At 67.5% G+C, this 57,242-nt stretch carries 50 protein-coding genes (2 of these 50 cut by a window edge); 24 read left to right on the top strand and 26 right to left on the bottom strand.

Features of this window, described 5'->3' with window-relative positions; all coding sequences use genetic code 11:
* A protein-coding gene (locus AC1DIQ_RS17795; protein WP_121041450.1) for a peptidylprolyl isomerase crosses the window boundary here: on the top strand, positions 1–788 show its 3' portion. 112 nt of this gene lie to the left of the window's left edge; the window shows 788 of its 900 coding nt (coding positions 113–900); its start codon lies off the left edge, out of view; its stop codon occupies positions 786–788.
* A 98-nt stretch (positions 789–886) separates the two neighbouring features.
* Here AC1DIQ_RS17795 and AC1DIQ_RS17800 read toward each other — a convergent pair whose 3' ends face one another.
* Positions 887–1,768, bottom strand: coding sequence for a DMT family transporter (locus AC1DIQ_RS17800; protein WP_121041448.1), 882 nt, complete (start codon positions 1,766–1,768; stop codon positions 887–889).
* Positions 1,769–1,928: 160 nt separating this feature from the next.
* Here AC1DIQ_RS17800 and AC1DIQ_RS17805 point away from each other — a divergent pair, with 160 nt between their 5' ends.
* Complete coding sequence (locus AC1DIQ_RS17805; RefSeq protein WP_152151734.1) at positions 1,929–2,879, top strand: LysR substrate-binding domain-containing protein; 951 nt, start codon at positions 1,929–1,931, stop codon at positions 2,877–2,879.
* Positions 2,880–2,967: 88 nt separating this feature from the next.
* Positions 2,968–3,261 (top strand): hypothetical protein, encoded by a 294-nt coding sequence (locus AC1DIQ_RS17810; RefSeq protein WP_019184421.1) that lies wholly within the window; start codon positions 2,968–2,970, stop codon positions 3,259–3,261.
* A gap of 45 nt (positions 3,262–3,306) precedes the next feature.
* Here the strand turns inward: AC1DIQ_RS17810 and AC1DIQ_RS17815 are convergent, their stop codons facing one another.
* Complete coding sequence (locus AC1DIQ_RS17815; protein ID WP_478050512.1) at positions 3,307–4,077, bottom strand: DUF4349 domain-containing protein; 771 nt, start codon at positions 4,075–4,077, stop codon at positions 3,307–3,309.
* Positions 4,078–4,233: 156 nt separating this feature from the next.
* Here AC1DIQ_RS17815 and AC1DIQ_RS17820 point away from each other — a divergent pair, with 156 nt between their 5' ends.
* Positions 4,234–6,042 carry a DUF885 domain-containing protein gene (locus AC1DIQ_RS17820; RefSeq protein WP_478050513.1) on the top strand — a complete coding sequence of 603 codons (1,809 nt, stop codon included), beginning with the start codon at positions 4,234–4,236 and terminating at the stop codon, positions 6,040–6,042.
* Positions 6,043–6,126: 84 nt separating this feature from the next.
* On the opposite strand, the gene smrA is transcribed toward AC1DIQ_RS17820, so the two are convergent.
* Both smrA and AC1DIQ_RS17830 read right to left on the bottom strand, forming a co-directional pair.
* Positions 6,127–7,959, bottom strand: coding sequence for a multidrug efflux ABC transporter SmrA (smrA, locus tag AC1DIQ_RS17825; RefSeq protein ID WP_121041442.1), 1,833 nt, complete (start codon positions 7,957–7,959; stop codon positions 6,127–6,129).
* Between the two features lie 89 nt (positions 7,960–8,048).
* Positions 8,049–9,626 (bottom strand): serine hydrolase, encoded by a 1,578-nt coding sequence (locus tag AC1DIQ_RS17830; RefSeq protein ID WP_461770871.1) that lies wholly within the window; start codon positions 9,624–9,626, stop codon positions 8,049–8,051.
* A 111-nt stretch (positions 9,627–9,737) separates the two neighbouring features.
* Here AC1DIQ_RS17830 and AC1DIQ_RS17835 point away from each other — a divergent pair, with 111 nt between their 5' ends.
* On the top strand, positions 9,738–10,178 hold the full coding sequence (locus AC1DIQ_RS17835; RefSeq protein WP_461770870.1) for a VOC family protein: 441 nt from the start codon (positions 9,738–9,740) through the stop codon (positions 10,176–10,178).
* Positions 10,175–10,993, top strand: coding sequence for a DUF72 domain-containing protein (locus AC1DIQ_RS17840; RefSeq protein ID WP_478050514.1), 819 nt, complete (start codon positions 10,175–10,177; stop codon positions 10,991–10,993). Before AC1DIQ_RS17835 ends, AC1DIQ_RS17840 begins: the two co-directional genes overlap by 4 nt.
* Positions 10,994–10,997: 4 nt before the next feature.
* Here the strand turns inward: AC1DIQ_RS17840 and AC1DIQ_RS17845 are convergent, their stop codons facing one another.
* Entirely contained in the window at positions 10,998–11,654 is a 657-nt protein-coding gene (locus AC1DIQ_RS17845; RefSeq protein ID WP_478050515.1) for a Pr6Pr family membrane protein, read from the bottom strand.
* A gap of 78 nt (positions 11,655–11,732) precedes the next feature.
* Between AC1DIQ_RS17845 and AC1DIQ_RS17850 the strand changes: the two genes are divergently transcribed.
* Positions 11,733–12,680, top strand: coding sequence for a DMT family transporter (locus tag AC1DIQ_RS17850; RefSeq protein ID WP_121041431.1), 948 nt, complete (start codon positions 11,733–11,735; stop codon positions 12,678–12,680).
* 52 nt (positions 12,681–12,732) lie between these two features.
* Here the strand turns inward: AC1DIQ_RS17850 and AC1DIQ_RS17855 are convergent, their stop codons facing one another.
* From AC1DIQ_RS17855 to AC1DIQ_RS17875, 5 genes are all read right to left on the bottom strand, one after another.
* Positions 12,733–13,803, bottom strand: a complete 1,071-nt coding sequence (locus AC1DIQ_RS17855; protein WP_152151710.1) for a GGDEF domain-containing protein — start codon at positions 13,801–13,803, stop codon at positions 12,733–12,735.
* A 68-nt stretch (positions 13,804–13,871) separates the two neighbouring features.
* Positions 13,872–14,594 (bottom strand): pseudouridine synthase, encoded by a 723-nt coding sequence (locus tag AC1DIQ_RS17860; RefSeq protein ID WP_121041427.1) that lies wholly within the window; start codon positions 14,592–14,594, stop codon positions 13,872–13,874.
* 56 nt (positions 14,595–14,650) lie between these two features.
* The gene (locus tag AC1DIQ_RS17865; RefSeq protein ID WP_121041425.1) at positions 14,651–16,285 is read right to left on the bottom strand and encodes a sensor domain-containing diguanylate cyclase; all 1,635 of its coding nucleotides are present in this window, start codon (positions 16,283–16,285) and stop codon (positions 14,651–14,653) included.
* 102 nt (positions 16,286–16,387) lie between these two features.
* Positions 16,388–18,817: a putative bifunctional diguanylate cyclase/phosphodiesterase gene (locus AC1DIQ_RS17870; RefSeq protein WP_121041423.1), complete on the bottom strand. Its 2,430-nt coding sequence runs from the start codon at positions 18,815–18,817 to the stop codon at positions 16,388–16,390.
* A 174-nt stretch (positions 18,818–18,991) separates the two neighbouring features.
* The gene (locus AC1DIQ_RS17875) at positions 18,992–20,944 is read right to left on the bottom strand and encodes a DEAD/DEAH box helicase (protein WP_121041421.1); all 1,953 of its coding nucleotides are present in this window, start codon (positions 20,942–20,944) and stop codon (positions 18,992–18,994) included.
* Positions 20,945–21,211: 267 nt separating this feature from the next.
* Between AC1DIQ_RS17875 and AC1DIQ_RS17880 the strand changes: the two genes are divergently transcribed.
* Positions 21,212–21,442 (top strand): RNA-binding S4 domain-containing protein, encoded by a 231-nt coding sequence (locus tag AC1DIQ_RS17880; RefSeq protein WP_019184435.1) that lies wholly within the window; start codon positions 21,212–21,214, stop codon positions 21,440–21,442.
* Between the two features lie 15 nt (positions 21,443–21,457).
* Here AC1DIQ_RS17880 and ubiM read toward each other — a convergent pair whose 3' ends face one another.
* The 4 genes from ubiM to AC1DIQ_RS17900 all read right to left on the bottom strand — a co-directional run bounded on the left by ubiM (position 21,458) and on the right by AC1DIQ_RS17900 (position 24,865).
* Complete coding sequence (gene ubiM, locus AC1DIQ_RS17885) at positions 21,458–22,642, bottom strand: 5-demethoxyubiquinol-8 5-hydroxylase UbiM (protein WP_478050516.1); 1,185 nt, start codon at positions 22,640–22,642, stop codon at positions 21,458–21,460.
* Between the two features lie 89 nt (positions 22,643–22,731).
* Positions 22,732–23,121, bottom strand: coding sequence for an MAPEG family protein (locus AC1DIQ_RS17890; RefSeq protein ID WP_121041417.1), 390 nt, complete (start codon positions 23,119–23,121; stop codon positions 22,732–22,734).
* Between the two features lie 18 nt (positions 23,122–23,139).
* Entirely contained in the window at positions 23,140–23,661 is a 522-nt protein-coding gene (locus tag AC1DIQ_RS17895) for a DUF4019 domain-containing protein (RefSeq protein ID WP_478050517.1), read from the bottom strand.
* Between the two features lie 61 nt (positions 23,662–23,722).
* Positions 23,723–24,865, bottom strand: a complete 1,143-nt coding sequence (locus AC1DIQ_RS17900; protein WP_193222759.1) for a COG3904 family protein — start codon at positions 24,863–24,865, stop codon at positions 23,723–23,725.
* Positions 24,866–25,041: 176 nt separating this feature from the next.
* On the opposite strand from AC1DIQ_RS17900, the gene AC1DIQ_RS17905 reads away from it, so the two are divergent.
* From AC1DIQ_RS17905 to AC1DIQ_RS17915, 3 genes are all read left to right on the top strand, one after another.
* On the top strand, positions 25,042–26,508 hold the full coding sequence (locus AC1DIQ_RS17905) for an AlkA N-terminal domain-containing protein (protein WP_478050518.1): 1,467 nt from the start codon (positions 25,042–25,044) through the stop codon (positions 26,506–26,508).
* The gene (locus tag AC1DIQ_RS17910) at positions 26,505–26,996 is read left to right on the top strand and encodes a methylated-DNA--[protein]-cysteine S-methyltransferase (RefSeq protein ID WP_121041409.1); all 492 of its coding nucleotides are present in this window, start codon (positions 26,505–26,507) and stop codon (positions 26,994–26,996) included. Before AC1DIQ_RS17905 ends, AC1DIQ_RS17910 begins: the two co-directional genes overlap by 4 nt.
* A gap of 75 nt (positions 26,997–27,071) precedes the next feature.
* Positions 27,072–28,334 carry an alkaline phosphatase family protein gene (locus AC1DIQ_RS17915; RefSeq protein WP_478050548.1) on the top strand — a complete coding sequence of 421 codons (1,263 nt, stop codon included), beginning with the start codon at positions 27,072–27,074 and terminating at the stop codon, positions 28,332–28,334.
* A gap of 70 nt (positions 28,335–28,404) precedes the next feature.
* Here AC1DIQ_RS17915 and AC1DIQ_RS17920 read toward each other — a convergent pair whose 3' ends face one another.
* Both AC1DIQ_RS17920 and AC1DIQ_RS17925 read right to left on the bottom strand, forming a co-directional pair.
* Entirely contained in the window at positions 28,405–28,587 is a 183-nt protein-coding gene (locus AC1DIQ_RS17920) for a 30S ribosomal protein THX (protein WP_019184443.1), read from the bottom strand.
* A 118-nt stretch (positions 28,588–28,705) separates the two neighbouring features.
* Positions 28,706–29,119: a MerC domain-containing protein gene (locus tag AC1DIQ_RS17925; protein WP_121041406.1), complete on the bottom strand. Its 414-nt coding sequence runs from the start codon at positions 29,117–29,119 to the stop codon at positions 28,706–28,708.
* 160 nt (positions 29,120–29,279) lie between these two features.
* Between AC1DIQ_RS17925 and AC1DIQ_RS17930 the strand changes: the two genes are divergently transcribed.
* The 6 genes from AC1DIQ_RS17930 (at position 29,280) to AC1DIQ_RS17955 (ending at position 36,805) form a co-directional block, all read left to right on the top strand.
* Complete coding sequence (locus tag AC1DIQ_RS17930) at positions 29,280–31,475, top strand: TonB-dependent receptor (protein WP_478050519.1); 2,196 nt, start codon at positions 29,280–29,282, stop codon at positions 31,473–31,475.
* A 115-nt stretch (positions 31,476–31,590) separates the two neighbouring features.
* Positions 31,591–32,025 carry a MarR family winged helix-turn-helix transcriptional regulator gene (locus AC1DIQ_RS17935; protein WP_121041403.1) on the top strand — a complete coding sequence of 145 codons (435 nt, stop codon included), beginning with the start codon at positions 31,591–31,593 and terminating at the stop codon, positions 32,023–32,025.
* On the top strand, positions 32,022–33,263 hold the full coding sequence (locus tag AC1DIQ_RS17940; protein ID WP_259462164.1) for an MFS transporter: 1,242 nt from the start codon (positions 32,022–32,024) through the stop codon (positions 33,261–33,263). Before AC1DIQ_RS17935 ends, AC1DIQ_RS17940 begins: the two co-directional genes overlap by 4 nt.
* Before the next feature lie 100 nt (positions 33,264–33,363).
* Entirely contained in the window at positions 33,364–33,930 is a 567-nt protein-coding gene (locus AC1DIQ_RS17945; protein ID WP_121041399.1) for a TetR/AcrR family transcriptional regulator, read from the top strand.
* Positions 33,927–35,612: an MFS transporter gene (locus AC1DIQ_RS17950; RefSeq protein WP_121041397.1), complete on the top strand. Its 1,686-nt coding sequence runs from the start codon at positions 33,927–33,929 to the stop codon at positions 35,610–35,612. The genes AC1DIQ_RS17945 and AC1DIQ_RS17950 overlap by 4 nt, the downstream gene beginning before the upstream one ends.
* Before the next feature lie 8 nt (positions 35,613–35,620).
* Positions 35,621–36,805 carry an HlyD family secretion protein gene (locus AC1DIQ_RS17955; RefSeq protein ID WP_121041395.1) on the top strand — a complete coding sequence of 395 codons (1,185 nt, stop codon included), beginning with the start codon at positions 35,621–35,623 and terminating at the stop codon, positions 36,803–36,805.
* A gap of 268 nt (positions 36,806–37,073) precedes the next feature.
* On the opposite strand, the gene AC1DIQ_RS17960 is transcribed toward AC1DIQ_RS17955, so the two are convergent.
* From AC1DIQ_RS17960 to creB, 7 genes are all read right to left on the bottom strand, one after another.
* Positions 37,074–37,559 (bottom strand): Fur family transcriptional regulator, encoded by a 486-nt coding sequence (locus tag AC1DIQ_RS17960; RefSeq protein WP_019184450.1) that lies wholly within the window; start codon positions 37,557–37,559, stop codon positions 37,074–37,076.
* Positions 37,560–37,575: 16 nt separating this feature from the next.
* A complete protein-coding gene (gene gltX / locus AC1DIQ_RS17965; RefSeq protein ID WP_478050520.1) occupies positions 37,576–38,979 on the bottom strand; it encodes a glutamate--tRNA ligase in 1,404 nt (467 codons plus the stop codon).
* 119 nt (positions 38,980–39,098) lie between these two features.
* A complete protein-coding gene (locus tag AC1DIQ_RS17970) occupies positions 39,099–40,685 on the bottom strand; it encodes a M28 family metallopeptidase (RefSeq protein ID WP_478050549.1) in 1,587 nt (528 codons plus the stop codon).
* A 101-nt stretch (positions 40,686–40,786) separates the two neighbouring features.
* Complete coding sequence (locus AC1DIQ_RS17975; RefSeq protein WP_478050521.1) at positions 40,787–41,218, bottom strand: hypothetical protein; 432 nt, start codon at positions 41,216–41,218, stop codon at positions 40,787–40,789.
* A gap of 9 nt (positions 41,219–41,227) precedes the next feature.
* Positions 41,228–42,547: a cell envelope integrity protein CreD gene (gene creD, locus AC1DIQ_RS17980; protein WP_121041389.1), complete on the bottom strand. Its 1,320-nt coding sequence runs from the start codon at positions 42,545–42,547 to the stop codon at positions 41,228–41,230.
* A 92-nt stretch (positions 42,548–42,639) separates the two neighbouring features.
* Positions 42,640–44,097, bottom strand: coding sequence for a two-component system sensor histidine kinase CreC (creC, locus tag AC1DIQ_RS17985; RefSeq protein ID WP_152151690.1), 1,458 nt, complete (start codon positions 44,095–44,097; stop codon positions 42,640–42,642).
* A gap of 2 nt (positions 44,098–44,099) precedes the next feature.
* Positions 44,100–44,789, bottom strand: a complete 690-nt coding sequence (gene creB / locus AC1DIQ_RS17990) for a two-component system response regulator CreB (protein WP_121041385.1) — start codon at positions 44,787–44,789, stop codon at positions 44,100–44,102.
* Positions 44,790–44,834: 45 nt separating this feature from the next.
* On the opposite strand from creB, the gene AC1DIQ_RS17995 reads away from it, so the two are divergent.
* The 4 genes from AC1DIQ_RS17995 (at position 44,835) to AC1DIQ_RS18010 (ending at position 50,603) form a co-directional block, all read left to right on the top strand.
* Positions 44,835–45,692, top strand: a complete 858-nt coding sequence (locus tag AC1DIQ_RS17995) for a 23S rRNA (adenine(2030)-N(6))-methyltransferase RlmJ (protein WP_461770863.1) — start codon at positions 44,835–44,837, stop codon at positions 45,690–45,692.
* A gap of 126 nt (positions 45,693–45,818) precedes the next feature.
* Complete coding sequence (locus AC1DIQ_RS18000) at positions 45,819–46,364, top strand: GNAT family N-acetyltransferase (protein WP_019184458.1); 546 nt, start codon at positions 45,819–45,821, stop codon at positions 46,362–46,364.
* Between the two features lie 75 nt (positions 46,365–46,439).
* A complete protein-coding gene (mfd, locus tag AC1DIQ_RS18005) occupies positions 46,440–49,907 on the top strand; it encodes a transcription-repair coupling factor (RefSeq protein WP_478050522.1) in 3,468 nt (1,155 codons plus the stop codon).
* A gap of 114 nt (positions 49,908–50,021) precedes the next feature.
* Complete coding sequence (locus AC1DIQ_RS18010; RefSeq protein WP_121041379.1) at positions 50,022–50,603, top strand: HD-GYP domain-containing protein; 582 nt, start codon at positions 50,022–50,024, stop codon at positions 50,601–50,603.
* An 84-nt stretch (positions 50,604–50,687) separates the two neighbouring features.
* Here the strand turns inward: AC1DIQ_RS18010 and AC1DIQ_RS18015 are convergent, their stop codons facing one another.
* Positions 50,688–52,781 carry a M13 family metallopeptidase gene (locus AC1DIQ_RS18015; protein WP_152151684.1) on the bottom strand — a complete coding sequence of 698 codons (2,094 nt, stop codon included), beginning with the start codon at positions 52,779–52,781 and terminating at the stop codon, positions 50,688–50,690.
* 174 nt (positions 52,782–52,955) lie between these two features.
* On the opposite strand from AC1DIQ_RS18015, the gene AC1DIQ_RS18020 reads away from it, so the two are divergent.
* Positions 52,956–53,378, top strand: a complete 423-nt coding sequence (locus AC1DIQ_RS18020; RefSeq protein WP_461770860.1) for a hypothetical protein — start codon at positions 52,956–52,958, stop codon at positions 53,376–53,378.
* Between the two features lie 95 nt (positions 53,379–53,473).
* Here AC1DIQ_RS18020 and gpmA read toward each other — a convergent pair whose 3' ends face one another.
* Positions 53,474–54,223 (bottom strand): 2,3-diphosphoglycerate-dependent phosphoglycerate mutase, encoded by a 750-nt coding sequence (gene gpmA, locus AC1DIQ_RS18025; protein WP_038689579.1) that lies wholly within the window; start codon positions 54,221–54,223, stop codon positions 53,474–53,476.
* An 87-nt stretch (positions 54,224–54,310) separates the two neighbouring features.
* A complete protein-coding gene (locus AC1DIQ_RS18030; RefSeq protein WP_478050523.1) occupies positions 54,311–55,327 on the bottom strand; it encodes a cation diffusion facilitator family transporter in 1,017 nt (338 codons plus the stop codon).
* 143 nt (positions 55,328–55,470) lie between these two features.
* Between AC1DIQ_RS18030 and AC1DIQ_RS18035 the strand changes: the two genes are divergently transcribed.
* Both AC1DIQ_RS18035 and AC1DIQ_RS18040 read left to right on the top strand, forming a co-directional pair.
* A complete protein-coding gene (locus tag AC1DIQ_RS18035; RefSeq protein WP_461770859.1) occupies positions 55,471–56,895 on the top strand; it encodes a diguanylate cyclase in 1,425 nt (474 codons plus the stop codon).
* Positions 56,896–57,026: 131 nt separating this feature from the next.
* Positions 57,027–57,242 carry the 5' portion of a metallophosphoesterase gene (locus AC1DIQ_RS18040; protein ID WP_478050524.1) on the top strand. The gene runs 918 nt beyond the window's last position, so 216 of the gene's 1,134 nt are visible here — the first part of the coding sequence; its start codon is at positions 57,027–57,029; its stop codon lies beyond the right edge, outside the window.

Genomic DNA, 57,242 nt, shown 5'->3' on the forward strand with positions numbered 1-57,242 from the left:
CGGACAGTGACTGGCGCACGCCCGACCCGGCCAACCTGCTGTACATGAACCTGCCCGCCGGCCGCGTCATCATCGAGCTGGCCCCGGCGTTCGCGCCGCAGCACGTGGCCAACATCCAGACGCTTGCCCACGAGCATTTCTGGGATGGCGAGAGCATCTACCGCGCGCAGGACAATTTCGTGGTGCAGTTCGGCGATGCCGACGCCGATGATGCCGCCAAGGCGAAGCCGCTCGGCAGCGCCACGCGCAAGCTCCCGGCCGAGTTCCAGCGCGACAGCAAGGGGCTCAAGGTCAGCCCCCTGCCCGACCGTGACGGCTGGGCCGACCAGACCGGTTTCGTCAACGGCTTCCCGGTGGGCCAGGACCGCGAGGACGGCAAGACCTGGCTGGCGCATTGCTACGGTGCACTGGGCGCCGGCCGCAGCAACGAGGAAGACAGCAGCATCGGCGCGGAGCTGTACGTGGTGACCGGGCAGTCACCGCGTCAGCTGGACCGCAACATCACCGTGGTCGGCCGCGTGCTGCAGGGCATGGAGCTGCTCAGCGCGCTGCCGCGTGGACCGGCACCGATGGGCTTCTACGCCGATCCGGCGCAGCGCACCGCGATCCAGTCGATCCAGCGTGCCAGCGATGTACCGGCTGCGCAGCGACCCAAGCTGCAGGTGCTGCGCACCGACTCCAGGACCTTTGCCGATGCGACCGAAGCGCGCCGCAACCGCGTCGATGATTTCTACAAGCGGCCGGCCGGCCACATCGACCTGTGTAACATCCCGGTGCCGGTGCGATAAGGCCAAGCCACTGGCGCGTTGAACGTGCATGGGATTGGATATGCACGTCTCGGTCGTGCCGGCCGCTGGCCGGCCGATCGCCTCCGCAGAGGCGATCTCTATCGCTTCTGGGACACCGCCACACTCCCGAGAATGAGCACGCCCGCCACGACCATCGCGCCGGTCACGGGTTCGCCCAGGAACACCCACGCGAACAGCGCACCGAACATCGGCACCAGATAGGTCACGGTCGAGGCACGAGCCGGGCCGATGCGGGCGATCAGGCGGTAGAACATCAGGAACGCCAGGCCGGTGCAGACCACGCCCAAGGCGATCGCGCAGGCCCAGGACAGCATCGGGATCGGGGCGGTCGGCCAATGGGTCAGCGCCATCGGCAGCAGCAGGATCGCCGCGCAGCCGAGCGTGGCACCGGCAGAGGCCGCCGGCGGCAGGCCGGTCATGTGGCGCTTCACCAGATTGACGCCCAAGCCATACAACAGCGCGGCCAGGGCACCGGCCATCACCGCCGCACCGATGCTCAGACCGGACACTTTGGCGGTGGCCAGCACCACCACGCCGGCGAAGCCGACCAGCAGGGCGATCGCGCGGCGCATGCCGATCTTTTCGCCGAAGAACAGGAACGCGATCAGCGCGGCGAACAGCACGGTCATCGCATTGCAGATCGCCCCGATCGCGGCCGGGGCGCGTTGTGCGGCCCAGGCGAACAGGACGAACGGGATGGCCGAATTGATCAGGCCGATCGGTGCCAGCCACAGCCAGCGACGCGCCGGAAACTGCGCGCGCGCCTGCCACAGGAACGGCAGCAGCACGAGCGCGCCGAGCAGCAACCGCACCTCCACCAGTGCGTACGGTCCGAAGGCCGGCACGGCCACCCGCATGAACAGGAATGAGCAGCCCCAGATCGCGCCGAGTACGGTCAGTTCCAGCGGGGTACGCCAATCGCGCTCCACCGTACCTGCGGCCAGCGGCGCCCCGCTCACGGTGGGCCTCCGCAGGGAAGCTGACACGCAGGGCGAGCGGTAAGGGACGGCAACATGCGCGTGAATCCGGGGGAGGAAGGGCGACAGCATCCGCCTGCCGTCACGCGCCCACAAGCGCGTAGTATCCGTGCAAGCCACAAATATGATTTGGGTCTCGACCATGATCCTTCGCCCTGCCCTGCTGCCCGCGCTGGGGGTGTTCGCGGTTGCCGCACGCCACCAGAACTTCGCCCACGCCGCCCAGGAGCTGCACCTCACCGCCAGCGCGGTCAGCCACCACGTGCGACGGCTGGAAGACCTGCTTGGAACCATCCTCTTCCAGCGCCATGCGCGCGGCGTGCGGCTGACCGCCGAAGGCCGCCAGTTGGCCGACGCGGCGGCGGCCGCGCTCAGTGATCTCAACGCAGTGGCCGGCAACCTGCATCCCCAGGCGGACATCGTGCCGCTGCGGGTCACCACCATCCGCTCGCTGTCGTACTGCTGGCTGATCCCGCGGTTGCCGCGCTTCACCCAACAGCATCCGCGCATGCGTATCGAGCTGCAGACCAGCACCGAGCTGGTGCGCTTCGACGAGACGGGTCCGGAACTGGGCATCCGTTACGGTCTTGGCCAGTGGCCAGGCATGACCGCGCATCACCTGATGGACGATGAACTCTGCCCGGTGGCCTCACCTTCCCTGGCGGGCGTCTCGACGCTGCGCGAACCGGCACAGATCGCCACCTTGCCGCTGCTCAGCGACATGTCGCCGCAGGGTTGGCGCGACTGGTTCCGGGCGGCGGGTGTGCGCGGGCTGGACCTGCCCTCGCTGCACACCTTCAGCGACAGCACCGATGCGATGCGCGCCGCGGTCTACGGCATCGGCGCAGTGCTGGCGCGCAAGCACATCGCCCAGCCCTACCTGCAGCGCTATGAGCTGGTGCGCCTGCCCGGCCCCGCACTCAAGGCGCGCTACGCCTACTATGTGGTCCACGCCGAACACCGGCCGCTCAGCCCGACCGCGCAGGCGTTCATGGACTGGCTCAAGCGCGAAGCACTGGATGAGCGCACCCCGCTGCCCGCCCTGCCCGATGAACTGCTGGGCCTGCCGCCTGCGGACCGCACGCACGACTGAACCGGGCGCCACGACCCGGCGCGCATCCTCACCCGACCTTTTCCGCGTGCTGGCTAGGCTGGAGTCCCTTTCCCCCGAGGCTCGACCCATGGCCCTGTTGCGACTGCGAATCACCGGCACCGAAGACGATGCACGTGCCATCACCGACCTGCTGCAGAGCATCGAGGGGATCGAACACGTCGAGGAAACCGACGACCTGATGCCGCACATGGACGACGACGATTCCAGCTCGGCCGGCCTGTCCGATGACATCGGCCCGGGCACGCACGAACTGGAAGTGGAAGTAGGCAACGCACTCGGCGCCCAGCGCGTGCGTGACGCGGTGCAGGAACTGGCGCTGGAGCTGGATGTCTTCGTGGAATACGAGCAGGACGAAGGCTGAGTCAACCGTCGTGCCGCGCTTTAGCGCGCGGCACGACCGGCATGGTCAGCGCGCGGCCGCCGCGGCCTTGCGACGTTTGCGGCGGCGCCAAAGCGCCAGGCCCACGGCACCGACCGCCCACGCCACCACGCCGACCGGCAGCAGTGCCGCCACCGCGCGGATCACGAACGCGATGCTGGTGGTGAAGATCGATCCGAACTCACTGAACGCCTTGCCGATGTCGCTGCGGCTGCGCTGCCCCGCCGGACCTTCGAAGTGCAGGGTGACCAGCTGTGTATCGATCCGGCGACGCTGCTGCGCAGCCTCCTTGTTGGCCTGCTCCAGCCCGGCCTCGATCTCCGCCATGCGCTGCGAGACCGCCAACAGGTCGGCCACCTTCATGTCACTGCGCTGCTGATAGGCCTGCAGCTGCGCATGCTCTTTCTGCAGCCGGGTCTGGGTCAGTGCGGTGTCGGCCACCTGCTGGGCCAGATCTTCGGCATGAGTATTGCGCGAGGCCACATCGCCGCCTTCACCGGCCAGCGCGATGATCGGCTCGACGCCCTTGGGCGCGATGCGCACGCGGATGGAGCCGGAGCGGGTTTCACCGCCTTCCTCGCCCACCTGCAGCACCGCGCAATCACCGAACCGGTTGCTCTGGCAGGCCGCGGACACGGCCTTGACCCGCTCACTGATGCGCTTGGCATCCAGCTGGATGCGGATGTCGTGTTCATACGCCAGGAACGCGCCCTCGGGAGATGCCACGGCCCCGGCGGCCGCGTCGGCGGCGTGGTTCGGCCCGCTGCGGCCACAGGCCACCAGGCCCAACAACAGCATCCCTGCCAGCCCGGCGCGGGCCCGTCCTGTCCATCCAGTCACAGTGCAACTCCAGTCAATACGGCGATCTTCACGGCGCATGGTAATCCAATGGCACGGGGACAACGGGGGCCATCGGCCCTATGCTCGGGGATTGTCCCCAGTACAGGAACACCGATGCGCCAGCATCTGCTTGCCCTCGCCCTGATCGCCGCCCTTGGTGGCTGCCAGCAGGCCGACTCCCCGACGCCCACCACCGGCACCGAAGCGGCCACCCCGGCTGGCGATGCCGCGGTCGATGCGGCCTTCGCCGACCTGTCCAAGCGCGCCCTGGACACCTGGATGCAGCTCTCCCCGATCAGCGCCACGCAGATCGGCGACCACCGCTACGACAGCGAGATCGACGACCTGAGCGCGGCCGGCCAGCAGAAGGTGCTCACCGCGTACAAGGCACTGCTGGGCGATCTGGACAAGATCGACGTCAGCAAGCTCTCGCGCGAGAACCAGGTGGACGCGGCGATCCTGCGCAACCAGCTGCAGTCCGAGGTCTGGACTGCGGAAGTGCTGCAGTCGCCCAAGTGGGACCCGCAGATGTACAACGGCATGGCCGGCAGCGCGCTCTACGGCCTGATGGCGCGTGAGTTCGCGCCGCTGCCCGACCGCCTGAAGTCGGCGACCGCGCGCATGGAGAAGCTGCCGCAGATCTTCGCCCAGGCCCGCGAGAACCTGGACCCGGCCCGCGTGCCGAAGATCCATGCCGAAACCGTGGCCAAGCAGAACCACGGCATCCTGAGCATCGTCGATACCTTCATCACCCCGCACATCGGTGAGTTGCCGGCCGAAGACCAGAAGCGCCTGCAGGCTGCGATCGAGGGCCTGAAGAAGGCCGTCGACGAACAGCAGACCTGGCTGGACAAGACCCTGGTGCCCAACGCCAAGGGGGACTTCCGCATCGGTGCGGAGCTGTACGACCAGAAGCTGAAGTTCGCGCTGAACTCCTCGCTCTCGCGCGCCGAGATCGGCGAGCGCGCGCGTGCCGAGCTCAAGCGAGTGCGCCAGGACATGTATGGCATCGCGCAGACCGTGCTCAAGGACAAGCCCGGCGCCCCGGCGCTGCCGGCCAACCCGAGCGACGAGCAGCAGCAGGCCGCGATCGAAGCCGCGCTGGAGCTGGCCTATGCCGACAAGCCGGCACGCGACAAGGTCGTTGAAGACGCCAAGGCCGCGCTGGAGCAGTCCACCGAATTCGTGCGCAAGCATGACCTGATGACCCTGCCCGATTCGCCGGTCGACATCATCCTGATGCCGGAATTCCAGCGTGGCGTGGCCGTGGCCTACTGCGATTCGCCGGGCCCGCTCGACAAGAACCTGAAGACCTTCTATGCGGTCTCGCCGATTCCGGACGACTGGACGGACAAGCAGGTCGATTCGTTCCTGCGCGAATACAACAGCCGCATGATCCACCTGCTGAGCATCCACGAAGGCACTCCGGGCCATTACCTGGAAGGCTGGCACTCGGGCAAGTTCCCCTCCACGCTGCGCGCGGTGCTGCGTTCGGGCCTGTTCGCCGAAGGCTGGGCGGTCTACACCGAGCGGATGATGCAGGAGCAGGGTTATCTGGACAACGATCCGCTGTTCCACCTGGTGCAGCTGAAGTTCTACCTGCGCACCATCTCCAACGCGATCCTGGACCAGGGCGTGCACGTGGACAACTGGACGCGTGAGCAGGCGATGCACCTGATGACCCACGACGCCTTCCAGCAGGAAAGCGAAGCCTCGGGCAAGTGGGTACGTGCGCAGCTGACCTCCGCGCAGCTGCCGACCTACTTCGTCGGCGCGCAGGAACACTTCGATACCCGCAAGGCCGTGCAGGACAAGCAGGGGGCCAAGTTCAACCTGAAGGCCTACCACGACCAGATGCTGTCCTACGGCGCCCCGCCGGTGCGCTTCGCGCGCCAGCTGATGCTGGACCAGCCGATCGAGTAAGCACTGCCTCGTTCCTCGTCAGACAGGCAAACGGCCCGGGGTGACCCGGGCCGTTTCTTTTCTGCGGGACGGGCATGACGCGACTTACGCGTCGGCAGCCACGAAGCCCCCGGTCTGCCGTGCCCACAGCCGCGCATACAACCCGCCGGCCGTGATCAGCTCGGCGTGCGTGCCGGTTTCCACGATGCGGCCCTGATCCATCACCACCAGCCGGTCCATGCGCGCGATCGTGGACAAGCGGTGCGCGATCGCGATCACCGTCTTGCCGGTCATCAATTCATCCAGGTTGTCCTGGATCGCCGCTTCCACTTCCGAATCCAGTGCAGAGGTTGCCTCGTCCAGCACCAGGATCGGAGCGTCCTTGAGCAGCACCCGCGCGATCGCGATGCGCTGGCGCTGGCCACCGGACAGCTTTACCCCGCGCTCGCCGACATGCGCGTCGTAACCACGGCGCCCTTCCCCATCGACCAGCGTATCGATGAAGGCCGAGGCGCGTGCCTTGGCCACCGCGGCATGCAGCTGCTCCTCAGTTGCATCCGGACGCCCGTACAGCAGGTTGTCGCGGATCGAGCGGTGCAGCAGCGAGGTGTCCTGGGTGACCACGCCGATCTGCCGGCGCAGGCTTTCCTGGGTGACCCCGGCGATGTCCTGCCCATCGATGCGGATCTGCCCGCTTTCCAGGTCGTACAGCCGCAGCAGCACATTGACCAGGGTCGACTTGCCGGCACCCGAGGGACCCACCAGACCGATCTTCTCACCGGGCTTCACCTGCAGGTCCAAGCCGGCGATCACGCCTCCGCGTTTGCCGTAATGGAAATGGATGTGATCGAAATGCACGCCGCCCTGGCTGACCACCAACGGCACGGCATCGGCGCGGTCCTGCACCGTCAGCGGCTGGGAGATGGTGGTGATGCCGTCCTGCACCGTGCCGATATCTTCGAAGATGCCGTTGATCGTCCACATGATCCAGCCGGACATGTTGTGGATGCGGATCACCAGGCCGGTGGCCAGGGTGATCGCACCGACGCTGATGTGGCCGCCGTTCCACAACCACAGCGCCAGGCCGCAGGTGCCCACGATCAGGAAGCCGTTGACGATGGCGATGGTGACTTCCAGCCCGGTGGTGACCCGGGTCTGGCCGCGGTGCTTGGTGGCCAGTTCGTCGATCGCCTCGGCCACGTAGGCCTGCTCGCGCCCGCCATGGGCGAACAGCTTCAGCGTGGGCACGTTGGTGTAACCATCCACGATGCGGCCCATCGCTTTGGAGCGCGCTTCGGAGGCGATCCACGCACGCTCTTTCGCCCGCGGCACGAAGTACCACATGATCACCGCGTACCCGGCCATCCACAGCCCCAGCGGGATCATCAGCCGCCAGTCCGCCTGCGCGAACAGGTACAGCGCAGTACCGGTGTAGACGATGATGTACCAGAGCGAATCGACCATCTGCACGGCCGATTCGCGCAGCGAGGTGCCGGTCTGCATCACCCGGTTGGCCATGCTGCCGGCGAAATCGTTCTGGAAGAAGCTCAGGCTCTGCCGCACCACATAGTTGTGCATCAACCAGCGCGAGCGGTTGCTCAGGCCCGGTACGATCGCCTGGTTCACCAGCAGGCTGTGCAGCGAGACCAGCAGCGGCCGCGCGATCAGGGTGATGCCGGCCATCCACATCAATGTATTCGCATGCCGGGCGAAGAAATCGCTGCCGGGCTGCTCGGCGACCATGTCCACGATGCGGCCAAGGAAATCGAACATCGCCACTTCGACCAGCGCCAACAGCAGGCCGGCGATCAGCGTGGCCAGCAGCACCGGCCACACCGGGCGTAGATAGTGGATATAGAACGGCACCACCTTGCGCGGTGGCATGCGCGCATCGATCGGCGGGAAAACCGGAATCAGCGATTCGAACCAGCGGAACATCGCAGTGCACCGAAAACAAAACAGGCCGCGATTATCCCACCGCGGCCTGCTGTTTTACTCTCACCTCCCTCACACGCCGGCGACGGGGTTCAGCCCTTGGCCTCCGGCGCGATCGGCGTCAGCAGCAGGTCCTGGAAATCGAAGCTGAAATCGGTCAGCGAAGATGCCGCCTGCATGCGGACCTCGCGGACCTTGCCGTCCGGATCGAGACTGAAATTCACGAACGCATCGGCGTTGAGTGACCGGTCGTCCCAGCGCACCAGGAAGGTATCGTGCTGCCAATGTTCCAGCGTGCCGATCAACTGCGCGGTCTTGCCAAAGCGCAGGCGCAGTTTGCCGCCCTGCTGCTCAACGAATACGTCGCCGTACCACGCGTCGCGGTAGCCGCCTCCATAGCGTGCCAGCGGCAGCGACGGCTTGGATGTCGCATCGCGTGCGGCCAGGTGCTTGGCCCAGCCCTCGTCCGCCTTCTCCTGCGACTTGGCCACGGCGGCCGCATAGGCGGCGACCCAGTCGGTGGCCGGTGCCTGCAGATAGGCATCCAGCGCTTCCATCGTGATCGCGTTGAAGGCCGCGCCCACTTCCTGGTTGGTCAACACCACGATGCCCAGCTTCTGCCCCGGCACCAGGGTCACGCGCGAGACCATCCCGGGCCAGCCGCCGGTGTGCCAGACCAGCTTCTGGCCCCGGTAATCGCTCAGGCTCCAGCCCTCGCCATAGCCGGCGAAGTTCGGCCGTGCCGCCGCCAGCTGCGGCACGCTCGGCTCAGGCACCACCTGCGGGGTGATCATCTGCCACATCGCCTGCTGGGCCTTGGCGGTGAACAGCGGCTTCCCGTTCTCCAGCGTGCCCTGGGCCAGCTGCACGTTCATCCAGCGCGCCATGTCGTGCACGCTGGAATAGATGCCGCCGGCGCCGGCGTTGTTGGACCAGGTCAGCGGCGCGACGGTGCGCAGCTGGCTGAAATCATACTTGGCGTGCCCCACTGCAGCGTTGTCGCCGGGCTGCAGATGATCGGCGTTGTAGCGGGTGCCTTGCATGCCCACCGGGGTGAAGATGTGCTGCTGCAGGAAGTCCGCATAGGTCTGCCCGGACACCTGTTCGATCACCTGCTGGGCGACCGCGTAGAGAATGTTGTCGTAGGCATAGCGATCACGGAAGCCGGCCTTCAACGGCACCTTGCCCAGCCGCTGCACCACCTCTTTGTTGCTGTAGGAGGTGGTCGGCCAGAACAGCAGGTCGCCCGCGCCCAGGCTGAGGCCACTGCGGTGCGACAGCAGATCGCGGATGCGCATTTCGCCGGTCACGTACGGATCGGACATGCGGAAGCCGGGCAGATGATCGATCACGCGATCGTCCATCTTCAGCTTGCCCTGCTCGGCCAGCAGATTCAGCGAGGTGGCGGTGAACGCCTTGGTATTGGAGGCGATCGCAAACAGCGTATCGGCCTGCACCGGGTCCGGCTTGCCCAGCTCGCGCACCCCGTAGCCGCGCTCCATCACCACCTTGCCATCCTTGACCACCGCCACGGCGATGCCGGGGATGTCGAACTCGCTGCGGGCGCGTTCGATGGTGGCGTCCAGCCGCTGCAGTTCGGCCGGCACGGCGGCCGATGCCAAGGGTGCGCATGCCAGCAGCACGGCGCCTCCGATCCAGGATGTCTTCAAGCAGTGTCTCCGGTTGCGTGTGGCGGGAGCGTCGAGGGTGCCGATGCCCCGGTTTCGCACGATGGTAACGCGGCCCGGATCAGGCTCGCCTGTGCCAGAAGGAGGCCCGCCATGACCGCGCCCGCCGAGACCATCGCCACCGTCATTCCCTGCCTGCGCTACCGCGATGCGCACGCCGCCATTGCCTGGCTGCAGCGCGCGTTCGGCTTCCAGAAACAGGCGGTCTACGCCGATGGCGATACCGTTCACCACGCCCAGCTGGTCTACGGCCACGGCATGATCATGCTCGGCTCGGTCGACAACGACAGTGAGTGGGGCCGCTACAGCGTCCACCCGGACGAGGTCGGCGGTCGCCAGACCCAGAGCGCCTGCGTGATCGTCGCCGATCCGGATGCGCATCATGCGCGCGCCGTTGCCGCCGGCGCGCAGATCGTCATGGACATCGCCGACCAGCCCTATGGTGGCCGCGGCTATGCCTGCCGCGATCTGGAAGGCTACCTGTGGTGGTTCGGCAGCTACGACCCATGGGTCGACCACCCGGACGGCGCATGAGCGCTGCGGCCGGCTCCATCCGCACGGGTATCGGTGGCTGGGTCTTCCCGGCGTGGCGCGGCGGCACGTTCTATCCGGCTGGATTGCCGCAGCGCGAAGAACTGGCCTACGCCAGCCAGCAGTTGGGCTGCATCGAGATCAACAGCACGTTCTATCGCGCGCAGAAGCCGGCCATCTATGCCCAGTGGCGCGCGCAGACGCCCGAGGGCTTCCGTTTCTCGGCCAAGGCGCCACGCACGATCACCCAGACCCATGACCTGACCACGGTGGGCGAACGTGCCGAACGTTTCATCGAGGGCATCCGCGTTCTGGAGGACCGGCTGGGGCCACTGATCTGGCAGTTCGGCGACAGCCATCCCGCCGGTGCGGCCGAATTCGATCGGTTCCTGGGCATGCTGCCGCGCAAGGTCGACGGCCACCGCCTGCAGCACGCACTGGAGGTGCGCAACCCCGCGGCATGGACGCCGGCGCTGCTGACCGCTGCCCGTGCGCACGGTGCCGCGCTGGTGTTCAGTGGCTCGGATGAGTACCCCAGTTTCGCCGACCCCACCGCCGACTTCATCTATGCGCGATTGATGCACTCACGCGCGAACCTGCGTGCCGGCTACCCGGCACGGGCGCTGGAACAGTGGTGCCTGCGTGCGATGCGCTGGGCCCGCGGCGAAGACAACCCGGACCTGCCCCACCTGGCTGCCGAACTCCCCGCGCAGCCACCGCGCGAGGTGTATGTGCTGTTCATCGGTGCGGCCAAACAGCGCAATCCCGGCGCGGCGATGGCGCTGCGCGATCAGCTGCAGCTGCTCGGCGGCAGCTGATGCGTTACCGGTTCCGGCGGCGCGCGGCCAAGGCTCCATCCAGCCACCACAGCAGCGCACCGCACACGACGAATACCACCCCCACGGACAGCGCATTGCGCGCGACCAGCGCGATGCCCAGCGCGCGCAGGTCCAGGAAGGGATACGGGTACTGCCCACTGAGCCGCCCGACCAGCAGGGCCCAGCCGAGGTAGACCGTCGGGAACGCCAGTGCGCTGAGCAACCCACGCCTATGCAGGCCGCCATGCGGCCCGGCCAGCCAGCCAAGCAGATACAGCACCGGCACCGCGTAATGCAGACCCGTATCGGCCCACCACTGTGCGCCCTGCGGGTCCCACAACGGAGCCAGGAGGGTCACGTAGACCAACCCGGTGATGCCGATGAACAGCGCCACGGCCGCGCGTGGGACCGGGCCGGCCAGCCCGTCACGGCGGCCGCGGGCCAGTGCCAGGCAGACGGCGGCAACGCCGATGTTGCTCAGGATGGTGAAGTAGCCCAGGTAGCGCAGCGTCGCGTCCGCAGCACCCAGGCCCGGTGTGTCGAGCAGCAACGTGTACTGCAGCAGCAGTGCCGCCACGGCGATCACCGCAGTGAGGCCGGCCAAGGTGCGAAGGGTGCGGGGCAGTCCGGCGGGGACAGGGGCGATAGGCAGGCGTGTCATCGCTGCAGAATGCCACGCCCCCGCGCTGGATCGCGTGGAAAGCATCCTTCGCGGCGCGGCGTGTCGCACAATAGGCGGATGCCGATGACCGATACCCGCAGAGCCCTGCTGCAAATCCATTTCTGTGTGCTGCTGTGGGGCGTCACCGCCATCCTTGGCAAGCTGATCACCCTGCCCGCGCTGCCGCTGGTGTGGTGGCGCATGTTGCTGGTGGTGGCGATGCTGGCCCTGGTGCCGCGCGTGTGGCGCGGGCTGCGCCAGCTGTCGCCGCGGCTGGTGGCCGGCTACTGCGGTGTGGGCGCGCTGGTCGCGCTGCACTGGCTCACGTTCTATGGCGCGGTCAAGCTGGCCAATGCCTCGGTGGCGGCCACCTGCATCGCGCTGGCGCCGGTGTTCACCGCGGTGATCGAGCCCTGGGTGGCCAAGCGCCCCTTCCAGTTCCGTGAGCTGGCCTTCGGGATCCTGGTCCTGCCGGGCGTCGCGCTGGTGGTGGGCGGCGTGCCCGATGGCATGCGCCTGGGCGTGCTGATCGGCGCGCTGTCGGCGCTGCTGGTGGCGATCTTCGGCTCACTCAACAAGCGCCTGGTCAGCCATGCCGACCCGCTCACCGTGACCGCGCTGGAACTCGGTGCGGGCACGCTCACCCTGACCCTGCTGGCGCCGGTACTGCCCTTCCTGCTGCCCGCCCTGGCCAGCGACCTGTGGGTGATCCCGGACCTGCACGACGGCCTGCTGCTGTTGACCCTGGCCGGGCTGTGCACGCTGCTGCCGTTCGCGCTCGCGCTGGTCGCGCTGCGCCACATCAGCGCCTACACGTCGCAGCTGGTGACCAATCTTGAGCCGGTCTACGCCATCCTGCTGGCGATGGTCCTGCTCAGCGAGCAACGGGAGCTGACCCCGCTGTTCTATGCCGGCGTGGCGATCATCGTCGGGGCGGTGTTCCTGCACCCGCTGCTCAACCGCCGCCGGAAGGTGCAGCACCCGGAACTGATGGCGACGTCCGAGGCACGCAACATCGCCGATTGAGCGGGCGTACCCGCCAACACCCGGTCACTGCCGCGGATACGACCCGTGCACATCAGTCGGCGCGGATGACCCGGTTGCGCCCCTCGCCCTTTGCCCGGTACAGCGCCGCATCGGCGCGGGCCAGGGTCTGCTCGATAGCATCACCGTGACGGTGCGCGGCCACCCCGATGCTGATCGTCAACGGCAGGCCCAGCGGCAGATCGGCTACCGCCATGCGCAGGAAATCGCACTGCAGCTCTGCCGTGGCCAACGGCGTGTCGGGCATCAGCACCACGAACTCTTCGCCGCCATAGCGCGCGGCCAGGCCATGCCCGGCGAAATGCGCGCGCAGCAGGCGGGCCAGTTCGGCCAGCACGTGATCGCCGGTGGCATGACCGTACAGATCGTTGACGGTCTTGAAGTGGTCGATGTCGAGCAGCGCCACCGCGGTCGCGCGCGGGTGACCCTCGGCATCCACCACCGCCGCCTCCAGCGCGGTGCTCATCGCGCGGCGGTTGGGCAGGCCGGTGAGCGGATCGGTGCGGCTCTGTTCGGCCAGATCGGCGTTCTGCTGTTCCAGCAGTTCGTTGTACTCGGCCAGACGCTGCTCGTACCAGGCGCGATCGGTCATGTGCTGCTGTATTTCATGCGCGTACCGGCGCAGCTCCATCACCAGCGAAACCTGCCGCGACAGCGCCGACAGGGCATCGCGCTGGCCGGGGCTGAGCTGCCCGGGGGCGGCATCGAACACGCACAGCGTGCCCAAGGGCAGGCCGTCACTGCTCAGCAGCGGCGCGCCCGCATAAAAACGGATATGCGGCTCATCGACCACGATCGGGTTGTCGACAAAGCGTGGGTCGGTTCGCGCATCCTCGACCACCATCACCTGGTCCGGCTGCAGGATGGCGTGACCGCAGAAGGAGATGTCCCGGGTGGTTTCGGGTGCGTCCAGCAGCTGCCGCGCCTTGAACCACTGGCGGTCCTGGTCGACCAGGGTCACCGCGCCCATGTGGGTGCCGCACAGCGCGGTGGCGATCGTGACCAGATCATCAAAGGACCGCTCGCGCGGCGTATCCAGGATCTGATACCGCTGCAGCGCCAGCAGGCGCTGTGCTTCGTTGTCCGGCTTGGACGGCTTGATCATCGTGGCAGGCGGTGGCGTGTGCCGGATCAGTCTAGCCCGGGTACGGCGTCACGGCGTGACGCACAGCATCACCAGTCCAGCTGTTTGGGCAGCAGGCCGTTGAGCTCGGCATCGGTGAGATTGCGCCACTGCCCCGGCTTGAGCGCACCGAGTTTGATGTTGTCGATGCGCACGCGGCGCAGCTGGGTGACCCGGAAGCCGAACGCGGCCGCCATCAGGCGGATCTGCCGGTTCAAGCCCTGCTGCAGCGTGATCCGGAACCCGAACTTGGCCAGCTTGCTGGTCCGGCACGGCAGCGTGACCTCATCGCGGATGCGCACGCCGCGGGCCATGCCACGCAGGAACTCGTCGGTGACGGCCTTGTTGACCGCCACCATGTATTCCTTCTGGTGCCCGTTCTCGGCGCGCAGGATCTGGTTGACGATGTTGCCGTTGCTGGTCAGCAGGATCAGGCCTTCGGAATCCTTGTCCAGGCGGCCGATCGGGAAGATGCGCTGTTCGTGGCCGACGAACTCCACGATGTTGCCCTTGACCGAACTTTCGGTGGTGCAGGTGATGCCCACCGGCTTGTTCAGCGCGATATAGACATGCTTGCGGCCGCCGGCCTTCTTCGCTTCGCGCGCGCGCAGCGGCTGGCCGTCGACCAGCACCACGTCCTGTTCGCCCACCACCGCACCGGTACCGGCCGGATGGCCATTGACGGTGACGCGGCGTTCGCCGATCAGGCGGTCGGCTTCGCGCCGGGAACAGAAGCCGGTGTCGGCGATATGCTTGTTGAGTCGGGTTGTCATCGGCCCATTATCGGGCAAAAGGCGGTCGCTGCTGCGTTTTTCCGCGTGCCGGCGGTTCAGGCCGGCAGCGGATCGCCGGCGGTCGTGGTGCGCTCGCCGTCATGGATCTGGTTGCGACCGTTGCGCTTGGCGCAATACATGGCGTGGTCGGCCCGGCGCAGCAGCCCGGCCAGGTCGTCGCTGCCCGGCTTGAGCACGGCCAGGCCGATGCTGGCCGAGACCGTCAGGCCGGCAATGCCAAGTGCCTGGGTGACGGCCGCCACCTGCTGGCGCACCGTCTCCAGCCGCGCCACCGCGGCGGCATGGCCGGCGCCGGGCAGCAGCACCAGGAATTCTTCACCGCCCATCCGGATCACATCGTCGTGATTGCGCACCGAACCGCGCAGCGCGCGCGCCACCGCGACCAGCACCTGATCGCCGACGTCGTGGCCGAACTGATCGTTGATGTCCTTGAACAGATCGATATCCAGGAAGCCGATCGCCAGTGCGTGCGGTTCCTGGCGCGCCCGTTCCAGGTATTCGGCGAGCAGGCGCAGGCCGGCGCGGCGATTGGGCAGGCCGGTCAGCATGTCGGTATCGGCGAGCTGGCGCATTTCATCGCGCTGGCGGCGCAGCCGGCCCAGCCGCAGGTTCAGGGCATAGGCGGCCATCATCAGGAACCAGGTCGCCGACAGCTGCAACGCTTCGATCCGATAGGCCACCAGCCACTGCGCATCCAGCGCATCGGCCCCGATCATGATCCACCAGGGGGCCAGCGCGGCCAGCCCCGGCAGTGCATGCGCATCGCGCTGCCACAGCCCCCACAGGCCTGCGCCGAGGCACAGCGTGCAGGCCCCCAGGAAACTCCACTCCAGTACGAGCGCCACGATGCCCAGCCCGGTCAGCCCCCACAGCGGCACACTCAGGCCGAGCGCGATCAGCCCCCAGAGCACGAGGTGCTGCGCCGGGCGCGAGCGTGGCCACCGCCGGTCGCCGCCATTGAGCCGCCACAGGATCGGCAGCAGCAGCGCCTGGCTGAACGCAGTGAGTGCGATCAGCCACCAGGAGGCACGGTCCTGCACCGGCAACCACGGCTCGGGATAGCCACTCAGCCCACCAAGGACCGCCTGCCAGAGCACGAACACCAGACAGGCACCCACATACACCAGGAACGAGCGGTCGCGGGTGGTGGCCCAGCCCATCAGCGCCGACAGCGCCAGGGCGATCGCCACCGCGATGCACGCCGCGCGCATCAGCAGCCGGGCGGTGTCGTTCTGCTGCACCGGGCTGGGGGCGCCGAGCTGGATGGTCGGCACCCAGCGGTCCTTCAGCGGGCGGGTCCAGGACACCACGATCGGTTCGTGATCGCCGGCCTCGGGCACCACCACCAGCCCGACCCCCGCACGGAAGCGCGAATCACGGGTCCGCGCATCGTGCATGCTGCCGCAGATCTCGCGGTCGCCGTGGCTGATGCGGACCTCGCCGGTGAGCACGCCGAACACATCCACGGCCTGGGGCTTGCCCGACCAGCCGGCGGCCGGCGCCGGAATCGACAGCACTTCCTGGTGGCGTGCCAGCACATCCGGCGTACAGGCGCGCTGCGGTGTCACCTCATCGGTGGCCCCACCCAGCAACAGGAAGTCCTGCCCCACGCGCGGCGCGGCCTGCAGGCTCCAGGGCAACAGCCACAGCAGCACCAGCGCAAGCGCCATCCACCCGATTGAATACCCGCCCCCGTTGCTCACACCTGCGCCCTGCCCGCCCGTGTTCGTCCGCGCACACCGTGTCCGCAACCGTCGGCGGCGATTATCGCATCATGGCACGCCCCGCCAGGCCTCGGAGGGCCGGCCCGCGCCCACCGGCCGTATCGCCAGCTGGGTCATCCGCTCCAGCGGAATCGGCCGTTCGATCGCATACCCCTGCAGGCCCTCCACGCCCATCTGGGCCAGCTGATCGGCGACCACCGCCGATTCCACCCATTCGGCCACCACCATCATGTGCAGCTCGCGGCCGACCTCGGTGATCGCCCGCACGGCGGCACGGTTGACCGGATCCAGGTTCATGTCGCGCACGAATACGCCGTCGATCTTGAGCATGTCCGCCGGCAGTTGCCGCAGGTAGCCGAACGAGGACAGCCCCGAGCCGAAATCGTCCAGCGCCATGCGGCAGCCACGCGCTTTCACCGCGTCGATGAAGGCGCGTGCCTGATCCAGGTTGCTGACCGCCGCGGTCTCGGTGATTTCAAAGCACAGCTTGCGCGCCAGGCCGCGGTTGCGTTCGAGCAGATCGGTGACGAAGGCCAGGAAGCTCGGCTCGGCGATCGACTGCGCGGACACGTTGACGTTGCACAGGCCCAGCTGCTGCACATGGCTCGGGCACACCTGCAGGTGCCGGAACAGCAGGGACAGCACATGCCGGTCCAGTGCCATGCCCATGCCGTATCGCTCCACCGCGCCCATGAACTCGGCCGGCCCCTGCAGCGCGCCTTCCGGGCTGCGCATGCGCACCAGCACTTCGTAATGCAGGAACTCCGGATCGCCGACCCGCTCGATGCGCTGTGCATACAACAGCATGCGGTTCTCGGCCATCGCGCTGGAGACATTGGCCAACCGCTCCGCTTCGCGCCGCCGTTCATCCAGTGCCATGCGGCTCTCGTTGTAGCAGTGCACCCGGTTGCGGCCGGCCTCCTTGGCCGCGTAGCAGGCACTATCGGCGGCGCTCATCAACCAGTTCACATCCGGCGCATCCGGGCTGATCTCAACCACCCCGATGCTGCAGCTCACCCGGGGTGCGCCGTCGCCCTGCTGGATGCTGACCTGGCCAAGCGTGCGCACCACCCGCTGCAGCACCTGCTTGGCTTCATCCTGCCCGGCATTGGCCAGGAACAAGGCGAACTCGTCGCCCCCCAGGCGGCCGACCCAGTCGCCATCACGCACCGCCCCCACCAGGTAATCGGCGAAGCTGCGCAGCAGCTGATCGCCGGCAGCGTGGCCGAGCCCGTCGTTGACCAGCTTGAAGTAGTCCAGATCGATGTAGCACAGCGAGTGGGTGCCGCCCTCGGCCCGTACCGCCACCAGCGCCTGTTCGAGCAGCCGCTCGATCTCGCGGCGGTTGATCAGCCCGGTCAGCGGGTCGTGACTGGCGTGGTGCTCCACCTCGCGTGCCAGGGCATGGTTCTGCGAAACATCTTCCACCAGCGCGAACACCGCCGGCGCCCGCGCCCGGGTGTGCACCACGGTACCGCTCCAGCGCCCCCACATCAGGCTGCCGTCAGCGCGCAGGAAGCGCAGCTCGCCCGGGCGCAACTGGCGCGGCCAGTCGATCCGGCCGCGCTCGTCCAGGATCAGCTCGCCCTCCACCAGCAGATCGGCCAGCGACAGACTGAGCAGGGCCTCGCGGCGCTGGCCCAGGATATCGGCCATGGCCTGGTTGGCCTCCATGATGCCGCCGTCCTCATCCAGCTTGAGCATGCCCACCGTGGCCTGGTAGAACGCGGCGCGGAAGCGGCTCTCCTGTTCGGTCAGGTCGTTGCGCACGCGGCGCGCCAGCAGCACCGCGACCAGGGTGATCGCCAGCACCGACAGGCCACCGACGATGAAGGTCGTCATGCGCACCATCGCCGCGGTGTGCAGCAACGCGCTGGAGAACGCACGCGCCTGGTTCTGCATGCCCACATCCAGCGCCTGCACCCGGCGCAGCAGGGCCTGCTGCACCGCCGGTGTCAGTGTGCCGGCGGCATGCCCGGCCTGGACCCGGTCGGTGATGGCCACCAGTTGCAGCAGATCGTCATCGGTGTCGCGCCACAGGCGTACCGCATCGCGGAAATACGGCTGATCGCGCAGGTAGCGATACGAGAGAATCAAACGGTTGATGTCGCCACGGGCGTTGCCGCCTTCAATGAAGCCCTGGCGTGCTGCGGCGATGTCCGGGTCGGCCTGCTCGAGGGCACGGCGGGCGGTGAGGTCGCCCAGTGGCACCCGCAGCGCCTGCCGGGTCGCGCCCAGGTCAACGGCATCACCCGAGGCGATGTACCGCGACAGCGCGTGAGTGGCCTGCTGCTGGCCGCGCGACCAGTGGCTCTGGCCCATGATCCATGCCGTCGAGGCGGCCTGCAGCTCCTGGATCACCGCGGAAATCCCGACCAGGCCGATGGCCATGCCGGTCAACAACACAAAGCGCAGGGTCAGCCCCCGCATCGAATACGGTATCGCGGTGCCGCCACTCTCCCTGCGACCTCCAGACATCGCCGATCCCCCCGGGGCTGCGGATGTGGAAACTCATTCCATTGGAGCATGGTCCAATCCGCAGGCTAGGGCCAGCACTGTTGAGACGGTGCGAAACCGGCGGACCGGGACGCGGAGGCCGGATACGACGACGCCAGCCCGGAGGCTGGCGTCGCGTTGATCACCCCGGGGCGATCAGAAGTTGCGCGGACCGCGCGGCTTGAAGCCGTCACGACGCGGCGGGCGGTCGTTGCCGCCCGGGCCGCTGCGCGGGCCACCCGGACCGCCCGGACCACGCGGCTTGCCCTGGCCGAACTTCGGCTTGAACGGCGGACGCGCGGACGGGGTCAGGTCTTCACCCGGCTCGACCTTGCGCATCTGAAGCTGCTGGCCCGAGACCCACACCTTCTTCAGGTGGGTCAGCAGGTCCTGCGGCATTTCGGCCGGCAGGTCCAGCACCGAGAAGTCGTCATGGATGTCGATGCGGCCGATGAAACGGCTTTCCAGGCCAGCTTCGTTGGCGATCGCGCCGACGATGTTGCCCGGCTTCACGCCGTGGACGTGGCCCACTTCGATGCGGAAGGTTTCCATGCCCGGCTCGGCGGCACCGCGCGGGGCGATGTCACGGCGCGGGGCGCGCTCGGCGCCGCCTTCGCTGTTGCCGAAGTCGCCTTCCGGACGCGGCGGGCGCGGGCCACGGTCGTCTTCACGGCGCGGACCCCGCTCGAAGCGCGGCTCGAAACGGGCCGGGCGCTCGCCACGGTCGTTGCTGCGCTCGTTGCGCTGATGCGGGGCACGCTCTTCACGGGCACCACGGACCGGCGGGGTCAGCAGGAACGGCGAATCGCCCTGCAACAGCTTGGCCAGCGCGGCGGCGATCTCGATCGCCGGCACGTTCTTCTCGCCTTCCAGGCGCTGCAGCAGGTCGCGGTAGAACTCGGTGCCACCGGCATCGAGCACATCGCTGATGCGGCTCATGAACTTGGTGATGCGGGTGTCGTTGACCGCGTCCACGCTCGGCAGCTGCATCTCTTCGATGGGCTGGCGGGTGGCGCGCTCGATGGCACGCAGCATGCCCTTTTCGCGCGGGGTGGCGAACAGGATCGCGTCACCGGTGCGGCCGGCACGGCCGGTACGGCCGATGCGGTGCACATAGCTTTCGGTGTCGTACGGGATGTCGTAGTTCAGCACGTGGCTGATGCGCTCCACGTCCAGACCACGGGCGGCCACGTCGGTGGCGACCAGGATGTCCAGCTTGCCTTCCTTGAGCATGCCGATGGTGCGCTCGCGCTGGGCCTGCTGCATGTCGCCGTTGATGGCGGCCGCGGCCAGGCCGCGCGCCTGCAGCTTCTCGGCCAACTCTTCAGTGGCTGCCTTGGTACGCGAGAAGATGATCATCGCGTCGAACGGTTCCACTTCCAGGATACGGGTCAGCGCGTCCAGCTTGTGCATGCCGCTCACCCACCAGTAACGCTGGCGGATGTTGGCCGAGGTCGTCGTCTTGCTGACGATGGTGACTTCGGCCGGGTTCTTCAGGTAGGTCTGCGCGATGCGGCGGATCTGCGAGGGCATGGTGGCCGAGAACAGGGCGACCTGGCGGGTCTCCGGCAGCTTCTTCAGCACGGCTTCGACGTCGTCGATGAAGCCCATGCGCAGCATTTCGTCGGCTTCGTCGAGCACCAGCGTCTTCAGCTCGGACAGATCCAGGGTGCCGCGCTCGAGGTGATCGATCACGCGGCCCGGGGTGCCGACGATGACGTGCACGCCACGACGCAGGGCCGACAACTGCTGGCCATAGGGCTGGCCGCCGTACACCGGCAGGACGCGGAAGCCGGGGATGCCGGAGGAATAGGTCTGGAACGCCTCGGCGACCTGGATGGCCAGTTCGCGGGTGGGCGCCAGCACCAGCACCTGCGGCTTGGTCTGGTTGAAATCGAGGTTGGACAGCACCGGCAGCGCGAAGGCGGCGGTCTTGCCGGTACCGGTCTGGGCCTGGCCGAGCACGTCACGGCCTTCCAGCATCGCCGGAATGGTGGCGGCCTGGATCGGCGAAGGGGTTTCGTAACCGACGGTGGCGACGGCCTGCATCACAGCGTCGGACAGGCCGAGATCTGCAAACAGCAGCGGCGCGGGGGATTCTTGGGACATGGGAAACTCCGAAACACCGCCGTTCTAGAGGGCAGTGAGATAAAAAAGGGGGATGGTCCGCGCTTTGGGCGCCCTTTCTTATCGCGTGCCCTGGCGCTGCTCGGTCGGAGGAGAATTCACTCACTCAGGGGGCGATGATACCGCATCGTTCCTGAACAACGTATACAGATTCCCGGATGGATGCCGTTGCGCCGCCGGCTGGCGCACAATACGCGCCCTTTCCCGGCCCGGCCCCACGTCCGCGCCTCTTCCCAGGATACCCGCTCCATGCAGACCCTCGAATTTGAACTGGACCGCGACTACGTCGAGCTCAAGCAGCTGCTCAAGCTGGCCGACCTGGTCACCAGCGGCGGCGAGGCCAAGACCGTGATCGGCGACGGCCAGGTGCTGGTCGATGGTGAAGTGGAACTGCGCAAGGCATGCAAGATCCGCGCGGGCCAGCAGGTACAGTTCGCCGACACGGTCATTCACGTGATCGCCGACAGCGACGCGCCCTGATCTTCCCGGCCGGACTCAGCGCAGTGTATCGCGCTGGGTCAGATGGGCGGTGATCAGCTGGCGGAACGGGGCCACCCCGTGCGCCAGCCGCAGTCCGGCCCGGCGCAGCAGCCGCGCCGGCAGGCGGTCATCGGTGTACAGCGAAGCGATCGCATTGGTCGCCTCGTAAAGCGGCCGCGAGGCCAGCCGGTGCCCGCGCTCGTAAGCGGCCAGCCCGGCGGGTGCGGCGATGTCGCGTCCCTGCCCTGCGACCTTGCGCAGGAGCCCGGCCAGTCGATGCTGGCTCTGCAACCCCAGATTGAAGCCATGCGCGGTGACCGGATGCATGCCGACGGCGGCATCGCCGATCAACGCACAGCGATCGCCGGCGAACGCGTTGGCATACACCCCCACGAGGGGATACGCCACCGGCGTGGCCACTGGCCGCATCGCGCCCAGCCGATGCTCGAAAAAGCCACTGATGCTGCGGCCGAAGTCGGCCTCGTCCTGGCCCATCAAGGCCGCGATCTGACGCGGCGGCAGCGTGATGACGGCCGAGGCCTGGTCGCCATTGAGGGGCAGCAGGGCCATCGTGCGCCCATACCCGAACCACTCCCAGGCGGTGTGCTGGTGCGGCACCTCGATCTGCATGCGGCAGACCAGCATGGATTTGCCGAAATCACGCAGCTGCGCGCCAATCCCCAGCAGGCGGCGGGTGGAGGAGAAGCGGCTGTCGGCAGCGACCACCAGCCGCGCGGCCAGCTGGCGGCCATCGGCCAGGGTCACCACGCTGTGGGCCGGGCCCGGGCTCACGGCCGTGACGCTGGCCTGGTCCAGGATTTCCAGACCGGCCTGGCCCTGCACGCTCTGCCAGGCGGCGCGGCGGATCAGATGGTTGGGCACCAGCCAGCCGAGGTCGTCCCCGGTGCGCTGGTGCGCGGCGAAGGTCAGCGCGAACGGCGAGCCGCCATCCATCACCTTGGCATCGCGCAACGGGGAAATCTCGGCGGGATCCAGCTGCGCCCACAGACCCAGCGATGCCAGGATCTGGCGGGAGGCATGGGTCAGCGCGATCTCACGGCCGTCGAAGGCGGCCTGCGCCAACGCGGCACGCGGCTGCTGTTCGATCAGGGTGACGCTCAGGCCGGTATCGGCCAGCGCGCGCGCGAAGCACAGCCCGGTCGGGCCGGCGCCCACCACCACCACATCCACTGACTGCATGATCCCATCCTGCCGTTGCGTGTCCAGCGCAGCTTAACGCCGCAGCGCCGGCGCCGTCCTTGATCTGGATCAGGCGCGCCAGAGCGGGTTCACAGCAACGCCCACAGCAGCATCACGATGCCCAGCAGCGACACCAGCCACACCAGGCTGCGCACATACGGCACGCCGGCGGCGTACAGCGGCAGATAGATCAGCCGCGCCCAGAAGTACAGCTGCACGGCCACGGCCGTCATCCCGTCCTGGCGCTGGGTCAGCACCACCGCCAGCACCGCGGCGGCGAAGAACGGGAAGGTTTCCATGAAGTTGCTCTGCGCCCGCTGCAGGCGGCCAGCCAGCGGACTCGGCGCCGGCATCGGCTGATCGCGCGCGGAGGCATTCCAGCCGATCCCGCGCTCGCGGGTGATCAACGTGGAAGGCGCAAACACGTGCACGAGGCCGAGCACCATCGACCACACCAGCATCTGGATCTCGATACTCATCTGCGCAGTCTCCGGCGATCAGGGGGTGGCGGCACGCACGCTGTAACCGGCCAGGCGCCAGACGCGGTCTTCGTCGAACCGGAAGGACACCAGTTCGCGCACCGGCTGGGCACTGTTGGCAAAGCGCGTGGGGAAACTGACGTTGATGTACAGGCCTTCCGGGACGGTCGCCCCGGCGGCGTACTTGACCCGGGTCACCACCGGCTGGCCACGCGAGGCCAGCGCGCCAAGGCGCTGACGATCGGCGGTGAGCTGGCTGACAAAGGCCTGCTCGGTCACTGACTTCTTCGCCACGGCCGAAGCGCCTTTCCATGCCTCGCCGGCACGGTCGGCATCGACCAGCTTCGCGACCTGCAATGCAGCAGCGGTCATTTCCGCATCCTGCTTCTGCACCTGCGCCTGCTGCGCCGGGCTGAGTGCCGGGCGGGCGGCAGGCGCGGGGCGCGCCGGGGCCGGTGCAGGCGTGGCCGGCGGCGGTGGCGTCTGGGCCAGCGCGGCGAAAGGCAGCAGAGCGGACAACAGCAGCAGCGGAACACGCATCAGGACACCGTTGGCTGGAAGGAACTGCGCTCCAGTCTACGGGAAGGGCGTGAGTCCTCCGTCAGTTGCGCTCGGCCGCCTCGGCCGGCGCCGGCCGGGCATCGCCCAGGGTCTGCTCCACGGCATCCGGCTGACCGGGCGCGGTGGTGGCCGGCAGCAGCGTGGAGACATCGATCTCCGACAGCGGGCTCTCGTCCGGGCAGGTTTCATCCGGGAAACCGAAGCGCTGCTTCAGAGCCTGCCCACAGCTGTTGACGGCCTCCAATTCACTGCCTTCGCGCTTGCACTCCTGATCGAAAGCGACCAGGAACGCGTCCTTGCGGCGGACGAACGCATCGCCGCATTTGCGCATCTGCTTGATCCGTTCCAGGTCATCCTGCACCGCGTTGGTGCCATCCAGCCCGAACTGACGCAGCTCCTCGGCGGTGAGCAGGCGCAGGCTGCGGTTGGGCACGGTCATCATCAGATCGGCTACGCCCACGGCCACGCCGTTGCGCTGCAGGTAATCCTTGACGTTGTCGTACACCTCATGGAGTTCGCGGTTGAGCTCGGCACGCGAGGTGGCCTTGGAGCTGATCCGCATCATGCGGTGGATGCCGACCTTGCCCGATACCAGCCGGTTGTCGCCGGCAGCCAGCACGAACACGCAGGCGCTGTGGCAGACCGAGCCTTCGCGCACCCAGATGGTCCAGTTGGATTCGCCGATGCGATCCCCCGCCACGATGGCGGCTTCGACCTGGCCACCACTGGAATCCAGATCGAGAATGCGCCGGGAAATACGCTGCGCATCGGCGACCACGGCCAGCCGCGCGACCAGCTCGGAGAAACCGGGATTGATCTTGCCCACATAGCGCACGCGCAGCAGGCCACGTTCGGCGCACGGCTGCAGCGCGGCATCGATGCTGGCCCGATCAAGCGCCTCCAGCGGCGCACCATCGCCCGCGTCGCCGGCATAGTCGGTATCGCAGCTGATCCACGCCTTGCCGTTTTCCAGGGCCGCGTCCGGCCAGCGCAGGTCACCGCGCTTGGGCGCGGGCGGTGGCGGTGGCGGCGCATCGGCCGCGTTGATCGACACCATGTGGTCGCCATCGGCGGTCTGTGCCCGCACGGCCTTGTCGGCGGCGGTGACATTGCCCGGGTTTTCCAGCTGGCTGCAACCGGCCAGACCCAGACACAACAACGGCAACCACCACGACTTGAGCAACATGGACAACCCGGAATCCTTGCGAGGGGGAATGCGCGGCAAAACCAGCGCAGAGGCACAGTCTAGTGCGCGACCGGCGCGGCGCGGCAACCTGTCCTGAACCGGGCGACCCGGGGCTGGCATTGGCGTCCGAAAATGGCGAGCCAGCGCTGCTCACCGGGCATAGACTGGCCCCCATGGAGACCGCCCTGCCCCTGGACCACGCCGCCTGCGAAAGCGCCCGCCTTGCCCGCGATGCGCGCTTTGACGGGGTGTTCTTCACTGCCGTGCGCAGTACCGGCATCTACTGCCGACCGGTCTGCCCGGCACCGGCGCCGAAGCCGTCCAACGTCACTTACTACCCCACGGCTGCCGCAGCCGCGGCCGCGGGTTTTCGTCCCTGCCTGCGCTGCCGCCCCGAGTTGGCCCCCGAGGCGCAGGACGCACTCAACAATGAAACGCTGCAGCGCGCGCTCGCCCTGATCCACGATGGCTATCTGCAGGACCAGCCGGTCGCCGATCTGGCCACCCACGTCGGCTTGAGCGCCCGCCAGCTGCAGCGCCTGTTCGTGGCCCGGCTCGGTGCGGCGCCGGCGCAGATCCACGCCACCCGCCGGCTGTTGTTGGCCAAGCTACTGCTCACCGAAACCGCCTTGCCGGTCACCGATGTCGCGATGGCCTCGGGGTACAACAGCCTGCGCCGTTTCAACGCGGCCTTTCTGGATGGCTGCGGGATGCCCCCGACCGCGATCCGCCGCCAGCGCGGCACGCTGACCGAGGGCGCACTGACCCTGCGCCTGGGCTACCGGCCGCCGCTGGATTTCACCGCGATGCTCGGCTTCCTGCGCCGCCGCGCCATTCCCGGCATCGAGCAGATCGACACGGACAGCTACCAGCGCGTGATCGGGCCGCCCGAGCGCCCCTCACTGCTGCGCGTGACCGCCGATCCACGGCGCCCGGAGCTGTTGCTGCACCTGGGCCAGGTCGATCCGCGTGCGATTCCGGGCATCGTGCGCCGCGTACGCCGCATCTTCGATCTCGATGCCGACCTGCGCATGGTGCACGCGACGCTGGCGCAGGAACCACTGCTGGCGACGGGTATCGCACAACGCCCCGGGCTGCGCGTACCCGGCGGCTGGGATGGCTTTGAAGTGGCCGTGCGCGCGGTGCTTGGCCAACAGGTCAGCGTGGCGGCCGCCGCCACACTGGCGCGCCGGGTGGTGGACCGCTTCGGCGCCACCCTCGAAGGCATGCCGGCGGGACTGGACCGCCAGTTCCCCTTGCCGGAGGTGCTGGCACAGGCACCGCTGGAAACCATCGGGCTGCCGCGCACCCGCGCGGCCACCGTGCGTGCGGTTGCGCAGGCGGTGGTCGATGGGCGGCTCGATTTCCGCGCCGGCCAGTCGCTGGCTGGTTTCGTGGCGCGCTGCGTCGCCTTGCCCGGCATCGGCCCATGGACCGCGCATTACATGGCACTGCGTGCGCTGGCGCTGCCCGATGCGTTCCCGGCCGGCGATCTGGTGCTGCAGCAGGTGCTCGGTGGTGATACGCGACTGAGCGAACGCGCCACCGAGGCCCGCTCGCAGCCGTGGCGACCGTGGCGTGCCTACGCCGTTCTGCATCTGTGGCATCTGGCCACACCGTCTTCGGGAGTTACCTCATGACCCTGCTCTACGACACCTTCGACAGCCCGATCGGCGCGCTCACCGTGGCCGGTGACAGCCAGGGCATCCACCACATCCTGTTCGAGAACAACCGTTACGACGCCAAAGGGCGCGAACACTGGCAACGCGACGCCCATGCACTGCGGGACGCACGCGGACAACTGCTGGAGTACCTGCGCGGTGAGCGCGTGCGCTTCGATCTCCCGCTTGCCCCATACGGCACGCCGTTCCAGCTGCGGGTGTGGAAGGCGCTGGCCGATATTCCGTTCGGCCAGACCTGGAGTTACGTGGCACTGGCGCGGCACATCAACCACCCCACCGCCAGCCGCGCGGTCGGTGCCGCCAATGGCCGCAATCCACTGCCGATCGTGCTGCCCTGCCACCGCGTGATCGGCAGCAGTGGTGCGCTCACCGGCTTCGGTGGTGGCCTGGAAGCCAAGGCTGCGCTGCTGCAACTGGAAGCACGGCACGATTCGCTGTTCGCGTAACCGGGCATACGCCGTAGGGTGGCGTATGCCATCGGTTGTCTTCGACGCGTCACCGCCACGCACTATCATGTCGTGATGATTTCCGTCCGCCTTCCACTGGCGCTTGCCGCCGCTCTTTCGCTGGCCGCGTGCGCGACCGCACCCTCCACTCCACCTGACGCCGTCGCGGCGACTGCTGTCCCGACGGCACCAGCCACTACGCCCAAACTGTTGCTGGTCTCCATCGACGGCCTGCGTGCGGACATGCTCGACCGCGGCCTCAGCCCCAACCTGTCGCGGATCATCGCCGGCGGCGTGCGTGCGGACTGGATGACGCCCTCATACCCGGCGCTGACCTTCCCCAACCACTACACGATCGTGACCGGGCTGCGTCCGGACCACCACGGCATCATCCACAACAGCATGGAAGAAGCCGAACTGGGCAGCTTCCGCCTGCATCTGCGCGAGGCCGTCACCGATGCCCGTTGGTGGGGTGGCGAACCGATCTGGGTGGGCGCTGAAAAAGCCGGCGTGCATACCGCGACCCTGTCCTGGCCCGGCAGCGAAGCGGCCATCCAGGGCGTGCGGCCCAGCCAATGGCGGGTGTACGACAGCACGGTGACCCTGCCTGACCGTGTCGATCAGGTGTTGAGCTGGCTCGGCCAGACCGACGCGCAGGCACCACGCCTGGTCACCCTGTACATGGAACAGGTGGATCACGCCGGGCATGACCACGGCCCGGAGTCCTCCGAATACGCCGCCGCCATCGGCGAGGTCGACACCGCGATCGGCCGCCTGTTGGACGGGCTGCAGGCACGCGGTCTGGCCGACAGCACCAATCTCATCGTGGTGTCCGACCACGGCATGGCCAGCGTGCCCGAGGGCCAGGTCATCGCCACCGAAGACATGGTCGATCCGTCGATCGCCAAGGACGTATCGGTCGGCCAGTCAGTCGGCTTCGCGCCGTTGCCGGGCAAGCAACGCCAGGCCGAGAAGATCCTGCTCGGTGCGCACGCACACTACGACTGCTGGCGCCGCGAGGCCCTGCCGGCGCGCTGGGCATACGGCCGCCATCCGCGCATTCCGCCGATCCTGTGCCAGATGCACGAAGGCTGGGATGCGTTGACCCGCGACCGCATCGCCACACGCAAACCCGGCAACCGCGGTTCGCACGGTTACGACAACGCACTGCCCTCGATGCGCGCGGTGTTCATTGCCCGTGGGCCGTCGTTCCAGCAGGGGAAAACCCTGCCCGGGTTCGACAACGTGGATGTCTATCCCCTGCTGACCCGTCTGCTGGGTGTCCCGGCCGCCCCCAACGATGGCGATCCGGAGCGCCTGCTCCCCGCATTGCGCTGAGGCGATCCCGTCGCGCAGGCAAAAAAAAACGCGGCGCAAGCGCCGCGTTTTCATGACCCGCCTGGCTGGATCAGCCGGCCTTGGCCACCGCTTTCTTGGCAACGGCCTTCTTGGCCGGCGCCTTCGTCACGGTCTTCTTGGCAACCGGCGCAGCTGCGCCCACGGCCGCCTTGCTCACGACGTGCGAACGCGAATTGCCGTAGCTGGCATTGAAGCGCTTGCCCTTGGCGGTCTTGCGGTCACCCTTACCCATGTCGTAACTCCTTAGTCTGAATGCTGCGAAATCTGATTACCCCGTACTGACACGGGTTCGGCGGGGCCGCCCTCTCAGGCGCCCCCGCGCACGATCGGAAAGCCTACCATGCGCGCTCTCAATGAGCACAGCTGGCGTCATGGACGTGGCCATGGTTCAGGCGCAGATTCACCAGATGGGCCACGCCAACCAGCACGCCGCCCAAGGTCATCACCACCGCATGCGGCACCGCCGAGTGGTGCAGCGGGCCGTACAACAGGCCCGCCCACAACGCGGTCAGGCCCGGGATCAGGAAGCCCAGCGCGCGCAGCGCGCCATGGCGGCGCCAGCCCCAGACCAGGCTGAACAGGCCCAGCAGGGTGACGAAACTCACCAGCGCCAGCTCCACGCCGTCACTCATCCAGACCGACAGACCCAGCGACGGCGCAGCCGCCAGCAGCACCGGGAGCACAGCGCAATGCACGGCGCACAGCAGCGAGCCGGTGGCACCGAAACGATCCAGCAGATGGCGAACACGAGCGAACAGGGGCATGACTTCCAGCAGGGTCGGCGAAGCGTTATGGAATAATATAACATCAATCCTGACGCGCACCCTTGCCTCCCCCCCTGACTTCCCTTCCCCCCGTCCCGTTACGGGATTCGCGCGCCCCACCATTGATACATTGTAACAATTGACCGAAGGCCCTTGCCCTATGCGCTCCAGCTCCCTCCTGCTCAAACCCCACGCCCTGTCCCTGGCCCTTGCCGCCGCGATGCTGCCCTCGCTGGCCATGGCCGCCGATGATGCCGGCAACCACCGCGACCGCCACCTGACCGAGCTCTCCACCGTGAAGGTCACCGCCTCGCCGCTGCAGGGCGATGCCGAATCGCTGGCCCGCCCGGTGGATGTGCTGGCCGGTGAGCGCTTGGACGAGCAGAAGGCCGGCACCCTCGGCGACACCGTGGCCAAGCTGCCCGGCGTGCAGAGCACCTTCTTCGGCCCCGGCGTCGGCCGCCCGATCATCCGCGGCCAGGAAGGGCCACGCGTGGCAGTGCTGTCCAACGGCATGGGCAACATGGATGCCTCCACCGTCAGCGCCGACCATGCCACCAGCATCGAGCCGTTCCTGGCCGATCAGATCGAGGTCCTGAAGGGCCCGGCCACCCTGCTGTTCGGCAGCGGTGCGATCGGCGGCGCGGTCAACGTGGTCGACGGCCGCATCGCCCGCGAACTGCCGGACCGTCCGCTCAGCGGCCGCGCCGAACTGCGCGGCAACTCGGTCAACGACGAGCGCAGCGGCATGTTCCGCCTGGATGGTGTCAGCGGCAACGTGGTGCTGCATGTGGACGGCCTGGTCCGCAACGGCGATGACTACCGCATTCCCGGTTACGCGGTGATCGATGGCCTGGAAGATCACAGCGGCCACGATCACGAGGAAGGCGACACCGACGAACCGCGCCGCGGCCGTCTGGACAACAGTTCGATCCGCACCCGCGCCGGCGGCGTCGGTGCCACATGGCTGGGCGACGAAGGCTACTTCGGTGTATCCGCCAGCACCTACCGCACCAACTACGGCATTCCCAACGGCGCGCACGTGCATGCCGACGACGACCATGGTCATGACCACGATCACGACCATGGCGATGAGGAAGAGGGCGAGGAGCATGACGTCCGCATCGACATGGTGCAGAACCGCTTCGAAGCCAAGGGCGGCATCTACCAGCCCACCTCGTTCCTGAAGAACATCAGCCTGCGCACCGCCTACACCGATTACGAGCACACCGAACTCGAAGCCGGCACGCCCGCCACGCGCTTCACCAACCGGGGCATCGAAGGCCGCCTGGAAGCCGTGCAGGAACAAATCGGCGGCTGGGATGGCGCCTTCGGCCTGCAGTTCGGCAACAGCGACTTCGGCGCCAAGGGCGAAGAAGCCTTCGTGCCGGATACCGCGACCAAGAACATCGGCCTGTTCGTATTGCAGGAAAAGCAGTTCGGCCCGTTCAAGCTGGAGCTCGGCGGCCGCCATGACCAGGTCAAGCTGGACCCGACCGGTGATTACCGCGCCCGCACGTTCGACGCCACCAATCTCTCCGCCGCCGGTATCTGGACGCTCAACGACGCCGTCGACCTGCGCTTCGGCATCGACAGCTCCGAGCGCGCCCCGACCAACGAAGAGCTCTACGCCGCCGGCGCGCACATCGCCACCCGCTCGCTGGAGATCGGCGATGCGAACCTGAAGACCGAACGCGGCCAGCGCGTCGAGCTGGGCATCCACACCCACAGCGAGCGCGTCGATTTCTCCGCCTCCATCTACCAGACCAGGTTCAAGGACTTCATCTACCTGGCCGACACCGGCGTGGTCGAATCGCTGCCGGTCCGGCTGTGGACCCAGCAGGACGCCACCTTCAAGGGGGCCGAAGCCGAAGCCCTGTTCCATCTCTTCGAAGGCAACGCCGGCGACTGGGACCTGCGCGTGTTCGGCGATTACGTCAACGCCGAACTGGATGGCAGCGGCAGCCGCAGCGTCGACATCGCCGTCCCGCACGGCGACCACAACCACAACTACACGGTGGATCTGGCCAACACCGGCTACCTGCCACGCATCGCCCCGGGCCGGGTCGGCGCGGACCTGCGCTGGGCCAAGGATGGCTGGCGCGCCTCGGTCGGTGCCGTGCGCTACAGCAGCCAGAAGGACGTCGCCCAGAATGAAGAGCCGAGCAACGGCTACACCCTGGTCGATGCCCACGTCGCCTACCGCTGGGACCGGACCGACAGCAACAGCTACGAAGTCTTCCTTGACGGCAGCAACCTGACCAACCGCGAGGTCCGCCCGCACACCTCCCTGCTGCGCGACTACTCCCCGCTGCCGGGCCGCGGCGTGGCATTCGGGATCCGCGCGTACTTCTGATCGATTCACTGGGTGGTTGCTTGACCCGAGGGGGCCGAAAGGCCCCCTTTTTTTGAGCTTGACGAACTACGTGCATATGCACGTATCATCCAGCCACCCACCCCGGCACACGCCCATGGACCCGCTGACCCAGAGCCCCTGCACCTGCTTCCGCCTGCGTCGCGCGGCACGCCGGCTCTCGCAGATCTATGACGCCCACCTCGCCCCCGCCGGGCTCAGCCTCAACGCCTACTCCATCCTGCGCCGCGCCCCCGCACCGCGGCAGCTGGGCGACCTGGCCGAGGCGCTTGGCATGGACCGCACCACGCTCACCCGCAACCTCAAACCGCTGCTCAGCGCCGGCTGGCTCGAGCAACGCCGCGGTGACGATGCCCGGCAACGCCTGATCGTCATCACCGCTGCCGGCAAGGCCTGCCTTCGTCGCGCGCGCCCCCTGTGGCAACGGGCGCAACACGAAGTGGAAACCACCTTCGGGCCCACGCCGACCGCCCGGCTCAACGCCCTGCTCGACCAACTCGACCACGCCCTGCCCACCGGAGCCGACGCATGAGCACGTCAACCACTGCTACCCGCGCACCCGCCATGCACTGGGGCCTGCTGGTCGCGGCCTCCGCCATCCTCATGGTCACCATGGGCGTGCGCCAGACCTCCGGCCTCTACGTGGACCCGATCCACCGCGGCACCGGCGTGAGCATCGTCGAGATCAGCTTCGCACTGGCCATCGGCCAATTCGTCTGGGGCGCGGTGCAACCCGTGTTCGGGGCCGTCGCCGACCAGCGCGGCGCGTTGCCCGTGCTCATCTTCGGTGCCCTGCTGCTGGCGGCCGGGCTGCTGCTGGCACCGCTGCTGACCAGCCCGCTGGGCATGACCTTCACCCTCGGCCTGCTGATGGCCGCCGGCGCCGGCGCCGGCAGCTTCTCGGTCCTGATCGGCGCCACCGCCCACCGCCTGCCGGCCGAAAAGCGGTCGTTCGCCGCCGGCCTCATCAATGCCGGCGGCTCGCTGGGCCAGTTCGTGTTCGCGCCACTGGTCCAATGGATCATCGGCACCGCCGGCTGGGCGCGGGCCATGATCACCATGGCAGTGATCACTTTGCTCTCGGTGCCGCTGGCCTGGCCACTGCGACGTCGTGCCGGCGACCATGCGCCTGTCGCGGGCGCCACCGATGACGGCGGTCTGCCCGCACAGCTGCGCATCGCCGCACGCGATCGCAGCTACTGGTACCTGCATCTGGGCTTCTTCACCTGTGGCCTGCACATCGCCTTCCTGGTCACCCATCTCCCCGGCGAAATCGCGCTGTGCGGGCTCTCGCCCACCGTCGCCTCGTCCTCCATCGCGCTGATTGGCCTGTTCAACGTCGCCGGCAGCCTGATCGTCGGCGCCCTAGGCCAGCGCTACCGCATGAAGTACCTGCTGTTCTGGATGTACGCCAGCCGCGCCGTGATGATCGGGGTCTACCTCGTTGCGCCGCCTACCCCGCTCACCTTCTACGTGTTCTCCGCCGCGCTCGGCTTTACCTGGCTGGCGACCGTTCCGCCCACCGCCGGGCTGGTCGGCAAGCTGTTCGGCCCGCGCTACCTCGGCACCCTGTTCGGCCTGACCCTGCTCTCGCACCAGTTGGGCGGTTTCTTTGGTGCATGGCTCGGCGGCCTGGCGCTGGCGCACACCGGCAACTACCTGTGGATGTGGTACGCCGACATGGGCCTGGCCGTGCTCGCCGCGTTGATCAATCTGCCCATCCGCGAAGCCCGGATGGGCGGCTGTCACGGCGTGCCCGCGCCGCGCTGAGCTCACCCGCCCTCGACATTGCCCAGCGCGCGCCAACCGCGGTGCGCTGAAAGCGACGCAGGCCCTTTCCCGCCGGACAGTTCTGTCCGATGATGCGCGTATGCCTACCCAACGTGCCGACGCGGCCGCCCGCCGCGCCCAGATCCTCGACGCTGCCGATGCCGTGTTCGGTCAGCATGGCGTGACCGCCCCGCTGGACCTGGTGGTCGAGCGTGCCCAGGTCGGCCGGGCCACGCTGTACCGCAACTTCCCTGACCGCGCCGCACTGGTCGAGGCGCTGCTCCAGCGCACGGTCAACCGCATTGCGCGGCAGGTGCAGACCCTCGGCGACCGCGACGACGCATTGTTCGACGTCCTCGAAGGCATGGCCAACCGCATCGTCCAATCGCCTGCCCTCTCCGATTACTGGCGCGCGGTCGATCCTGATCAGATCCCGATCCGCGCCGCCCGCGAAACGATCGTCGAACTGCTGCGCGAACCGATCGCCCGCGCGATCGCCGCCGGCCTGTGCCGCCCCGATCTGGAAACGACGGACATTTCACTCATCTCAGGCATGCTGGGAGCCGCGCTGCGTGGCAAGACGCGTGACGAACGCGCCCGGCTGGCCACGCGCGCCCTGCAATTGCTGCGTGGCGGATTGCGGGGGCCTGCCGACGGGGAGGGATGATGCCGCAGTACCTCAAGCCGGTTCCGGACTGGGAGGAGCACGAAAAACCGACCCTGCCGGGCTCGGCGTCGATGCCGTGGCATCCGCCGCACCGCCGCCTCGCCTACGCCCTGGTCGCGCTGCTGGTCGGCATCACCGGCGGCCTGGGCAATGCCCTGGTCAGCGCCAACCTGCCGTTCCTGCAGGGCCAGCTCGGGCTCACTCCGGCGCAGGGCAGCTGGCTGGTGGCCGCCTATGCGATGGTCAACGTGACCGCCAACCTGCTCGCCTTCAAGTTCCGCCAGCAATACGGCATCCGCCTGTTCGCCGAGATCGGGCTGGGCCTGTACGCCGCGCTGGCGGTGCTGCATCTGTTCGTCGGCACCTTCGAAACCACCGTGCTGATGCGCGCGGCCAGCGGCTTCGCCGGTGCCGCCTGCAGCACCCTGGGCACGCTGTACATGCTGCAGTCGCTGCCGCGCAAATACACCGGCAACCTGCTGGTGATCGGCGTGGGCATCTCCCAACTTGCGGTACCGATCGCGTGGCTGGTCTCGCCGGGCCTGGTCGACACCGGGCAGTGGCACAACCTGTATCTGTTCGAGGCCGGGCTGGCGCTGTGCGCGTTCGCCGCCGTGGTGGTGCTCAAGCTGCCGCCGGGGGCGCAGATCAAGGCGTTCGAACCGCTCGACTTCCTCACCTTCGCGCTGCTCGCCCCTGCCGTCGGCCTGCTGGTGGTCGTGCTGGCGCAGGGCTACACCCGCTGGTGGCTGGATACGCCGTGGCTGGGCTGGGCGCTGGTCGCCTCGATCGCGCTGTCCACCACCGGCTTCATCATCGAGCACTACCGCCGCAACCCGTTGCTGCAGACGCGCTGGCTGGCCAGCCTGCCGGTGATCCACTTCATCATCGGTGCGTTCCTGATCCGCTTCCTGACCACCGAGCAGTCCTATGGCGTGGTCGGCCTGATGCGTACGCTCGGGATGGGCCCGGACCAGATGCGCCCGTTGTTCGCGGTGATCCTGGCCGGCGTGATCACCGGCATGGCCGCCAGCTCGCTCACCTTCGGCCCGAAGCGACTCATTCCGCAGTTGTTGATGGCCATCCTGCTGCTGGGCAGCGCGGCCCTGCTCGACCAGAGCCGCACCAGCCTGGATCGCCCGCACGACTTCTTCGCCAGCCAGTTCCTGGCGTCCGTCGGCGCCGGCATGTTCATGGGGCCGCTGATCATGCTCGGCATCACCCAGGCGCTGAAGCAGGGCGTGGACCACATGATCACCTTCCTGGTCACGCTCTCCATCACCCAGACCCTGGGTGGCCTGGCCGGCTCGGCCGTGCTGGGCACCTACCAGCTGCACCGCGAGCAGGTGTACTCCGGTGCGCTGGTCGGCCAGCTGGATCCGGCTGACAACGTGGTTGCCCAGCGCTTGAAACAGCAACAGCAGCTTTACGCCAGGCTGATCACCGACCCGGTGCAGCGCAGCGCGCAGGGCACCGCGCAGCTGGCGCAGATCACCCGTCGCGAAGCCAACGTGCGCGCGTTCAATGACGTGTTCGCGCTCAGCGGCCGCGTGGCGCTGGTCTTCCTTGGCTGGTTGCTGCTGCTGGCGGTGCGCACCGCTGTGCTCAAGCAGTGGCGCAAACGCCACGCGCCGACACCTCCCCATTCCGCGCCGACGCCCGCCAGCGTCGCGCCCCGATGAGCCCGCCCATGTCGACCCAACCCCCGCACGACGATACCGCCCCGGAAAACGTCAACCCACCGCCGCCGACCGACGCTGCGCCCGCCCCTGCGCCACCACCCGCGGCGGCCCCCTCTGGCGTGCCCAAGTACCTCAAGCCGAGCCTGCGTGCGGTGATCATCATGATCGTGATCGCCCTGATCGGCATCGCGCTGATCCTGCGTGCCTGGTCACTGTGGCCGTTCGAGACCTCCCGGGTGACCACGGACAACGCCTACGTGCGCGGCCAGATCACCGTGCTCGCGCCGCAGGTCAACGGCTATGTCACCGAGGTGCTGGTCAAGGACTTCCAGCACGTCAAACAAGGCGAACCGCTGCTGCGCATCGACGACCGCATCTACCGCGAGAAGGTCGTCCAGGCCGAAGCCGACCTGGACAGCGCCAAGGCCGCGCTGGCCAACTCCGACCAATCCCAGGCGCAGAACCGCGCGCAGATCCAGGCCGCGCAGGCCAACCTGTCTGCTGGCCAGGCCGAGCTCTCGCGCTCGCGGACCGAACTCAAGCGCTACGAAGAACTCGCCGACCAGCAACTGGTCGCCCTCAACGACCGCGACAAGTTCCGCACCACCACGCAATCGGCGCAGGCCAGCGTGCTGCAGTCGCAGGCCCAGATCCGCATCGCCGAAGAAACCCTGACCTCTACCCAGGTCGCCCGCAAAGGCCTGGAAGCCCGCGTCGAGACCGCCCAGGCGCAGCTGGAACTGGCGAAGATCGACCTCGCCAACACCGTGATCCAGGCGCCGCGCGACGGTCAGGTCAGCGAAGCCTCGGTGCGCCTGGGCCAATACGTCACCGCCGGTTCGCAACTGCTGTTCCTGGTGCCCGATGCCTTGTGGGTGGTCGCCAACTTCAAGGAAGGCCAGACGTGGAAGATGCGCATCGGGCAACCGGCCACCTTCTCCGTAGATGCCTTCGATGGCCAGAAGCTGCACGGCCACATCGAACAGATCGCCCCAGCGACCGGCTCGGAGTTCAGTGTCCTGCGTCCGGACAACGCCAGTGGCAACTTCACCAAGGTCGTCCAGCGCCTGCCGATCCGCATTTCCATAGACCCCGATCAGCCGCTGGCACCGCGTCTGCGTCCAGGCATGTCGGTGATCGTCAAAGTGGATACCGCCGCCGAAGGGCACGAGCCGGCCGATGCGAAGCCGTGATGCGTCTGCGCGCAGAACGCCAACGCCTTTCCCCACCCCAGTCCGGAACCGTCGGAAAGCGAGTTGGGCAGCCTGGAACGGGACCGTTGGAGCGGCATGGATGCCGCTCACGAGCCCCCAAGGATGGGTTTACGGCGCGTCCCGCTCCAGGTTGCCCGGCTCGCTTCCGCAGCGGGAAACAGAGTGGCTGCTTTCGCAGCAGAAACGAAAAAGCCGCGCAGATGCGCGGCTTTTTAACATCAACAGCGTACCGACCAACGGTCGGTACCTACCCCGCACACCGCGCGCACAACCCATGCACTTCCAGCGTCTGCGCCTGCGGCTGGAAACCGAGCTCCTTCGCCCGCTTCTCCAGCTGGCTGACAATCTCCTTGTCCTCCAGCTCCACCGCACTGTGGCAACTGTTGCAGATCAGGAATGGCACCGAATGCTGCGCACTGCTCGGATGGTGGCACGCCACGAACGCATTCACAGATTCCAGCTTGTGCACGAAGCCATTGGCCATCAGGAAATCCAGCGCGCGGTACACCGTCGGCGGGGCGTCGGCACCGACGCCCTTGCCGTTGCGCACCCACTCCAGCAATTCATACGCCTTCACCGGCTTGCCGGCCTCGGCAATCAGGCGCAGTACGTTCGCGCGGATCGGGGTCAGCCGCAGCCCGCGTTCCGAGCACACGCGCTCGACCACCTTCACGAAGTCGGAAGCGTCGTGAACGTGATGGTGCGGAGCGGTACAAGCGGTTTTTGCGGACATGCGCGGTCTCCTGTGGTCAGGCCGTCGGTACTTTAGTGAGTGCGACCTCGATGCGTTTCAAGGCCTCTTCACGCCCGGCCAGGAAGACCGTCTGCGAGATGTCCGGGCTGACCTGGGTGCCGGTGATGGCCACGCGCAGCGGCTGCGCCACCTTGCCCATGCCGATCTCCAGCGCCGTGGCCACGTCATGCAGCGCCGCCGACACGCTCTCCACCGTCCACTCGCCGGCCGCGCCCAACAGCTCGCGGGCCTTGCCCAGCGCCAGTTCCGCGCCGGGCTTGAAGTGCTTGGCCACCGCGGCTTCGTCGTACTCGGTCAGCGGCTGGTACCAGACCACCGCCTTCTCGGCCATTTCCTTCAGCGTCTGCACGCGGTCGCGCAGCGCCACCACCACGTCCGCCGGCGCAGGACCAGCGTTCAGGTCCAGGCCCAGCTTGTTCAGCTGGTAGACCAGGTGCGGGGCGATGTCGGCCGGCGCTTCCGTCTTCAGGAAGTGCTGGTTGACCCAGCCCAGCTTGGCCATGTCCAGGCGCGCGGCCTTGGAGTTGCAGTGGGTCACATCGAACAGATCGATCAGCTCCTGGCGGCTGAACAGCTCCTGGTCGCCATGCGACCAGCCCAGGCGGGCCAGATAGCTGAGCAGTGCGTCAGGCAGGTAGCCGGCGTCCTTGTACTGCATCACGTCGGCCGCGCCGGTGCGCTTGGACAGCTTCGCGCCCTGCTCGTCCAGGATCATCGGCATATGACCGAACTTCGGCACGGGGGCGCCGATGCCCTCATACAGATTGATCTGGCGCGGGGTGTTGTTGATGTGGTCGTCGCCGCGGATGACCTCGCTGATGCGCATGTCCCAATCGTCCACCACCACCGCGAAGTTGTAGGTGGGGAACCCGTCCGGGCGGAARATGACCATATCGTCCAGTTCGCTGTTGGCGATCTCGATACGGCCCTTGATCAGGTCGTCGAACACGACCGTGCCCTCCAGCGGGTTCTTGAAGCGGATCACGCGGTTCGGGTCATTCTTGTACGGCAGGCCCAGATCGCGCGCGGCACCGTTGTAACGCGGCTTTTCCTGCTTGGCCATGGCGGCCTCGCGCATCGCATCCAGTTCTTCGCGTGTCTCGTAGGCGTAGTAGGCCTTGCCATCGGCGACCAGCTGCTCGGCCACTTCCAGGTAACGGGCCACGCGCTGGGTCTGGTAGATCGGGCCTTCGTCGTAGCCCAGGCCCAGCCACTCCATCGCCTCCAGGATCGCGTCGATCGCGCCCTGGGTGCTGCGCTCGCGGTCGGTGTCTTCGATGCGCAGCACGAATTCGCCGCCACGGTGACGGGCCTCCAGCCAGCAGTACAGCGCCGTGCGGGCGCCACCAATGTGCAGGTAGCCGGTGGGACTGGGGGCAAAACGGGTGCGGCAGGTCATGGAGGGCTCAGGGCGGGAAACGGAATCCCGGCAATTTTACCCCGCCCCGGCCGCAAACCGGGCACTCCCTGCCCGGCATGGCGTGGGCAGCCCTTTCCAGGCCGCCCACGCGGTAGCCCTCAGGGCGTCAGCAACGGCTTGCGCGGCAGCTTTTCATCGCGCATGGCCGCGTTGTAGACGAACGAGGCCACGATGGCGGCGGCCTGCTTCAGGTCTTCCGGCTCGGCGTGGTCCCAGGTGTCCAGGTTGCTGTGGTGGACGTTGGTGAAGTAGTCCAGGCGGTCCTGGATGAACTGGAACCCGGGCAGGCCGACGCGATCGAATGCGATATGGTCGGTGCTGCCGGTGTTGCGGGTGGCCACGGTGGTGGCGCCCACATCGTGGAATGGGGCCAGCCACGCTTCGAAGATCGGCACCGCGGCCAGGTTCTCCTGCGCGTAGATGCCGCGGAAGCGGCCCGAGCCGTTGTCCATGTTGAAGTACGCCGAGAACTTGTCGTAATCACGCTGGCGCTGCAGGGCGCCGGTCGGCTCACGCATCGAGGCTGGCAGCGTGAGCTGCGCCGGGTCGGTCGGCTCGGGGTAGCGCGCGAAGTGCTTGGACACGTAATCCTGGGAGCCGATCAAGCCCTGCTCCTCGCCACTCCACAGCGCCACGCGGATGGTGCGCTTGGGCTTGGCACCCACCGCCTTGAGGATGCGCATGGCTTCCATCATCACCGCCACGCCGGCAGCGTTGTCGGCCGCACCGGTGCCGGTGTGCCAGGAATCCATGTGCGCGCCGAGCATCACGATCTCATCGGCCTTGCCACTGCCGCGGATCTCGGCCAGCGTGTTGTAGCCGGGCTGGTCCTGCGTATCGGTGAAGCGGGCTTCGACATTCACGCGCAGCTTGACCGCCTGCTTCTGGTCGACCGCCCGCACCAGCTGGTTGTAGTGCTCGGCCATCATCGCCAGCTCGGGCACGCCGACCGGTTCACCGGCCTTGCGCGAGCCACCGCCACCGACACGGATGATGCCGTTGTCCCAGCCGCTGATGCTGATCGTGGCCAGCACGCCCTGCTCGGCGAAGAAGGCGTTGGTGGCGCGGGTCAGTTCCTGCTTCTCCAGGTATTCCTTGGCCTTCTTGGCACGGTCGGCCTTGGCATCGGCGACGTCCTTGGGCACCGCGAACACCTGCAGCTCGGCCAGGCCGGCATCATCGTGGCGATGCGAATCGGACTTGGTGGCCCGTTCGTAATCGCGTGCATCGTTGAGCAGCAGGATCCTGCCGGCGAGCTTGCCCTTGTACTGATCCAGGTCGGCGAGCTTCTTGATCTCGACCTTGATCACCTCGCCCTCGACCGGGCCGTTGGTGCCCGGGGTCCAGGCCTTCGGCAGCGCATACAGCGGCGCCACGCGCGGGCTCAGCAGTTCCACGCTGGCGTTGCTGAACTCCCAGCCGCGGCCGAACGCATCGAAGGCTTCGTCATGGACGTTGACCAGGCCCCACTCATTGAACTTGCTGCGGGTCCAGGCGTTGGCCTCGCCCATCGCGGGCGAATTGGTCAGGCGCGGGCCGATCTGCTCGGTCAGGTGGCTGAAGGTCGCCATCACCTGCGACCGGTGGAAGGCTTCCTGGCGGATGCGGCTGACCATGTCCAGGTCCACCGTTTCCTTCGTCTGTGCATCGGCGACGCCGCTCAATGCCAATGCCACGCTCAACATGCCCCACTTGAACACGATTACCCCTGCCTCTCGGCCAGACCACGAACAATCCCCGAGTCTATCGGGCGTTGTCCCGGTGCCCCCCGGGCCAAGAGTCATGGTCACGCCATCCAGCCATACCAGAGCTGGCCACGGCCAGGCAGGATCAGCAACCAGCGGCTGCGGTCTTCCGAGGCGCTGGCGTAGACCGCTGCATGCGCCGGCCAACCCGCAGGCAACCCGCGGATGCCGATCTCGCGCAAGGCCTGGGCGCCTTCGCGCCACGGCCGATAGTCGCCACACCAGTGTGGCAGCGGCAGGCGTCCGCGCGCCTGCCGTGCCTGTTCCAGAAAGCGCAGCCCCTGCACGGTGATCGCCTCGCAGGTGGCCGGGGCCAAGCCGAAACGCAGCAGCCCCGGCGCTGCCGGCACCCCAGGCAGTGCCCTCAGCGGTGACGGCCATCCCGAGGCCTCGCCCTCCAGCAGCGAGGCCACCTCCAGCCGGGCGGGCAGCGCCCGGCGCACACGTTCGTGCAGACAGCGGTGCAAGCTCATGTCCGTTCCTCAGCTCAGCCGCGCGCCGAGTTCGTACCAATCGACCCGGCGGGTCACCCACATCACCGCGGCCAGCACGCCGAACAGCAGCAGAGAGCCCATCAGCAGCGCGTTGTTCTCCGAGATCAGCAGCCCATACAGCGCGCCATACAGGGCACTGAGCATCACCGCAAAGCCCAGGCCGCGTTTCCAGCTCTTCAATACGCCGGACAGATACACGGTCTGGATGCCGATGCACGCCAGTGCCGAGAGCGCATAGGCCTGCCAGAACGCGATGTGCTCGGAGAGGCTGAGCAGCAGCAGGAAGAAGATCGCCAGCGCCAGGCCGACCATCAGGTACTGCAGCGGGTGGATGCGCAGCTGCTTGATCAGCTCGAACAGGATGAAGCCGACGAAGGTGAGCAGGATGAAGAGGATGCCGTACTTGCTGGCGCGGTCGGCCTGGGTATACACATCGACCGGATTGACCAGCTCCACGCTCACCGCTTCAGCATCGATGTCCGGGCGGTTGCGCAGCTGGTGCTGGGCACGCGAGGCCAGCGAAGACACCGCCCACTGGGCGTCGAAACCCTGCGCGTCCACCTTGCGTTCGTTGGGCAGGAAGCTGCCACCGAACAGCGGGTGCGGCCACGGCGAGCGCAGCGCGATGCGGCTGTCATCGCCCACCGGCACCACCGACAGCGACCGGGTGCCATCCAGCACCAGCTCCAGTTCGACCTTGCTGCCCTTGAGCACGCCACCCCGTTCATCCGCCAGGCCCGGCAAGCCGACATGCAGGCCGGTGCCGATGCCACTGACGCCGCCGGCATCGGGCAACAGCGTCACGGCGTTGCCATCCACACGCAGGTTCGGCGAACCGACCAGGCCGCGCACATCGGCGATGCCCACGGTCAGGAAGGGCGTGCCATACACGCGGCCTGCTTTCACCGGGTAGTCGTCATCGGCGAACGCGGCGCTGATCGTGGCCTTCCAGCTGTAGACCGGCACGCGGAACAGGCCGACACGGCGCTCGTCGGGCTGCATCACGCCGTCCACCGTGAGCGTGGCCGGCATCTGCAGCCACTGGCCCTGCTCGACCTGCTTTTCCTTCTTCTTGGTGCCGGCCGCATCCACCACCTCGACCTCGCGGGTCTCGGTCCACGGCACCACCCGGATCGGGCCGGTCAGAATCTGCGCGCCGGCGCGGCTCTGCGCCACGCGCTGGTAAGCCTCGTCGCGGTACGCCTCACGCTCGCGGATCACGCCCTTGATCAGGCTCAGCGGAATCAGCAGCAACAGGATCAGCCCGCCGACAATGGCGAACCGCAACAGCATCTTCAGGGATTTCATGACCCGTCCTCGGTTGGGAGGGGGCCAGCTTCCCGCGCGCCGGTGTGCGGGGTTTGTGCCGAGTTTGAAGTCTGTGTGAAGTGCGGCGGCGGTCAGCGCCGCGGCGGTACCGAAGGCAGCCGCAAGGGCAGCCACAACACCGCCTGCGCACCGCCGCCATCGCGGTTGCGCAGGCTCACACGGCCGCCGTGCAGGCGGGCCACTTCCTGCACGAACGACAGGCCCAGGCCGGAGCTGCGCTGGCCGGTGCCGGGCCGTGCCAGCGAATAGAAGCGCTCGAACACGCGATCAAGCGCGTAGTCCGGCACGCCACTGCCGCGGTCGGCCACGGTCAGTGCGATGCCCTCACCTTCCGCACCAGCACCGAGCGTGATAGTGCTGCCGGCCGGTGAGAACGCCACGGCATTCTCCAGCAGATTGTTGAGTGCCTGGCGCAGCAGATAGCCATCGCCCTGCACGCTCTCGGCCTGCGCCTCCACCGCGATCGTGACCCCGGCGGCCTGCGCACGCACCGCCACCGCGTCGGCGGCGGACTCCAGCAACGCCGCCAGTGCAAGCCGCTCGTGCTTCTGCAGCCAGCCGTACTGCTCCACCTCGGCCAGCGCCAACAGCTTGTCGATGGTTTCGGTGAGGCGCTGCGCCTGGCCTTCGATACTGCGGGCGAAATGCGCCCGATCCGCGTCCGGCAACGGTTCCTGCAGCAGTTCGGCCGCGCCGCGGATCGCGGCCAGCGGGCTCTTCATTTCATGGGTCAACGACTGCACATACTGCTCGACGTAGGCCTTGCCTTCCAGCTTGCGACGCATGGTTTCCAGCGCCTGGCCCAGATCGCCGATCTCATCGCGGCGCGGCTTCGGCGGCGGCACCGGCTCACCGGCGCTGACCGCCTTGGCATAGCGGTTGAGCCGGTTCACGCCGTGCATCAGCCACGCGGTCATCAGCAGGCCGATCAGCGCCGAGAGACCGATCAGCCAGGCACCGCGCTTCATGATGGCGCGCTGGCTGGCGGCGATGAAGGGATCGATGCTGCGGTTGGGTTGGGCCAGGCTGAGCACACCGATCAAGCGGCGCCCATCGGCCGGATCGAAGATCGGCGCGGCCACGTGCATCACCGAGTGGGTGTCGTCACCGGGGGTTTCCGGACTGGAGCGCGCGCCGTACTCGCCGCGCAGCGTCCGGTAGACATCGTTCCAGCGTGAGTTGTCGCGCCCCACATCGCGGCCGGTCGAGTCGTACACCACGATGCCCTTGGCATCGGTGATGGTGACCTGGTAATCCAGCGTGCGCTTGGGAAAACGCCACACCATCGCTTTCGGGTCGCGGCGCTTGGCACGCGCCAGATCGGCGACGAAGCGGCCGTCGCGGATGTGCCCGGCCTTGAGGTCGGCCGCGGCCATTTCCGCCAGCACGTTGGCTGCATCGACCAGCGTGGACTCCATCGCCTGGCGCACGCCGGGCTTCACTTCGTTGACGAAAATGCGCATCACGAAGAACGCGGCGATACCCACGATCAGGAAGAAGCCCAGGAACAGTTTCAGGCCCAGCCGCATGCCTACACCTCCAGTGCGTAGCCCAGGCCACGGTGGGTGCGGATCGGGTCGGTCTCGGCGCCGGCGGCACGCAGCTTGGCGCGCAGGGTTTTGACGTGGGTATCGACGGTGCGGTCGGCGCTGTCGGCGTCACTGTCCCAGCCGCGGTCCATCAGCTGGGCGCGGCTGAGGATCGCGCCGGGGCGCTGCAGCAGGGCGGCCATCAGTGCGTATTCGTAGCGGGTCAGGTCCAGCGGCTGGTCACCGAAGCGGATCCGGCTGCCCTCGCGGTCGATCGAGAAGCGCCCGAGCTGCTGCCAGCCGGTGGTGTCGGCAGGGGCCGCGGACCGGCGCAGGCGCGCGCGCACCCGCGCCACCAGCTCGCGCGGCGAGAAGGGTTTGGCCATATAGTCGTCCGCCCCCAGCTCCAGGCCGAGCACCCGGTCGAACTCGTCATTGCGGGCGGTCAGGAAGATCACCGGCACCTCGCTGAAGGTGCGCAGCGTGCGACAGACCTCGAAGCCGCTCATGTCCGGCAGGCCCACATCCAGCACCACCACATCGAAGGCGTGCTGGCGCAGCCGGGCCAGCGCCTCACCGCCGAGCAGGCAATGCTGGGCGCCGTAGCCTTCACTGCGCAGTGCATACAGAACGGTATCGGCGATGGCGGTTTCGTCCTCGACCACCAGGACGTTGTGCAGGGGGTGGCTCATGCGCGCAGCATAGCCGCTGGGCCCGCCGCCCCGTACACTGCGCCGATGAATTACCGCCACGCCTTCCATGCCGGCAACCATGCCGATGTGCTCAAGCACATCGTGCAGCTTGCCCTGCTCGACACCTTCAAGCGCAAGGACAGCCCGTTCTTCGTGCTGGACACCCACGGCGGCGCTGGCCGCTACCTGCTGGCCAGCGAGGAAAGCCGCAAGACGCTGGAGGCCGAAGACGGCGTGATGCGCCTGATGGCCCAGCCGCAGCTGCCCGCGGTGGTGGAGCGCTACCTCAAGGCGGTCCAGGCCGACAACCCGGTCGGGGCGATGATCAGCTACCCCGGCTCGCCGCTGCTGACCGCCCAGACCCTGCGCGAGCAGGACCGCATGGCCGTGTGCGAAGTGCAGGATGCCGAAGCCGCGGCGCTGAAGGCACTGTTCGCCCATGACAGCCGGGTGGCCGTGTATCACGCCGATGGCTATGCCCAGAACAGGAAACTGCTGCCGCCCAAGGCCAACGGCGTGAAGATCGGCCGTGGGCTGGTCCTGATCGACCCGCCCTACGAGGGGCAGGACGCCGAATACCAGGCCATCCTGGCCTCGGTGACCGAGATCCTGGGCCGTTGGCCGCAGGCCAGCTTTGCGATCTGGTTCCCGATCAAGCAGCGCCGGACCATCCTGCACTTCCTGCGCAAGGCGTGTGCCCTGCCGGTGAAATCGGTACTGACCGCCGAGCTGCTGATCCGCCCGGACGACTCCCCGCTGCGGCTCAATGGCAGCGGCATGCTGCTGCTGAACCCGCCGTGGCAGTTCGACCAGGTCCTGGCCCCGGCCATGCCGGCGCTCAAGCAGCACCTGGGCGAGGCCGGCGCCTCGACCCGCCTGCAGTGGCTCAAGCAGGCCGAATGACCCCCTGAATCCAGGCCGGAACCCCGGCCTGGCCGGCGCCTCCCGTCCGGCGCGGCGTGAGTGATCCGTTCACGGAACGCTGCCCCCGGGATGCGAGAATCCGAAGACCACCAAGGAATCACCGGTATGGCTACCCGTAACCGCATGCCGCCCTGGCACGAGATTTTCAAGGCACCCAGTGGCCACGAGCTGCTGATCCGCCCCATCCGGCCGGAAGACGGCCCGCCGCTGCATGCCGCCTTCAGTCTGTTCGGTCCCGAAGAAATCCGCGACCGCTTCCTGCAGTCGGTGACCGAACTGTCGCCGGAAACGACGCAGCGCCTGACCCATCCCAATCCCAAGAGCGAAATCACCCTGGTCGCAGCCGAGTCGCTGCCTGCCGGTGAAGCCGTGGTGGGTGCGGTCGCGCGTGCCTCGATCATCCCCGGCACCCGCGAGGCCGAGTACGCGATCCTGGTCAGCCGCTTCCTGGTCGGCCAGGGCCTGGGCCGGCAATTGATGCGCAAGCTGGTCAAGTGGGCGCGCGGCAAGTACCTGGATCGTCTGTACGGCGATGTTGCCGAAGAGAACGAGCCGATGAAGCAGCTGGCCGCCTCGCTGGGCTTCCAGCCGATCCCGCACCCGAACGGTACGCCGGGCCTGGTGCGCATGGTGCTTGAACTCGACAGCTGATGACGGGCGGCCGGACGCTTGCCTGCCGCCGGATGACGCGGCCGCCACGCTGCGGTCTGCTAAAATCGACGGTTCATGTCACGCACCTCCTATCCCGTTCCGCCGCTGCCACGTCCTGGACAGCTCCGCGCCTGGTGGCGCGCTCCCGCTTCGGCCACAGCGCTGGCGTGGTACATCGCCCGCGCGGCGCAGTCGCACGATGGGCCGTTGCTGGTGGTCGCGCGCGACAACCATGGCGCGAACCAGATCGAAGCCGATCTGCACACCCTGCTCGGCAGTGCCGGCGACGTGCCGATCGTGGCCTTCCCGGACTGGGAAACCCTGCCCTACGACGCCTTCAGCCCGCACCCGGACATCATTTCCCAGCGGCTGGCCGCGCTGCATGCCCTGCCTGCGCTCAAGCGCGGCATCGTGGTGGTGCCGGTGCAGACGCTGCTGCAGCAGTTGGCACCACTCAAATACGTCATCGGCGGCAGCTTCGACCTGACGGTCGGCCAGCGCCTGGATCTGGACGCGGAAAAGCGCCGCCTGGAATCGGCCGGTTACCGCAACGTGCCGCAGGTGATGGACCCGGGTGATTTCGCCGTGCGTGGCGGCCTGCTCGACGTCTACCCGATGGGGGCCGAGGCGCCGCTGCGGGTGGAACTGCTCGACGAGGATATCGATTCGATCCGCGCCTTCGATCCGGAGTCCCAGCGCTCGCTGGACAAGGTCGAGGCGGTGCACATGCTGCCCGGCCGTGAAGTGCCGCTGGATGATCTCAGCGTCTCGCGCGTGCTCAACACGCTGCGCGAGCGCTTCGATGTGGATACCCGGCGCAGCGCGCTTTACCAGGATCTCAAGGCCGGTATCGCGCCGGCCGGCATCGAGTACTACCTGCCGCTGTTCTTCGACAAGACCGCGACCCTGCTCGATTACCTGCAGCCCAACGTGCTGCCGGTGCTGGCGCCGAACGTGTTCGATGCTGCAGCCGCCTTCTGGGCGCAGACGCAGAACCGCTACGAGCAGCGCCGTCATGATGTCGAGCGCCCGCTGCTGGCGCCGGAAGAGCTGTACGCCAGCCCCGAACAACTGCGCGCCACGCTCAACGGCCTGGCCCGCGTCGAAGTCTGGCCACTGGATCACGACCGCATCGGCGATGCACAGCCGCTGGGCGACCAGCCACTGCCGCCACTGCCGGTGGCCGCCCGCGATGCGCCGGCTGCCGAGGCACTGAAATCCTTCATCGGTCATTACCCGGGCCGGGTGCTGATCGCCGCCGATTCCGCCGGCCGCCGCGAAGCCCTGCTGGAAGTGCTGCTCGCCGCCGAGCTGAAGCCGCCGGTGGTCGCCGATCTGCCCGGCTTCCTGGCCGACGACAGCGTGCGCTTCGGCATCACCGTGGCGCCGCTGGAAGACGGTTTCGCGCTGGAAAGCCCGCCGATCGCGGTGCTGACCGAACGTCAGCTGTTCCCCGAACGCGCCGGCCAGCAGCGCCGCAGCCGCCGGGCCGGACGCGAGCCGGAAGCGATCATCCGCGACCTCGGCGAGCTCAGCGAAGGTTCGCCGATCGTGCATGAAGACCACGGTGTCGGTCGCTACCGCGGCCTGATCGTGCTCGATGCCGGCGGCATGCCCGGCGAGTTCCTGGAAATCGAATACGCCAAGGGCGACCGCCTGTATGTGCCGGTTGCCCAGCTGCACCTGATCAGCCGCTATTCCGGTGCCTCGCCGGAAACCGCCCCGCTGCATTCGCTCGGTGGCGAGCAGTGGACCAAGGCCAAGCGCAAGGCGGCCGAAAAGGTCCGCGACGTCGCCGCCGAGCTGCTGGAAATCCAGGCGCGTCGGCGTGCCCGTGCCGGCCTGGCGCTGCATGTGGACCGCGCGATGTACGAGCCGTTCGCGGCCGGGTTCCCGTTCGAGGAAACCCCTGATCAGCTGGCCGCGATCGACGCGACCCTGCGCGATCTGGCCAGCAGCCAGCCGATGGACCGCGTGGTCTGCGGCGATGTCGGCTTCGGCAAGACCGAGGTCGCCGTGCGCGCCGCGTTCGCCGCCGCCAGCGCCGGCAAGCAGGTCGCCGTGCTGGTGCCGACTACCCTGCTGGCCGAACAGCATTACCGCAATTTCCGCGATCGCTTCGCCGATTGGCCGCTCAGGGTGGAGGTGCTGTCGCGCTTCAAATCCACCAAGGAGATCAAGGCCGAACTGGAGAAGGTCGCCGCCGGCACCATCGACGTCATCATCGGTACCCATCGCCTGCTGCAGCCGGACGTGAAGTTCAAGGACCTCGGTCTGGTCGTGGTCGATGAGGAACAGCGCTTCGGTGTGCGCCAGAAGGAAGCGCTCAAGGCGATGCGCGCCAACGTGCACCTGTTGACCCTGACCGCCACGCCGATTCCCCGCACGCTCAACATGGCCATGGCCGGGCTGCGTGATCTATCGATCATCGCCACGCCGCCGCCGAACCGGCTGGCGGTCAAGACCTTCATCACCGCCTGGGACAACGCCCTGCTGCGCGAAGCGTTCCAGCGCGAACTGGCCCGTGGTGGCCAGCTGTACTTCCTGCACAACGACGTGGAGAGCATCGGCCGCATGCAGCGCGAGCTGGCCGAGCTGGTACCCGAAGCACGTATCGGCATCGCCCATGGGCAGATGCCCGAGCGCGAGCTGGAGCGGGTGATGCTGGACTTCCAGAAGCAGCGCTTCAACGTGCTGCTGTCGACCACGATCATCGAATCGGGCATCGACATCCCCAACGCCAATACCATCATCATCAACCGCGCCGACCGCTTCGGCCTGGCCCAGCTGCACCAGCTGCGTGGCCGCGTGGGTCGCTCGCATCACCGGGCGTACGCCTACCTGGTGGTGCCGGACAAGCGCGCGATGACGCCCGATGCCGAGAAGCGTCTGGAGGCCATCGCCTCGATGGACGAACTCGGGGCCGGCTTCACCCTGGCCACCCACGATCTGGAAATCCGCGGTGCCGGCGAGCTGCTTGGCGAGGACCAGAGCGGCCAGATGGCCGAGGTCGGCTTCAGCCTGTACACCGAGCTGCTCGAACGCGCGGTGCGCAGCATCCGCCTGGGCAAACTGCCGGACCTGGATGCGGGCGAAGAGGCGCGCGGTGCCGAGGTCGAACTGCATGTGCCGGCCTTGATCCCGGACGACTACCTGCCCGACGTGCATACCCGCCTGACCCTGTACAAGCGCATCAGCAGCGCGCGTGACAGCGCTGAGCTGCGCGAACTGCAGGTGGAGATGATCGACCGCTTCGGCCTGCTGCCGGACCCGGCCAAGCATCTGTTCGCGATTGCCGAGCTCAAGCTGCAGGCCAACGTGTTGGGCGTCCGCAAGCTGGAGCTGGGCGAGAACGGCGGCCGCATCGTGTTCAATCCCAAGCCGGAGATCGACCCGATGGCGGTGATCCAGCTGATCCAGAAGCAGCCCAAGCTGTACGCGATGGACGGGCCGGACAAGCTGCGCATCAAGCACCCGTTGCCGCTGCCGGAAGACCGCTTCAGCGCCGCCAAGGCCCTGTTGCTGACCCTCTCCCCGCGCTGATTTCACGCCTGGCGTCGGTCGCCAGGCGCTATCGTTCAAGGGGCAGGCGCCACGTGGCGGCCTGCCCGACCCCGGCACTGACGGCCGGCCATCCGACCCCACGTGACCGCCCCCATGTTCGACGACACCCCTTCGCAGGTCTGCTCCATCGATGCGCTGTCGATGTCGTTGCAGATGCGCGACCAGTACACCCGTTTCCACTGCGACCGGGTCGGCCTGCTCGGCGATCAGCTGGGGCGCCTGTGCGATCTGGACGACACGCAGCGCGCGCATCTGGCGCTGGCCGCGCGCTTCCATGACATCGGCAAGATCGGCATTCCGGACAACGTGCTGTTGTATCCCGCGCGCCTGGACGACGCTCAGCGCGCGATCATGCGCACCCACCCCGAACGTGGTGAGCGTATCTTCGCCACCACCGGGCGCAGTGATGCCGCCGAGGTGGCGCGGTTGATCCGCAGCCATCACGAGGCCTTCGATGGCAGTGGTTATCCGGATGGCCTGAAAGGCAGCGACATTCCGCTGGGCGCACGCGTGCTCACCATCGTCGATGGGTACGACGCCATGACCACCACCCGCCCGTACCGCGGCCCGATGCCGCATGCCAAGGCGATGGGCATCCTCGCCGAGCAGCAGGGTGGCCTGGTCGACCCGCAGGTGTTCGGCCTGTTCACCCGGATGATGGCCTCCGCTACGTAGTCTCCGCTTGGGTTTGCCGCGAGCGTGCTGGAAAAGAAAAACCCGGCGTCCGCCGGGTTTTTCATGTCACTCAACCGCGTGCGATCACCAGATCACAACGCGCTTGTCGTCGGCCCGCACCATCGCATCGCCGGCCTTGCACTCGAACGCCTGCGCGTACGCGGGCATGTTCGAGGGCGCGCCATTGGCACGGAAGTTGGCCGGAGCGTGCGGATCGGTGTTCAGGCGCACGCGCAGCTCGCCTTCGTTGAAGTTGCGGCGCCACACGGTGGCCCAGTTCATGAAGAAGCGCTGGTCCTGCGTGTGGCCGTCCACCGCTACGTTGGCCTTCGGGTCTTCCTTCAGCGCCATCTGCAGCGCGTCGTAGGCCACGGTCAGGCCACCGAGGTCGCCGATGTTCTCGCCCAGGGTCAGCTTGCCCTTCACGTTCACGCCCGGCAGCGACTCATAGCCGTCGAACTGCGCGACCAGCTGGTCGGTCCGCTGGGTGAAGGCCGCGCGGTCGCTGTCGGTCCACCAGTTGTCGAAGTTGCCGTTGGCGGCGAACTGGCTGCCCGAGTCGTCATAGCCGTGCATCATTTCGTGGCCGATGACCGCGCCGATGCCGCCGTAGTTCAGCGCCGGATCGGCCTTGGCGTCGAAGAACGGCGCCTGCAGGATCGCCGCCGGGAAGACGATCTCGTTCTTGGTGGCGTTGTAGTAGGCGTTGACGGTCTGCGGGGTCATGCCCCACTCGGTCTTGTCGACCGGCTTGCCGATCTTGTTGAGCATGAAGCGGTAGTTGAACGTGCGCGCGGCCTGCATGTTGCCCAGGTAGCTGTCGCCGTTGGTTTCCAGGCCCGACCAGTCACGCCACTTGTCCGGGTAGCCGATCTTCGGGGTGAAGCTGGCCCACTTCTCCAGTGCCTTCTTGCGGGTGTCTTCGCTCATCCACTCCAGCTTCTCCAGGCGCGCCTTCAGCGCCACCGAGAGGTTCTCCACCAGGTGCTGCATCTGCACCTTGGAGTCGGCCGGGAACACCGCGTCGACATACATCTGGCCCAGGCCTTCGCCGATGGCGCCGTTGACCGACTCCAGCACACGCTTCCAGCGCGGCTGCATTTCCTTCTGGCCACGCAGGGTGGTGCTGTAGAAATCGAAGTTGGCCTTTTCGAAGGCGCTGCTCAGGTACGGCGAGGCGTCATCGATGGTGTGGAAGCGCAGGTAGGCCTGCCAGGTGGCGGCCGGTACGTCGGCCAGCATCTTGTCCACTTCACCGAAGAAGCCCGGCTGGGCCATCGAGAACTTCTGCGCGGCCGGCACCTTCAGGGTATCGAACAGGGCGGTCCAGCTGAAGTTCGGGGTCAGCTTGTCCGCATCAGCAGCGCTGACCGGGTTGTAACGCTTGGCCGGGTCACGCATGTCGATGCGCGACATCGAGGCCTGGGCCAGACGCGTTTCGAACTCCATCACGGCCTTGGCCTGGGACTTGGCCTGCTCGGCATCGACGCCGGACAGGGTCAGCACCTGGGCGATGTAGGCAACGTACGCGTCGCGGATCTTGGCCTGCGAATCGTCGAAGTAGTAGCCCTTCTCCGGCAGGCCGAGGCCGCCCTGGCCGACATAGGCGATGACGTTGGCCGAATCTTTGTAATCGGCATTGGCGAACAGCGAGAACAGCACGCCCTGGCCCACCGCCTGGCTGTCGCGCAGGTACTGGGTGATGGCGGCGGTGTCGTTCAGCGCGGCGATCTTGTCCAGCTGCGGCTGCAGCGGGGTGATGCCGGCGGCGTCGATCTTGGCCTCGTCCGAACCGGTCTTCCAGATGTCGCCGATCTTGGCTTCCACCGTGCCGGCCTTGGCCTGGCTGGCGGCGGCCTGCTGGACCAGCGCGTGCTGCACTTCCAGCGAGCGCTCGCGCAGGATTTCGAAGCTGCCCCAGGTGGTCTGGTCGTTCGGGACCGGATTGGCCTTGAGCCACTTGCTGTTCACGAACCCGTTGAGGTCGGTACAGGCGGCGATGGCGGTGTCCAGATCGGCAGTGTTGAGCGAGATCAGCGCGGTCTTGATCTGCGACTGATCAAACGCCGGCGTGGCATCGGCGGTGGCGGCAGGCGCGGTATCGGTCTTGCCACAGGAGGCCAGCGACACGGCGATGGCGGCGGTCAGACCCAGCGGGACCAGCTTGGAAAACTTCATTCGACTCTCCGGCTACAGATGGATGCATCACCCGGACCACGGGCAATCGGGCAGCGTAGCGCGGGAGGGGCCGGTGCGGACCGGCCAAAGGTCACACACCGGGAGCGACGAGAAGCCTTGCTCGTAGAGCAGCAGGAGCTCTATGGTGAGAAATCGTGAAAAATGTGAGGTGCAATGAATAAATACAGGCTTGTAAAACAAGAGGATGAGTGGGGATGCGGCGTCGCTTGCGTGGCTTCTCTTCTTGGAATTGAGTACGACGCAGCCCTCAAACGGCTTGAGCACCATAAGGACGGGAAACTGGACGAAGCGCCGCTTGGACTAGATGTTCATGAAATCATCTGGTCCCTTGCAGACCACGATCTCTGGTACATCGCAGATTGGCGTAGACCTGCGCAGTTCCCAGCAGGATCGATCATCTGCATCCGAGGCGAAGCGCCCTACCAATCTGATCACTATTTGCTGATGACGCCCCAAGGCTGGATGGACCCATGGCACAACACCAGCAAGAACGTCTCCGCAATCAAAGCTGATTATCGGGATGCCCTCCCCATTGGCACAGAGTTTATTGTTGCACTGATGCCACGAGAACCGTGAAGCCCCACCGGAACACAGGGAGCGAACCTGTGGTGGAGCGCCCGATATCAAAGGGCGAACAAAACGAAAGGCCGGCATTTGCCGGCCTTTCGCTCTTACTTCGCTTTACCCTGGTTCGCCACGGCCTCGGCGGCCTTGCGTGCCGCTTCCGGGTCGCCCAGGTAGCGGAACGACTGCACCGTCAGGTCGTCGTTGAGTTCGAACAGCAGCGGGATGCCGGTCGGGATGTTGAGCTCCAGGATCGCTTCCTGCGAAACATTGTTGAGGTACTTGTACAGCGCGCGCAGCGAATTGCCGTGCGCGGTGACCAGTACGGTCTTGCCGTCCTTGAGCTGGGGGGCGATCGCATCGAACCAGTACGGCAACACGCGGTCCAGCGTGGTGGCCAGCGATTCGGTGCCCGGCAGCGCGTTGCGGTCCAGGCCCGCATAGCGGCGGTCGTGGATCGGGTGGCCCGGGTCCTCGATGTCCATCGCCGGCGGCGGGATGTCGTAGGAACGGCGCCAGATCTTGACCTGGTCCTCGCCGTGCTTGGCGGCGGTCTCGGCCTTGTCCAGGCCCTGCAGGCCGCCGTAATGGCGCTCGTTCAAGCGCCAGCTCTTGCTGACCGGCAGCCAGTCCTGGTCCAGTTCGGCCAGGGCACCCTGCAGGGTGTGGATGGCGCGCTTGAGCACCGAGGTATGCGCGACATCGAACTGCAGCCCTTCTTCACGCATCAGGCGGCCGGCGGCGGCAGCCTCGCGGCGGCCCTGTTCGGTCAGTTCCACGTCCACCCAGCCGGTGAAGCGGTTGTCCAGGTTCCACTGGCTCTGGCCGTGGCGCAACAGTACGAGTTTCCGGGTCACTGCAGTATCTCCGACAGATGGCAAGGCAGACCCGCATTGTAGCGGCAACCCTGCCCTGCCCGTCCGCCGTGGGGCCGCCGGTAGACCTCAGGGATGCGGATGCCCGTGATGGCCCTGCGCGTCCGGTGCAGCGCGGTGGCTGTCGTGGCTGTCGTGCGCATGGGCCGCGTGGTCGTGCCCCGCATGGTCATCGGCGTGCCGGTCGCGGGGGCTGCCGACGCTGCAGGGATCGCCGCAGTGGTCGGCCTCGATCTGCAGGGTCACATGGTCGATGCCGTACTGCTCGTGCAACCGGGTGCCCAGCTCGCGACGCAGGCGGTCCGCATTCACACCGGAGCCCATCACCACGTGCGCGGTCAGTGCCGGGGTGCTGGACGCCAGCGCCCAGACGTGCAGGTCGTGCACGTCCACCACGCCATCGTGGGCACACAGGGTGCCGCGTACCGCCGCCACATCCATGCCCTTGGGCACGCCTTCCAGCAGCACGTTGATCGCCTCGCGCATCAACACCCACGTGCGCGGCAGTACCCACAGGCCGATCAGCACGGCCAGGATCGGATCGATCGGCTTCCAGCCGGTCCAGCGGATCAGCAACGCGCCGAGGATCACCGCGACCGAGCCGAGCATGTCCGCCCAGACTTCCAGGTACGCGCCTTTGACGTTGAGGCTCTCGCCGCTGCCGGCGCGCAGCAGGCGCATCGAGATGAGATTGATCACCAGCCCGAACACCGCGATCACCAGCATGCCGGTGGAGGCGATCTCCTGCGGCGCGCGGAAGCGCTGCACCGCCTCCCACAGAATGTAGCCGGCGACCACGAACAGCATGCCGCCGTTGATCATCGCGCCGATGGCTTCCAGCCGCGCATAGCCGTAGGTGCGCTTGGCATCGGGCGGGCGCCGGCTGAGGCGGACCGCGACCAGCGCGACCATCAGCGCGAGCGTATCGGTGGCCATGTGCGCGGCATCGGACAACAGTGCCAGGCTGTTGGTCCAGAACGCGCCGGCCACCTCCACCAGCAGGAAGGTGGTGGTCAGCCCCAGCGCCCACCACAGCGGTTTTTCGTGGCGGATCTCGCTGGGCAGATGGTCGTGGTCGTGACCCATGAAAGCTCTCCTGGACAATGCCGGCAGGGTAAGCAGCGCCTCGCGCGGAGACTATTACACTTACCGCAGCGTTCAGTTTGCAACTCAATAACACCAGCGCCCGGCCGCTACCTCTCGACGGCCTGTGTGGCGGGAAGACAATCGTGCATAACGTTCCAAATCTTGATGAGGCCAGCCAACCGCTGGCGCTGGCCTGGGCACAGACACTGGCGCAGACGCCGGCCGCTGCGGCGACACTGCTGGCGAGCCTGTCGGCGGAGAGCCCGCCCGGGCTGGCCCACCACTTCTACGACGTGCTGCTCGAAGACCCGCGCGCGAGCCGGTTCCTCTCGCACGACCAGGTGCGGCTGCGCCTGAAACCGGCGATGCAGCGGTGGCTGCAGCAGATCCTTACCGCCACGCCGGACAGCATCAACGCGCTGGTCGCCGCACAGCGCGTGATTGGTGACGTGCATGCCCGTGTGGGCATTCCGGTGGATCTGGTGGCCCGCGGCGCGCGTGTACTCAAGCATCGCCTGTTCGACCGCATCATCGCGCAGGCCGACGACAGTGCGACCGCGTTCGCGGCGATCCACTGCCTCAGCGCCTCGATGGATATCGCCCTGGAAGGCATGACGCTGGCCTACACGCATGCACGCGAGCGCTCTTCACGGACCGATGCGGCGTATCGCCTGTTCTCGCTGGTGCAGAACGTCAGCACCGAGCGCGAACGGCAACGCGCCCTGCTGTTGGACTGGGAGAACGCGCTGCTCTACGCGATGGCCAGCCAGAATGCAGAGGCCGAGCTCACCGGGCTGGCACAATCGGAGTTCGGCCTGTGGTTCACCCACAAGGGCATTCCGAGTTTCGGCGAAAGCAGCGAGACCGGCCAGGTCGGTGCACTGGTCGCCGCGGTCGATACGCAGTTGCAGGAAGCGCTTGCGCATGCCGATTTCGCGGCGCGCTTCGGGGCATTGCAGGGTATCCGCGAGCGGCTGGCGCAGATCCGCACATTGATGGGCATGTTGTTCGAACGGATCGGCGAGCTCGATGCGGGCAGCGATGCACTGACCAACCTGCTCAACCGCCGCTTCCTGCCGACCGTGCTGCGCCGGGAAATCGAACTGGCCAATTCCACGCAGACGCCGTTCTCGGTGCTGCTGCTGGATCTGGACCATTTCAAGGCGATCAACGATGCGCACGGCCATGACGGCGGCGACCGCGCCCTGCAGCACGTGGCCGCCCTGCTCGGCCAGCTTACCCGCGGCAGCGACTACCTGTTCCGTTATGGCGGGGAGGAATTCGTGGTGGTGCTGGTGGCCGCCACCGCCGCCCAGGCCGAGGTGATCGCCGAGAACCTGCGCAAGCACATCGCGCAGAGCCCGGTGCAACTGGCCAGTGGCCAGCGCCTGTCGCTGACCACCAGCATCGGCGTGGCCGCGCATGATGGTCATCCCGACTACGAGCGGCTGATGGCGCGCGCCGATGCGGCGATGTACCAGGCCAAGAAGCGGGGCCGGGACCGGGTAGTGCTGGCCAGCGATGACCTGCCCGATGCCCCCGGGCGAAAGGCGCTGCAGCGCGGGTGACCCTGTGTGGCCGACGGCAGCGCCGGCCCATCCGCCCGTTGCGGCATGCATGGCTGACCAATGGCGCATGCCCGGCGCGCTCCGTGCGGCGTAGCATCGCGGCATTGCCGTCCGCCACAGGAATTCCCCCGATGTCGATCCTCCGCGCCCTGACCCGCCCTGGCCTGTTGCTGCTCCAGTCAGCGCTGCTGATGACACCGCTGCTGGCCACGGCACGCGAGGTGGCGGCGCCGGCCGAGCATGTGGATGCCGATGGACCGTACGTGTTTCGTACCGCCAAGGGGCTGGAAGCGGCCTGGGTGTGCAAGGACCACGTGATCCGCCGCGAGCTGCCGGCACGCGGCGAG

It is taken from the genome of Stenotrophomonas sp. 05L413 (assembly GCF_056397945.1).

Coding starts and splice junctions, on each gene's coding strand:
- AC1DIQ_RS17805 (WP_152151734.1), top strand. CDS start 1,929: ATGATCCTTCGCCCTGCCCTGCTGCCCGCGCTGGGGGTGTTCGCGGTT.
- AC1DIQ_RS17810 (WP_019184421.1), top strand. CDS start 2,968: ATGGCCCTGTTGCGACTGCGAATCACCGGCACCGAAGACGATGCACGT.
- AC1DIQ_RS17815 (WP_478050512.1), bottom strand. CDS start 4,077: ATGCTGTTGTTGGGCCTGGTGGCCTGTGGCCGCAGCGGGCCGAACCAC.
- AC1DIQ_RS17820 (WP_478050513.1), top strand. CDS start 4,234: ATGCGCCAGCATCTGCTTGCCCTCGCCCTGATCGCCGCCCTTGGTGGC.
- smrA (WP_121041442.1), bottom strand. CDS start 7,959: ATGTTCCGCTGGTTCGAATCGCTGATTCCGGTTTTCCCGCCGATCGAT.
- AC1DIQ_RS17835 (WP_461770870.1), top strand. CDS start 9,738: ATGACCGCGCCCGCCGAGACCATCGCCACCGTCATTCCCTGCCTGCGC.
- AC1DIQ_RS17840 (WP_478050514.1), top strand. CDS start 10,175: ATGAGCGCTGCGGCCGGCTCCATCCGCACGGGTATCGGTGGCTGGGTC.
- AC1DIQ_RS17845 (WP_478050515.1), bottom strand. CDS start 11,654: ATGACACGCCTGCCTATCGCCCCTGTCCCCGCCGGACTGCCCCGCACC.
- AC1DIQ_RS17850 (WP_121041431.1), top strand. CDS start 11,733: ATGCCGATGACCGATACCCGCAGAGCCCTGCTGCAAATCCATTTCTGT.
- AC1DIQ_RS17855 (WP_152151710.1), bottom strand. CDS start 13,803: ATGATCAAGCCGTCCAAGCCGGACAACGAAGCACAGCGCCTGCTGGCG.
- AC1DIQ_RS17860 (WP_121041427.1), bottom strand. CDS start 14,594: ATGACAACCCGACTCAACAAGCATATCGCCGACACCGGCTTCTGTTCC.
- AC1DIQ_RS17865 (WP_121041425.1), bottom strand. CDS start 16,285: ATGGCGCTTGCGCTGGTGCTGCTGTGGCTGTTGCCCTGGAGCCTGCAG.
- AC1DIQ_RS17870 (WP_121041423.1), bottom strand. CDS start 18,817: ATGTCTGGAGGTCGCAGGGAGAGTGGCGGCACCGCGATACCGTATTCG.
- AC1DIQ_RS17875 (WP_121041421.1), bottom strand. CDS start 20,944: ATGTCCCAAGAATCCCCCGCGCCGCTGCTGTTTGCAGATCTCGGCCTG.
- AC1DIQ_RS17880 (WP_019184435.1), top strand. CDS start 21,212: ATGCAGACCCTCGAATTTGAACTGGACCGCGACTACGTCGAGCTCAAG.
- ubiM (WP_478050516.1), bottom strand. CDS start 22,642: ATGCAGTCAGTGGATGTGGTGGTGGTGGGCGCCGGCCCGACCGGGCTG.
- AC1DIQ_RS17890 (WP_121041417.1), bottom strand. CDS start 23,121: ATGAGTATCGAGATCCAGATGCTGGTGTGGTCGATGGTGCTCGGCCTC.
- AC1DIQ_RS17895 (WP_478050517.1), bottom strand. CDS start 23,661: ATGCGTGTTCCGCTGCTGCTGTTGTCCGCTCTGCTGCCTTTCGCCGCG.
- AC1DIQ_RS17905 (WP_478050518.1), top strand. CDS start 25,042: ATGGAGACCGCCCTGCCCCTGGACCACGCCGCCTGCGAAAGCGCCCGC.
- AC1DIQ_RS17910 (WP_121041409.1), top strand. CDS start 26,505: ATGACCCTGCTCTACGACACCTTCGACAGCCCGATCGGCGCGCTCACC.
- AC1DIQ_RS17915 (WP_478050548.1), top strand. CDS start 27,072: ATGATTTCCGTCCGCCTTCCACTGGCGCTTGCCGCCGCTCTTTCGCTG.
- AC1DIQ_RS17920 (WP_019184443.1), bottom strand. CDS start 28,587: ATGGGTAAGGGTGACCGCAAGACCGCCAAGGGCAAGCGCTTCAATGCC.
- AC1DIQ_RS17925 (WP_121041406.1), bottom strand. CDS start 29,119: ATGCCCCTGTTCGCTCGTGTTCGCCATCTGCTGGATCGTTTCGGTGCC.
- AC1DIQ_RS17930 (WP_478050519.1), top strand. CDS start 29,280: ATGCGCTCCAGCTCCCTCCTGCTCAAACCCCACGCCCTGTCCCTGGCC.
- AC1DIQ_RS17935 (WP_121041403.1), top strand. CDS start 31,591: ATGGACCCGCTGACCCAGAGCCCCTGCACCTGCTTCCGCCTGCGTCGC.
- AC1DIQ_RS17940 (WP_259462164.1), top strand. CDS start 32,022: ATGAGCACGTCAACCACTGCTACCCGCGCACCCGCCATGCACTGGGGC.
- AC1DIQ_RS17945 (WP_121041399.1), top strand. CDS start 33,364: ATGCCTACCCAACGTGCCGACGCGGCCGCCCGCCGCGCCCAGATCCTC.
- AC1DIQ_RS17950 (WP_121041397.1), top strand. CDS start 33,927: ATGATGCCGCAGTACCTCAAGCCGGTTCCGGACTGGGAGGAGCACGAA.
- AC1DIQ_RS17955 (WP_121041395.1), top strand. CDS start 35,621: ATGTCGACCCAACCCCCGCACGACGATACCGCCCCGGAAAACGTCAAC.
- AC1DIQ_RS17960 (WP_019184450.1), bottom strand. CDS start 37,559: ATGTCCGCAAAAACCGCTTGTACCGCTCCGCACCATCACGTTCACGAC.
- AC1DIQ_RS17970 (WP_478050549.1), bottom strand. CDS start 40,685: ATGTTGAGCGTGGCATTGGCATTGAGCGGCGTCGCCGATGCACAGACG.
- AC1DIQ_RS17975 (WP_478050521.1), bottom strand. CDS start 41,218: ATGAGCTTGCACCGCTGTCTGCACGAACGTGTGCGCCGGGCGCTGCCC.
- creD (WP_121041389.1), bottom strand. CDS start 42,547: ATGAAATCCCTGAAGATGCTGTTGCGGTTCGCCATTGTCGGCGGGCTG.
- creC (WP_152151690.1), bottom strand. CDS start 44,097: ATGCGGCTGGGCCTGAAACTGTTCCTGGGCTTCTTCCTGATCGTGGGT.
- creB (WP_121041385.1), bottom strand. CDS start 44,789: ATGAGCCACCCCCTGCACAACGTCCTGGTGGTCGAGGACGAAACCGCC.
- AC1DIQ_RS17995 (WP_461770863.1), top strand. CDS start 44,835: ATGAATTACCGCCACGCCTTCCATGCCGGCAACCATGCCGATGTGCTC.
- AC1DIQ_RS18000 (WP_019184458.1), top strand. CDS start 45,819: ATGGCTACCCGTAACCGCATGCCGCCCTGGCACGAGATTTTCAAGGCA.
- mfd (WP_478050522.1), top strand. CDS start 46,440: ATGTCACGCACCTCCTATCCCGTTCCGCCGCTGCCACGTCCTGGACAG.
- AC1DIQ_RS18010 (WP_121041379.1), top strand. CDS start 50,022: ATGTTCGACGACACCCCTTCGCAGGTCTGCTCCATCGATGCGCTGTCG.
- AC1DIQ_RS18015 (WP_152151684.1), bottom strand. CDS start 52,781: ATGAAGTTTTCCAAGCTGGTCCCGCTGGGTCTGACCGCCGCCATCGCC.
- AC1DIQ_RS18020 (WP_461770860.1), top strand. CDS start 52,956: ATGAATAAATACAGGCTTGTAAAACAAGAGGATGAGTGGGGATGCGGC.
- AC1DIQ_RS18030 (WP_478050523.1), bottom strand. CDS start 55,327: ATGGGTCACGACCACGACCATCTGCCCAGCGAGATCCGCCACGAAAAA.